Below are 55648 nucleotides of genomic sequence, written 5' to 3' on the forward strand. Positions count from 1 at the left end.
GATGGAGCGGCTCGCGCAACTGGTGATCGTGCCCGTGGTACAGGCGCAGTTTCGGGTCGTCACAGAATTTGCACCTACGCAACGCGGCGAGGGCGGCTACGGCTCCACCGGCAAGCATTGAGCGAATCCTGAGCGGAGCCTGAGTTTCCGGGCGGTAAAGAACGGAACCCGGGCAGCCCCATTGCCTCGAAGGTTTCAACGTGTGTTTTGCGTCATCGTGGCTCTGGCTGCGGCGTTAGACACACGCAGGCGCATTGTTCGTGCGCCGTTCTATCTGAGGAGCCTCTCAACATGAAGATTTCAATGCGCTTCGTTTCCGTTACCGCTTCCGTGCTGGCAGTGGCCACGCTCACGGCGTGCGTGGCGCCGGCGCCCGTCTACCAGACCTCGCGCTACCCTTACCAAGCACCGCCGCAGGCCATCCAGTACCGCGAAGCCTCCTACGTCGAATACGGCCACGTGGCCAACATCGAGGTGCTGCGCAGCGAAACCGCCGGCACCGGCACCTCGGGCGGCGGCGCAGTGGCAGGCGGCGTCATCGGCGGCGTGGTGGGCAACCAGTTCGGACGCGGCAACGGCCGTGCCGCAGCCACCGCGCTCGGCATCGTGGGCGGCGCCTTGCTGGGCAACACCATCGAGGCCCAGCAGAACGGTCCCCGCGTCTACGAGATGTATCGCGTGTCGGTGCAGACCGACCGAGGCGGCTATCGGGCCTTCGACGTGCAGAGCCCCGGCGACCTGCGCATCGGCGACCGCGTGCGCATCGACAACGGCCAGATCTCGCGCATGTGACGGATCCGCTCCCCGACCCATCGGGGGCATGAGAAAGCCGGGCACTGCCCGGCTTTTTCATGGGCGCCATCGGCCGTCGTCAGTGCAGCGTCTCGTTGCCCGGCGCCATCGGCGCGACCTTGAAGAAGCCGGTGCCGGCAGTGCCGCGACCGACTTCCTCTTCCGTGGCCTCGCGCACCGAACGCACGGTGATGTCGAGCCGGATCGCGATGCCGGCCAGCGGGTGGTTGCCGTCGAGCACCAGGTGGTCGGGGTAGATCTCGGCCACGGTGTAGATCGCGTCCTTCGGAATGTCGGCGTTCACGCCCTTGGGCAGGGCGGAGCCGTCGAATGTCATTCCTTCTTCCGTGCCTTCTGGGAAGAGCGAGCGGGGCTCGAGGAAGAGCAGTTGGTCGTTGAAGTCGCCGAAGCCCTGTTCGGGCTCGATCTGCAATTGGACCCGGGCACCGGGCTCATGGCCTTGCAGGGCCGCTTCGATCACGTCGAAGAGATCGTCGCCGCCGACCATGAATTCCACCGGCTCATCGAGCACGTCCAGCACGTCGCCGAGCGTGTCTTTCATCGTCCAGGTCAAGCCGACCACGCATTGTTCAGAGATTTCCATTGCAGAATTCTCCCATGGAGATTAATCAACCGCTGCCGTTGCTCGGCGGCCTGAGCGCCGCGCAGTTCATGCGGCGGTACTGGCAGAAAAAGCCCTTGCTGGTTCGCCAGGCCATTCCCGCCATGGTGCCACCGATCGAGCGCAATGCGCTGTTTGCGCTGGCCGAGCAGGAAGAAGTCGAGTCCCGCCTGATCCGGCATGGCAAGGCCGGCTGGTCGCTCAAGCACGGCCCGCTGCCGCGCCGTGCGTTGCCGCCGCTCAAGCAGCCGGCCTGGACGCTGCTGGTGCAGGGCGTCGACCTGCACCACGAGGGCGTGCACGAACTGTTGCGGCAGTTTCGCTTCTTGCCGGATGCCCGCCTCGACGACCTGATGATCAGCTATGCGAGCGACACCGGTGGTGTCGGCGCGCATTTCGACAGCTACGACGTGTTCCTGCTGCAGGCGCAGGGCCGGCGCCGCTGGTCCATCGGCAAGCAGAGCGACCTGCGGCTGCAGCCCGGCGTGCCGCTCAAGATCCTCGAGAACTTCGAGCCCGAGCAGACCTTCGTGCTCGAGCCCGGCGACATGCTGTACCTGCCGCCTCGCTATGCGCATGACGGCGTGGCCGTGGGCGACGACTGCATGACCTGCTCGATCGGCTTGCGTTCGTCCGCATTGGGCGAGCTTGGTGCCGACCTGCTTGCGCGCATGGCGCAGGCCTACTCGGAAGACCTGGAAGACGCCGGCCCGGCCGAACTGGCGCGCTACCGCGACCCCACGCAACCGGCCGTCGACAACCCCGCGCAGATGCCCGCCGCATTGCAGGGCTTCGCGCGCAAGGCCGTGGAAGCCGCGCTGCGCGATGCCGACGCCGTCGATCGCGCGCTCGGCGAGTCGCTCACGGAGCCCAAGGCCAACGTGTGGTTCGGCGAGGGCAGCCAGGCGCCCGGCAACATGCAGCGCGTGGTGCTGGACCGCCGCACGCGCATGCTCTACGACACGCGGCACATCTACATCAACGGCGAGAGCTTTCGTGCCGGCGGAGCCGACGCCACGCTGATGCGCCGCCTTGCCGACCAGCGCGCGCTGGGCCCGCGCGAACTGGGCCGCGCCAGCGAGGGTGCGCTGGCGCTGCTTGCCGATTGGTCGGAAGCGGGCTGGCTCCATGCCGAATGAATGACGAGGCCGCACCACTGCTGAGCGAAGGGCGCTTCGACGGCCGCGAGGCCTTCGATGCGATCCTGCGCAAGGCACTGGCCGCCGCCGCGCGCGAGGGCTGGAAAGAGATCGTCTTCAGCGATCCCGACTTCGCCGACTGGCCGCTCGGCGAGCGCGCGAGCATCGAGGCGCTGCAGGCATGGTCGGCCAGCGGACGACGCCTGGTGCTGCTTGCGCAGCGCTTCGACATTCTCGAGCGCGGCCATGCGCGCTTCGTTCCATGGCGCCGCATGTGGGACCACATCATCGAATGCCGCGCGACCGGCAAGGCCGCCGGCTCCGAAGTGCCCAGCGCCATCTGGACGCCCACATGGTTCGTGCATCGCATCGACCCCGAGCGCAGCCGCGGCGTGAGTGGCACCGATGCACGCGCGCGCCGTGCGCTGCGCGAGTCGATCGACGAGCGCTGGCGCATCGCGCGGCCCGCGTTTCCTGCGTCGACTCTGGGCTTGTAAGCCAATGCCGCGAATGCGGCTGCCAGACATATTCGAGGCGATATGCAGGTCTAGAATTTTTTCGTTCCAGACCTTCATTGCCAAAGGAGATTCCATGAAGAAGTCATCGTCCGTCCTGATCGCCTCGCTCATCGCCGCTGCCGCGCTCGTCGCCTGCGGAAAGAAGGAGGATGCAGCGCCGGCTGTCGTGACGCCGCCTCCTGCGCCCGTGACCGAACCCGCGCCCGCTCCTGCGCCCGCACCGTCTTCCGACGCGACTCCCGCGCCTGCCACCACCACCACGCCTGATGCGAGCACTTCGTCCGCTACGCCGGCGCCCGGTGCTTCGTCTTCGCTCGATGCCGCGAATGCAGCCACCGAGGCCGCGAAGAAGAACAACGAAGCGCCGAAGCAGCAATGAGCAAGGCACTTTCGCCTGAGCGATAAAAAAACCGCCACGAGGCGGTTTTTTTTATTAGCGGAGAGTGAGCAAGGCCGAGCCGAGGCTCATACGTCGAGCCAGGGCGAGCCCTCGGCAGCATCGGCTGTGAGCATCTCCGACTCTTCGCCGCCCAGTGCCTCGGCCATCAGGCGGCGCACGATCTCGGGCCGGTTGTTCTGCTCGCTCAGGTGCGCGGCGACCACATGGCGCAGGCCGCCGTGCAGCACCGCGCGCGCGATGTCCGCCGCGGCCGTGTTCGACAGGTGCCCGTAGTTGCCGCCCACACGGTGCTTGAGAAAGGCCGGGTAGGCCGAGCCGGCCAGCAGTTCGCTGTCGTGGTTGAACTCGAGCAGCAGCGAATGCACGCCGCTCAGGCGCGCGAGCACGTGCGCCGTGGCATGGCCGAGATCGGTCAGCACGCCGAGCGTGCGATTGCCGTCGGTGCAGCGCAGCTGCAGCGGCTCGCGCGCATCGTGGGGAACCGTGAAAGGCTGCACGCCGATGTCGCCGACCGTGAACTCGGCGTCGTCGCGCGCGATGTTCAGCAGGCCCTCGAAATCGCGCCCGCCGGTGGCGAGCCACGTGCCTTCGCTCATCCACACGGGAATGCGGTTGCGCCGCGAGAGCGAATGGGCGCAGCCGATGTGGTCGCCGTGCTCGTGCGTGACGAAGACTGCATGGATGTCGCTGGCGGCAAGGCCTGCGCGGGCCAGCCGCAGGTCGAGCTGCTTGAGGCCGAAGCCACAGTCGACCAACATGCGGGAGGTGCGGCCGCCGCTGGTCGCTTCGACCAGCGCGGCGTTGCCCGTGCTGCCGCTGCCGAGACTTCGGAAGCGGAGCATGCGGGTTACTTCAGGTCGTCGGCGATGACCTTGACGATGCGGTCGGCGTTGGCCGACGTTTCAGGCGCGCCGGCTTCGTTCATCACGACGACCGTGCTGCTCTCGCCCTGGCTCTTGACCGAGATGCGGAACTTCAGGGGTGCCTCGGCCTTGCTCGAGCCGCTGAACAGCTTGCCGAAGAAGCCGGGTTCCTTCTTGTCGGGGTTCGGCGGCACGTAGCGCACGAAGTACACGCCGGCGCTGCGGTCGCGGTCTTCCACGGTGAAGCCGGTGCGGTCGAGCGCCAGGCCGACACGGCGCCATGCGCGGTCGAAGCCTTCGCTGATCTGCACGGCCGGCTGGTTGCCGATCTTGGTGATGGTGGCGGTGCGTGCCGGCGCCGTGGTGGCGGCCAGGATCTTCGACTGTTCCTGCGACACGCCGAGCTTGACCATCAGGCGGCGCAGGAATTCGGTCTCGAGCTCGGGATCGCTGGGGCGGGGCTGCCACACGGTCTGGTCCTGGCGGGAGTTGTTGTAGACCTCCTGCATGCCGCGGTGGCTGATGAAGATCTCGGTGCCGTTGGGCGTGCGTTCCAGGCGGGTGCGGAAGCGGTCGAGTTCGCCGGTCGAGTAGACCGAGTCGACCAGCTTGCCCAGCGTGCCGCGGATGATGTCCTGCGGCAGCTTGGCGCGGTTCTCGGCCCAGTCGGTTTCCATGATGCCCAGGTTGCGCTGGTCGGTGGTCAGCAGGAAGCCGCTTTCCTGCCAGAAGTCGCGAACCGGCTCCCAGAGCTGGTCGGGCGTGCGGTTGACGACGATCCAGCGCTGCGTGCCCGAGCGTTCCATCTTGACGTCGCCGATGTTGCTCACCGCGGTGGGCACGCCCGGGGCGTTGGCAATGCCGGCCTGGTAGGCGTTGGCGGTCACGGCGCCGCCGGGAATGGCGTAGCGGTTGTCGCGCGAGAGTTGGGAGAGGTCGGGAGGGACTTCGAGCGTCGGGGCCTTGCCGGCGCTCTTGTAGTCGATCTTGTCGCTCTCGAGGACGGAGCAGGCGGCGAGGCTGGCGACCAGGGTGGCCAGCAATGCATATCGCGAAATTTGCGAAAGGTTCTTCAACGTCGTCTTCCTTGTTGGAATGGTTCGGTCTATCTGTGGGCCGCAATGCCCGCCATCTCAGAGCATGGTTCGGGCAAAAGGTTGCTTAACCTTGTTGCAGCCAGGGAAAAAGCAGATCGCAGGTCTGGAATGGTTTGGGGGCTCAGTTCTTGAGCAGGCCGGTGGCACGCAGCGCGCCTTCGACCGCCGGACGGCTGGCTTCGCCCAGTTCGGTGAGCGGCAGCCGCAGCGCGCCGCCGCACAGGCCGAGCCTGGCCATGGCCCACTTGAGCGGGATCGGGTTGGGCTCGACGAACAGGTTGCGGTGCAGCGGCATCAGTTCGAACTGGATCTGCATGGCGCGCTTGACGTCGCCCGCCAGCGCGGCGACGCACAGCTCGTGCATCTTGCGCGGCGCGATGTTGGCCGTGACGCTGATGTTGCCCTGGCCGCCGCACAGCATGAGCGCGACCGCGGTCGGGTCGTCGCCGGAGTAGACGGCGAAGTTCTTGGGCACGTCGCGGATGAGCCACTGGGCCCGCTCGATGTTGCCCGTGGCTTCCTTGATGCCGATGATGCCGGGCACCTGCGCCAGGCGCAGCACGGTGTCGTGCGCCATATCGGCCACCGTGCGGCCGGGCACGTTGTAGAGCACGATGGGCAGGTCGCCCACGGCCTCGGCGATGGCCTTGAAGTGTTGGTACTGGCCCTCTTGCGTGGGCTTGTTGTAGTACGGCACGACCTGGAGCTGGGAGTCGGCGCCCACGCCCTTGGCGAACTTGGCGAGCTCGATGGCTTCCTTGGTGGAGTTGGCGCCGCAGCCTGCCATCACGGGGACGCGGCCCTTGGCCTGTTCGACCGAGACGCGGATGATTTCGCAGTGCTCTTCGACATCGACCGTCGGCGATTCGCCGGTGGTGCCGACCACGCCGAGGCAGTCAGTGCCTTCGTCGATGTGCCAGTCAATGAGCCGCCGCAGGGCGGGGTAATCGACACTGCCGTCGTCGTGCATCGGCGTGACGAGCGCGACGATGCTGCCTGTCAGTTGCTCCAAGGGGAATCTCTTTGTCGGTGGACGAAAGCGCCGATTCTACTTACTCCGGCGCCGCCGGAAACACGCCCCCCGGCCCCCTCAGTTTCCCTTAAGGGCGTGGCGGGGCGGCTGGCCGGGGGCGTTTCCGGCCTCCCGCACGGCGGCGATGCGCTGGACGAAGCGGGCCGGCTCGGGCTCGAAACCGTCTTCATAGGCCACCACGCGCAGGCCGGTGCAGGCGGCGAGCAGCTCGCCCGGCTGCAGCAGGAAGTCGGGCCGCGAGGGCTTGCCCACGGTCTCGTTGCCCGCCGCGAAGGTCTCGTAGAGCAGCACGCCGCCAGGCGCCACCGCGGCCACGATGTCGGCCATGCGCGGCCGCCAGAGGTAGTGCGTGACGACCACCGCGCCGAAGGCTTGGCCGGCAAACGGCCATGGCCCGGATTCGATGTCGGCCTCGACAACGCGGCCAAAGGCGCCGGCCGCCGCCACGGCTTCGGGCGAGCGGTCGACGCCCGTCACGGCGTGGCCGCGCCCGGCGAACCAGCGCACGTGCCGCCCGGATCCGCAGGCCACGTCGAGCACGCTGGCGCGGGGCGCGAGCAGGTGCGACCAGTGGACGATCCATTCGGAAGGCGCGCCCGAGCCGTGCGCAGTGGCTGCATCTTTCATGGCGGATCAAGAAACGGGGTCAGAAACAGGACCAGATCTGGTCCACCAGCGTCACCAGGAACTCCGGATGCACGTACATGGCGAACACGCCGCCCAGCACCACCAGCGCGGCGGCGAGCCAGCCGGCGTGCACGATGTGGTGGCGCATCCGTGGTGTCATGGCGCTCTTTATACGCAATCAGCCCGCCGCGCCCAACGGCCGGGGCGCCCGGGCGATGGCGCTTTCCTTCACCGGCAGGTTGATCAGCGCCGCGAACACGCCCAGCGCAATGGCGATGTACCAGACGATGTCGTAGCTGCCCGTGGTGTCGTACAGGTAGCCGCCCAGCCATACGCCCAGGAAAGAGCCGACCTGGTGGCTCAGGAACACGAAGCCGCTGAGCATCGACAGGTGCGCCACCCCGAAGATGCCCGCCACGATGGCGTTGGTCGCGGGCACGGTGGAAAGCCACAGGAAGCCCATGGCCGCCGAGAACACATACACGCTCATCGGTGAAATGGGCGCCAGCAGGAACAGCGCGATCGACACCGCCCGCGCGAAATAGATCGCCGCCAGGATCTTGCGCTTGGCCAGCGTCTGGCCCAGCAGGCCGACCGTGTAGGTGCCGAACACGTTGAACAGCCCGATCAGCGCCAGCGCATAGCCGGCCACGTCGGCCGGCAGGCTCTTGTCGCGCAGGTAGGTCGGCATGTGGATGCCGATGAACGCCAGCTGGAAGCCGCAGACGAAATACCCCGCCATCAGCAGCCCGAAGCTGGGGTAGCGGAAGGCTTCGCCCACGGCCTGCAGCACCGACTGGTCGCGGTGGCCGGCCAGGGCTTCGGTCCTGGGCTCGCGCAGGCCGAAGGCCAGGGGGACGATGACCAGAACCAGCACCGCCACCACGGCCAGCGCCGTCTGCCAGCCCAGGTGGCCGATCAGCCAGCCTTCGACGGGCGCCATCAGGAACTGCCCGAACGAGCCGGCTGCCGCCGCCACGCCCATGGCCCAGGAGCGCCGCTCGGCCGGGATCTGCCGGCCGATCACGCCGTAGATCACCGCGTAGGTCGAGCCCGCCTGCGCGGCGCCGATCAGCACGCCGGCGCTCAGTGTGAACAGCAGCGGCGTCGGCGAATGCGCCATGCCGAACAGCCCCAGCGCATAGAACACCGAGCCGCCGATCAGCACCCGGAACGCGCCGAAGCGGTCGGCCAGCATGCCCGCGAACACGCCGAAGATGCCCCACGACAGGTTCTGCACGGCAAGCGCGAACGAGAAGGTCTGTCGGCTCCAGTCCTGCGCCTGCGTGATGGGCTGCAGCCACAGGCCGAAGCCGTGGCGGATGCCCATGGAGAGCGTGACGATCATCGCCCCGCAGAAGAGGACTTGCTTGATCGAAAGAGTGCGGACTGGCGTTTGCATGATGGCGTCGAATGTAGCGACATGGCTGCTTCGGCAGGCGGCCCGGCGGCCAAAGCCATTGATGATTTATAGGCGTCGTTTCAATGCGCGCCGGGCATCAAAGCGCCTCCTGTATGGGTATCCAGTTGTTTGGCGGCGACTGACTACAATCCGCCCCCATGGCGACTCCCCCCAAGACTCCCCCCAATTCTTCGTCCGCGTCCTCCGGCTACTCGGAAGGCTCCATCCGCGTGCTCAAGGGCCTGGAGCCCGTCAAGCAGCGCCCGGGCATGTACACCCGCACCGACAACCCGCTGCACATCATTCAGGAAGTGATCGACAACGCCGCCGACGAGGCGCTCGCGGGCTACGGCAAGAAGATCAAGGTCACGCTGCATGCCGACGGCTCGGTCAGCATCGAGGACGACGGCCGCGGCATTCCCTTCGGCCTGCACCCCGAGGAAAAAGCGCCCGTGGTCGAGCTGGTCTACACCCGGCTGCATGCCGGCGGCAAGTTCGACAAGGGCTCGGGCGGCGCCTACAGCTTCTCGGGCGGCCTGCACGGCGTGGGCGTGTCGGTGACCAACGCGCTGTCGAAGCGGCTCGAGGTGTCGACCCACCGCGAGGGCTCGGTGGCGAAGCTGGCCTTCAGCGGCGGCGACGTGATCGAGCAACTCGAGGTGCGCAAGCTCGAGGCCGGCGAGCGCAAGCAGGGCACCACGGTGCGCGCATGGCCCGACGCCAAGTACTTCGAGACCTCCGCGCTGCCCATGGGCGAACTCACGCACCTGCTGCGCAGCAAGGCCGTGCTGATGCCCGGCGTGAGCGTCACGCTCACGAACGAAAAGACCAAGGAAAGCCAGCAGTGGCTCTACAAGGGCGGCCTGAGCGACTACCTGATGCAGACGCTCAACGGCGACCCCGTCATTCCGCTGTTCGAAGGCGGAGGCCATGCCGACAAGAACGCCGACAACTTCGCCGAAGGCGAGGGCGCCGACTGGTGCGTGGCCTTCACCGAAGACGGCCAGCCGGTGCGCGAGAGCTACGTCAACCTGATTCCCACCAGCGCCGGCGGCACGCATGAAAGCGGCCTGCGCGACGGCCTGTTCACCGCGGTGAAGGGCTTCATCGAACTGCACTCGCTGCTGCCCAAGGGCGTGAAGCTCCTGCCCGAAGACGTGTTCGCGCGTGCTTCTTACGTGCTCAGCGCCAAGGTGCTCGACCCGCAGTTCCAGGGCCAGATCAAGGAGCGCCTGAACTCGCGCGACGCGGTGCGCCTGGTGTCGAGCTTCGTGCGGCCCGCGCTCGAACTGTGGCTCAACCAGCACGTCGACTACGGCAAGAAGCTGGCCGAGCTGGCCATCAAGGCCGCGCAGACGCGCCAGCGCGCCGGCCAGAAGGTCGAGAAGCGCAAGGGTTCCGGCGTGGCCGTGCTGCCCGGCAAGCTGACCGACTGCGAGAGCAAGGACATCAGCCACAACGAGGTCTTCCTGGTCGAGGGCGACTCCGCCGGCGGCAGCGCCAAGATGGGCCGCGACAAGGAAAGCCAGGCCATCCTGCCGCTGCGCGGCAAGGTGCTCAACACCTGGGAAGTGGAGCGCGACCGCCTCTTCGCCAACACCGAAATCCACGACATCTCGGTGGCCGTTGGCGTCGACCCCCACGGCCCCAACGACACGCCCGACATGAGCGGCCTGCGCTACGGAAAGATCTGCATCCTGAGCGATGCCGACGTGGACGGCTCGCACATCCAGGTGCTGCTGCTCACGCTGTTCTTCCGCCATTTCCCCAAGCTCATCGAAGCCGGCCACGTGTATGTCGCAAAACCGCCATTGTTCCGGGTGGATGCCCCCGCGCGCGGCAAGAAGCCGGCCTCCAAGGTCTACGCGCTGGACGAGGGCGAACTGACCGCCACGCTCGACAAACTGCGCAAGGACGGCGTGCGCGAAGGCGCCTGGAGCATCAGCCGCTTCAAGGGCCTGGGCGAAATGAGCGCGGAACAATTGTGGGAAACCACGCTCAATCCAGACACCCGCCGCCTGATGCAGGTCCAATTGGGCCGTTTCGACTTCACGTCCACCCAGGGCGAGATCACCAAGCTGATGGGCAAGGGCGAAGCGGCGGCGCGGCGCGAGCTCATGGAACTGCGCGCCGACGACGTCGATATCGACGTCTGATTCCGACCGGAATATTCCTCAAGACAGGGCATGGACAGTCACAAGATCATTTGTGGTTCGCTGGCAGGGGCTTGCGCTTCTGGCGCAATCCTGATGCTGGTGCGCGCCTATCCGGAGGTCACGCCGCCAGACCTGTTCTTTGCCGGCCTCGTCCTGTTGCTGGCGTTCCTATTCGTCTGGATGGGGTGGTGGGATGACGCGGTCAATGACAACGCCGAGCCCAGCCGAATCGAACGGATCGCCGCTGCCACGTGGCTCTGGACGCGCCGTATCCTTTGCTGGAGCGCCGCGCTGGTCTTCTTGGGCCTGGCCGTGTCGATGATCTTCACCGGCGTCGAACTCGAACACGTGCCCGTCTTTTTCCTCGTGCTTGCGCTGGGTGGCATGTCGCTCTGGGTCGGACTGAAGGGCGGCGGCCACGCACAAAGCATGGGCGACGACGCTGCGGTCCATGCCGAGCGCCGCAAGCGCTACGGCTGGCGGCTGTGACGACCAGGACCGCATCGCAATGAAACGCTGGTTCCGCCCCTTCATGCTTTGTGCAGCCCTGGTGCTGTCGCAGCAGGGCGCGCACGCCGCCGACATCTACGGCTACATCGACAGCAAGGGCGTCGCGCACTTCGCCTCCGAAAAAATCGACGAGCGCTACCAGATCTTCTTTCGCGGCGGCCAGAGCTTCGACACGACCAAAGGCATTTCTCCGCTCGGGCGCGGTGCGCGCGGCATCGACGGCAAGGTGCCGCAGGCCTCGCAAACCTTGCTCGCCATGTTCGAGGCCTCGCCCGGCTACAAGACCGCCAAGGCCGCGCTGCGCGACGCATCGAGCAAGCACGCCATCGACTACGAACTGCTGCAGGCGCTGGTCGCCACCGAGTCGGGCTTCGACGCGCAGGCGGTCTCGCCCAAGGGCGCGATGGGCCTGATGCAGCTGATGCCCGCCACCGCGCAGCGCTATGGCGTGTCGGCGGACAAGCGCAGCACCATCGAGAAGAAGCTGTTCGACCCGCGCATCAACATCGCCGCGGGCTCGCGCTACCTGCGCGACCTGATCGCGATGTTCCCGGGCCAGATCGAACTCGCCATTGCCGCCTACAACGCGGGCGAGGGCGCCGTGCAGCGCGCTGGCAACAAGATCCCGAACTACAAGGAAACGCAGAACTACGTGCAGACCGTGCTGCAGCTCTATGCGTACCTGAAGCCCTCCGTGGCGACGGGTGGCAGCGTGCGCGGCGGCAAGACGCCGGGGCGCATCCGCATGGAGCTGACGGTGCCGCAGGGCGGCGCGATCAACCGGGGCAACATGCCGTCGGACACGCCGCGCAACATGCCGACCATGCCCGACATTCCCGAGACGCCAGCCACGCCGACCGGCGCGGCCGAGGCATCGGACGAGGCAGTCAATCCGGGCTGAGCGCGCAAGCAAGCACGCAGCCCGCAACAGTTTTTCTTTCTCTCTTCTTCATGGACTCCCAACCACCGCTCGATCTCCAGGGTCCCACCGACGGCGACACCACCCTCACCCTTGCCGACTACGCGCAGACCGCCTACCTCGAATACGCCCTCAGCGTGGTCAAGGGCCGCGCGCTGCCCGATGTGTCCGACGGCCAGAAGCCGGTGCAGCGGCGCATCCTGTATTCGATGTCGCGCATGGGGCTGGGCTTCGGGGGCACCAACGGCACCGTGGGCGCCAAGCCGGTCAAAAGCGCGCGCGTGGTCGGCGACGTGCTCGGCCGCTTCCACCCGCACAGCGACCAGGCGGCCTACGACGCGCTGGTGCGCATGGCGCAAGACTTCTCGCAGCGCTATCCGCTGGTCGACGGCCAGGGCAACTTCGGCAGCCGCGACGGCGACGGTGCCGCCGCCATGCGCTACACCGAAGCACGCCTGGCGCGCATCACCAGCCTGCTGCTCGACGAGATCGACGAGGGCACGGTCGACTTCATTCCCAACTACGACGGCAGCACCGAAGAACCGCGCCTGCTGCCCGCGCGGCTGCCGTTCACGCTGCTCAATGGCGCGAGCGGCATCGCGGTGGGCCTGGCCACCGAAATCCCGAGCCACAACCTGCGCGAGATTGCCGACGCCTGCGTGGCGCTGATCAAGTCGAACGGCAAGCTCAGCGAGGAAGAACTCTTCGCCATCGTGCCCGGCCCCGACTACCCCGGTGGCGCGCAGATCATCAGCAACGCGAGCGACATCGCCGATGCCTACCGCACCGGCCGCGGTTCGCTGAAGGTGCGCGCGCGCTGGAAGATCGAGGAACTCGCGCGCGGCCAGTGGCAGCTGGTGGTCAACGAGCTGCCGCCGGGCGTCAGCACGCAGAAGGTGCTCGAGGAAATCGAGGAAATCACCAACCCCAAGGTCAAAGCCGGCAAGAAGGCCCTGAGCGCCGACCAGACCCAGTTGAAGGCCGCGATGCTGTCGGTGCTGGACGTGGTGCGCGACGAGTCCAGCAAGGACGCCGCCGTGCGCCTGGTGTTCGAGCCCAAGACCTCGCGCATCAGCCAGGACGAGTTCATCACCACGCTGCTCGCGCAGACCTCGCTGGAGACTTCGTCGCCGATCAACCTCACGATGGTCGGCATCGACGGCAAGCCCACGCAGAAGTCGCTGCGCCAGATGCTCAACGAGTGGATCGCGTTCCGCGAAGTCACCGTCGAGAAGCGCTCGCGGCATCGGCTCAACAAGGTGATGGACCGCATCCACATCCTCGAAGGCCGGCAGCTGGTGCTGCTGAACATCGACGAGGTGATCGCCATCATCCGCGCGGCGGAAGACCCGAAGGCGGCGCTCATCGCGCGCTTCAACCTCAGTGATCGCCAGGCCGAGGACATCCTCGAAATCCGGCTGCGCCAGCTCGCGCGGCTCGAAGCCATCAAGATCGAACAGGAGCTGTCGGGCCTGCGCGACGAGCAGAAGAAGCTCGAAGACATCCTCGGCAGCCCCGCCGCGCTGCGCCGCCTGCTGGTGAAGGAGATCGAGGCCGACGCCAAGACCTTCGAGGACCCGCGCCGCACGCTCATCCAGGCCGAGAAGCGTGCCGTGGCCGAGGTGAAGGTGGTCGACGAGCCCGTCACCGTCATCGTGTCGCAGAAGGGCTGGGTCCGTGCGCAGAAGGGCTGGGCCAGCGAGAAGGCGGCCGCCGCGAACGGCGGCAACGGCGCTTCGGCCCCCGAATACAGCTTCAAGTCGGGCGACTCGCTGTACGGCGCCTTCGAATGCCGCAGCGTCGACACGCTGCTCGTGTTCGGCAGCGCCAAGGACAAGAGCGTTCGCGTCTACACCGTGCCCGTGGCGTCGCTGCCCGGCGCGCGCGGCGACGGCCAGCCCGTTACCACGCTCATCGAGCTGGATGCCGGCACGCACGTCACGCACTTCTTCGCCGGCCCGGTGGGCGCCAGCGTGCTGCTGGCCAACACCGGCGGCTACGGCTTCATCGCCACCGTCGAGAACATGATGTCGCGCCAGCGCGGCGGCAAGGCCTTCATCGACGTGGGCGAGGGCGAGCAGCTCTGCCGTCCGTCGCTGGTCGGCGGCGCGAGCGGCGCCGAGCCGATGCCGGCCGCCACGCACGTGGCCTGCGCCTCGACCGGCGGCCGCATCCTGACCTTCGACATCACCGAGCTCAAGAGCCTGCCCAAGGGCGGCCGCGGCCTGACGCTGATCGACCTCGAGCCCAAGGACACCCTCGCCGGAGCCGCCGCCTACACGCGCAGCGTGAAGATCGAAGGCATCGGCCGCGGCGGCAAGGAGCGCGAAGAGACCCTGGAGATCCGCACCCTCAACAACGCCCGCGGCAGCCGCGCGCGCAAGGGCAAGGCGGCCGACCTCGGCTTCAAGCCGTCGAGCATCGTGCGGGTGCAGTGATGGGCGGCATCGACGTCAGCGTCATCGGCATCTTCATTGCCGTGGTGACCGGCATCGGCAGCTATGTGCTGGGCAAGCGCATGCGCGAGAAGCGGGCCGCCAAGAAGCGAGAGAAGGACCGGATTGCCGCGCAGGCTGGTGAGAGCCGGCAGGTGCGCAGGGCGCGGGAGCGCAAGGAGCGCGGCGAATAGGCGGCTGCCTGGTTTAGGCGGTGGGCCGCTCAGCGCAGCCCCTGCCACCACCGCGTATTCGTCCGCGCCCGCCCCACCGTCACCACTTCCCCGATCACCGGCGTCGCCAGCTCGATCTTCTTCGCGGCGGTGAGGTCGGCGATGCGGTCGAGCGGGTCGTGCCAGGTGTGGAACGCGAGGTCGAAGGTGCTGTTGTGCACCGAGAAGAAGACCTTGCCGCGCAGGTCTTCGAAGGCCTGCACGCTTTGTTCGGGCGTCATGTGCACGGCGGGCCACATGGCGTCGTAGGCGCCGTTTTCCATCAGCGCGATGTCGAAGCCGCCGAAGCGCTCGCCGATCTGCTTGAAGCCGGGGAAGTAGCCCGAGTCGCCGCTGTAGAAGATGCGCTGGTCGCCGCTTTGCACCACCCATGAGGCCCAGAGCGTGCGGTCGCGGTCGCCGAGGGTGCGGCCGGAGAAGTGTTGTGCGGGCGTGGCGGTGAGCTTCACGCCGTCGTGCTCGCTGTCTTGCCACCAGTCGAGTTCGGTCACGCGCTCGGCGGGCACGCCCATGACCACCAGCCGCGTGCGCACGCCCAGCGGCACGAAGTAGCGTTTCACGTCTTTCGAGAGGTATTGGATGGTCGCGAGGTCGAGGTGGTCGTAGTGGTCGTGCGAAAGAATGACGCCCTCGATGGGCGGCAGTTGCTCGAGCGTGATCGGCGGCTTGTGAAAGCGCTTCGGGCCGGCCCATTGCACAGGGGACACGCGCTCGCTGAACACGGGATCGATGAGCCAGTATTTGCCGCGCAGCTTGAGCAGGTGCGAAGAATGGCCGAGGCGCACGACGTGGTTGGTGTTGGTGTCGAGTGCATCGAGTGCGCTGCGTTCGAGGGTTCTCACCGGAATGGCGTCGACGGGCACGCTGTCGACTTTGCTGCCGACGATGAAGCGGGACCAGATGCGCCAGGCGCTGGCCTGTTGGGGCAGGTCGGGGTTGGCCATGTTGTGGAAGCCGCCGTCGCGGAATTGGGGCGAGCTGTCGTAGCGTGTTTCGCCGCTTCCGGCGGCGCCGCATCCCGCGACGAAGGCGCAGCCGGCGGCCGCGAGTGCGGTGCCGCGGCGCAGCAGTTGAGGCAGGTAGGAGCCCTGCGAACCTGAGTCGTCAGCCATGGGAGTGCCTTCTGGATTTGTGTTTGTCGGATGGTGCAAGACTAGTCACTAAGCGCGGTTCAATGGTTTCAGCGGTAGAAACATTTGGGGAGCGGGGGTATATCGCGGGCTCTTGTTTCAGGGCGCGTGCACAGGCCACCGGGTACTCCCCTCCGCGAATGTCCCCCGGCCTGCGGCCTCCTCCTTTATTTCGCTGCGGGGAGCACCCGACGCCCTGTGCACAACGAGCGCTGCTGCTATGCCGTTCGATCAACCAGTGCTCTGAACGCTCACGACGATGGGGTGCCTTGCGCAGCGAAATAAAGGAGGAGGGCGAAGCCCGGGGGACATTCGCGGAGCAAGGTACCCCGTCGGCGTGAGCGCCCCCCGAACAGCGAACAAACCAGTCCTATGCCATGCGCGATATGGCGCCCGGACCCACGCCTCGTCAAACTGAAAAGCTTCATAGACCAAAGACAAGGCGGCAAGGTACATGAGCAGCAATCGCTATCCCATCATCTACGTGCGCGGCTACGCCATGACCGAGGCCGAGCGCGACGACACCGCCGCCGATCCGTTCTGCGGCTTCAACGTCGGCTCCACCGTCTACCGCGCCACGGTCAAGAAAGAAGCGCCGGCGCAGAAGTTCGTCTTCGAATCGCCCGTGGTGCGGCTGCTGGCCGACTTCCAGTACCAGAGCGTCTACCAGAACGGCCTCGACATCATCGACCCCGACTGGAAACCTTCGCCCGACGAAAACGGCAACGACGTCGACGGCATTCCCGCCGCCTCCTTCATCATCTACCGCTACTACGACGCGGGCTCCGAGCTGCTCGGCGACGGCCAGGCGCGCGACGTCAAGATCTATGCGCAAGGCCTGAGCCAGCTGATTCTTCGCGTGCGCGACCTCGTGGCGCTGCGCGAAGGGCCGGGTTATTCGAAGGACGACTTTCGCTGCTACCTCGTCGCGCATTCGATGGGTGGGCTGGTGGTGCGCGCCTTCCTGCAGAACCCCGCGCTCGGCGACGCGGCCGCGCGTGCCTGCGTCGACAAGGTGTTCACCTACGCCACGCCGCACAACGGCATCGACATGGGCGGCATCAACGTGCCGGCCTGGCTCTCGGTGGCCGAGATGAACACATTCAACCGCGAGAAGATGTCCGACTTCATGGCCACCGCGCCGGTCAACGGGCGCATGGACTACCTGCCGGCCTCGGCCTTTCCGGCCGAGCGCTTCTTCTGCATGGTCGGCACCAACCGCGGCGACTACGAGACCGCCAAGGGCCTGTCGCGCATGTTCGCGGGCCACGGCAGCGACGGGCTGGTGCGCATCGAGAACGCCTCGCTCTGGTCGCTCGACGATGCCGGCAACACGCAGCCCGTGGCCACCGCCTTTGCCTACCGCTCGCACTCCGGCTTCTTCGGCATCGTCAACTCCGAGGAGGCCTACCAGAACCTCACGCGCTTCCTGTTCGGCGACGTGCGCGTGGACATCTGGTTCGACATCGACGGCGTGACCCTGCCGCCGGACCTGCCCGCCGGTGCCGACGTCGATGCGCTCTACCAGGTCGAGCTGCTGGCCGCGCCGCGCGGCAAGCGCTGGTACCTGAGCCGGCGCGTGGCGGAAGAAGACTCGCCGGCCTGCCGCACGCACAAGGAGCTGACCGACCCCGCCACCGCCGCCCGCCGCGCGGTCTATCTGTCGACCGTGTTCCTCGCCAACAGGGCCCGCGTGAAGCAGGACCGCCCGACGCTCGCCTATGCCATGACGCTGGGCGTGCGCGTGCCCGACTACCAGGTCAACAACAAGTTCTGGCTCGACGGCCATTACGAGGGCAGCTCGCTGTTCCGCGACACGCTGGTGATCGAGCTCGCACCGCCCGCCGCGGACGACCCCGCGCAGAACTGGAACGTCAAGTACGGCTGGCAGACCGACACGGCGGGGCAAGCTTCGCTGCCGATGAACCCCACGCAGCTGGCCAGCGGCAAGCTGCGCTTCACCGTGCCGCTTTCCAGCCTCGGCGCTGCGCCGGCGGCGCCCGGCATCACCGGGAAAGTACGGCTCGAAGTGAGCGCCTGGAACTGAGGCGCGCCGCTACGATGGCTGCATGAAAACAGCCGTCCTCGTCATCGATGTGCAGCGCGGTCTCTGCGACGACCCGCCGCGTCCCCATGAAGCCGCCCAGGTGGTGCAGCGCATCAATGCGCTCACGGCCCGGGCGCGCGCGGCCGGCGTGCCGGTGGCGTTCATCCAGCATGAGAACGCGGTCGACCTCGTGTTCGACTCCGAGCGCTGGCAGCTCGTCGGCGCGCTGGACACCGACTCGCGCGACGCCAAGCTGCGCAAGACCACGCCCGATTCGTTCCTGCGCACGCCGCTCGATGCATGGCTGTCGGAACACGCAGTGAAGCGCGTGGTCGTCTGCGGCTACTCGTCGGAGTTCTGCGTCGACACCACCGTGCGCCGCGCCGCCGCGCTGGGCTACGAGGTGGTGCTCGCGGCCGATGCGCACACCTCGCACGACAAGCCGCACGCCACCGGCGCGCAGATCCGCGCGCACCACAACGCCACGCTCTCGGACATCACGAGCTTCGGCGTGCCGATCCGCGCGGTGGCCAGCGCCGACATCGCATTCGGCGGCTGATCCGTTCCCTCGGAAGCGCCTCCCCGGTAGGACAAAACGACCACCTAGGGGAATCCCTAATCGGGTCTGAAACCGGTTTCATATAAGCTGCAAGCATTGCTTTCGAGGCTCGCACGCGCTCGCCCACCATGAACTACCAGTTTCAATTCGACGCCGTCTTTGCCGCCTGGCCGCTGCTGCTCAAGGGCACGTGGATCACGGTCCAGCTCTCGCTCATTGCCACGGTGCTGGGCCTGGTGGTGGCCATCTTCTGCGCCTGGGGCAAGACTTCGGGGCCGGGCTGGCTGCGCTTCGTCATCAACGCCTACATCGAGGTGATCCGCAACACGCCGTTCCTCGTGCAGCTGTTCTTTTTCTTCTTCGCGCTGCCGGCGATCGGGCTGCGCTGGTCGCCGCAGACGGCCGCGCTGGTGGCCATGGTGGTGAACCTGGGCGCCTATGCCACGGAAATCATCCGCGCGGGCATCGAGTCGATTCCCAAGGGGCAGATCGAGGCGGGCAGGGCGCTGAACCTCAAGCCCTGGGAAATCTTCCGCTTCGTCATCATCAAGCCGGCGCTCAAGGCCATCTATCCGGCGCTCACCAGCCAGTTCATCCTGCTGATGCTGAGCTCGGCGGTGGTGTCGGTCATCTCGGCCGACGACCTGACCTCGGTGGCCGCCAACCTGCAGTCGCAGACCTTCCGCAGCTTCGAGATCTACATCGTGGTCGCCGCCATCTACCTGGCGCTGGCGCTTGCCTTCTCCGCAATGTTCAAGCTGATCTACAAGCGCACGCTCAACTACCCGGACCGCCGGTAAGCCCAGACGACGGACGGAGCCCAACACCATGCGTACCTTCGGTTTTCCCGAATTCCTTTTCATCCTCGAAGCGGCCAAGTGGACGCTCGCGCTGTCGGCCATCGCCTTTGTTGGCGGCGCGATCCTGGGGCTGGCCATCGCGCTGATGCGCACGTCGGAATCGACGTGGGCGCGCGGCATCTCGACCACCTTCATCCAGATCTTCCAGGGCACGCCGCTGCTGCTGCAGCTGTTCCTGGTGTTCTTCGGCGCGCCGGTGCTGGGGCTGGACATCAACCCGTGGGTGGCCGCGGGCGTGGCGCTCATCCTCAACAGCGCGGCCTTCCTCGGCGAAATCTGGCGTGGCTGCATCGAGGCCATTCCGCGCGGCCAGTGGGAAGCGGCCGAGGCGCTGAGCCTCAAGTACAGTTCCCGCATGCGCGACGTGGTGCTGCCGCAGGCGCTGAAGATCGCGCTGGCGCCCACGGTGGGCTACGTGGTGCAGATCATCAAGGGCACCTCGCTCGCGGCCATCATCGGCTTCGTCGAAGTGACGCGCGCCGGGCAGATCGTCAACAACGCCACGTTCCAGCCGCTCATCGTGTTCTCGGTGGTGGCCGCCATCTACTTCGTGATCTGCTGGCCGCTGTCGCTGCTGGCCGCGCGCATGGAGCGCAAGCGCGCCCGCGCGCTGGCCCGCTGATTTCCTTTTTTTCTCGCTTTTTCTTTCTCGTCGTTCCTTTCTTTATTCAGGAGACATATTCCATGACCCGTACCACCACCCGCCGCGCGGCGATCGCAGCCCTCGGCCTCGGCGCCGCCCTGACCGTGTTCGCTCCCTTCGCTTCCGCGCAGAGCGTGGCCGACATCAAGAAGAAGGGCGAGATCACCATCGGCATGCTGGTCGACTTTCCGCCCTACGGCACCACCGACGCCAAGAACCAGCCCGACGGCTACGACGCCGACGTGGCCAAGCTGCTGGCCAAGGACTGGGGCGTGAAGGCCAACATCGTGCCGGTCACGGGCCCGAACCGCATTCCCTTCCTGCTGACCAACAAGGTCGACCTGCTGGTGGCTTCGCTGGCCATCACGCCCGAGCGCGCGAAGCAGGTGCAGTTCTCGCAGCCCTACGCGGCCGCCACCATCGTGCTGTACGGCGCGAGCAAGACGCCGATCAAGGCCGCCGCCGACCTGAAGGGCCTGCGCGTGGGCGTGGCCCGTGCGTCCACGCAAGACGTGGCCGTGACCAAGGCCGCCCCGGAAGGCACCGAGATCCGCCGCTTCGACGACGACGCATCGGCCATGCAGGCGCTGATCTCCGGCCAGGTCGACGCCATCGGCTGCTCGGTGACCGTGGCCGCGCAGATCGCCAAGCGCGTGCCCGCCAACACCTTCGAGAACAAGTTCACGCTGGTGCAGCAGTCGATGGGCATCGCGATGCGCCCCGGCCAGGAAGAGCTGCACAAGGCGGTGAACGAGTTCGTGCAGAAGAACACCGCCAACGGCGAGCTGAACAAGCTGTATCAAAAGTGGCTGCAGGCCGATATGCCGAAAATGAACTGAGACCCGAGCTGAAGGAAATCCTGGCATGACGACGGAATCGATCATCCGCATGGAAGCGGTCAACAAGTGGTACGGTGAATTCCAGGTGTTGACCGGCATCGACCTGTCGGTGCGCCAGGGCGAGCGCATCGTGATCTGCGGGCCCTCGGGCTCGGGCAAGTCGACGCTGATCCGCTGCATCAACCGGCTGGAGACGGTGCAGAAGGGCCGCATCGTGGTCGATGGCATCGACCTCACGGCCGGTGGCAAGAACATCGACGCGGTGCGCGCCGAGGTCGGCATGGTGTTCCAGCAGTTCAACCTGTTCCCGCACCTCACCATCCTGGAGAACTGCACGCTCGCACCGATGCGCTCGCGCGGCATGACCAAGGCGCAGGCCGAGGAAATTGCCATGAAGTACCTCACGCGGGTGCGCATTCCCGAGCAGGCCGGCAAGTACCCGAGCCAGCTCTCCGGCGGCCAGCAGCAGCGCGTGGCCATCGCGCGCGCGCTGTGCATGACGCCCAAGATCATGCTGTTCGACGAACCCACGTCCGCGCTCGACCCGGAGATGGTCAAGGAGGTGCTCGACACCATGATCGGCCTGGCCGAAGACGGCATGACCATGCTGTGCGTGACCCACGAAATGGGCTTCGCCTGCAGCGTGGCCGACCGCGTGATCTTCATGGCCGAAGGCAGGATCATCGAGCAGGCGCCGCCCGAAGAGTTCTTCGGCAACCCGAAGGATGAGCGCACGCGCCAGTTCCTCGGCCAGATCCTGAGTTCGCACCAAGGCCACTGATGTCCTTCGAGGTCCTGATTTCTCTGTCGTCCTTCGGCGCGGCCGAGGTGGGCCGGCACGGCCAGCTCTGGTGCTCGCAACTGGCATTGGCCGCCGGTGCCGATTCGGTGGAGGTGCGCGGCGAGATGCTGCGCGACGCCGACGCGGAACTGCCCGCGCTGAACGGGCTGGCATCCGTTTACTCCAGCCCCGAGGGCCTGTGGGCCCAGGGCGGCTGGCTCGACAGCGCCGCGCTCAAGCGCGGCATCGCGGCCGCCACGCGCGTGGGCGCCAAGCGGCTGAAGATGTCGATCGGCGACTTCCAGGCTTCGTCGCACGGCTCGCTCTGGGGCCTGAAGGTGGAGCTCGCGGAAACGCGCATCGAACTCGTCATCGAGAACGATCAGACCGTGCGCGCCGGCACGCTGGCCGCGCTGCAGACCTTCTTCGACGTGGCCGACCGCGCCGGCGTTTCGCTCGGCATGACCTTCGACATGGGCAACTGGCACTGGGTCGGCGAATGCCCACTGCAGGCCGCGCAGGCACTCGGCCACCGCGTGCGCTACGTGCATTGCAAGGGCGCGCAGCGCATGCCGCACAAGTGGGTGGCGGTGCCGCTGGGCGATTCCGTGGCGCCATGGCGTGCCGTGCTGCGCGCGCTGCCGGCCGACGTGCCGCATGCCATCGAATACCCGCTCGTGGGCGACGACCTGCCGGCCGTCACCCGCGCGCAGATCGACTTCATCCGCGCCGCGCGCGCACAGAGCTAGAACAACAGACATGACAGAACCCACCGCCTTCGACGTCGCTCTCTTCGGCGAAGCCATGCTGCTGCTGGTGGCCGACCGGCCGGGGCCGCTGGAGGACGCCCAGTCGTTCCACAAGCGCACCGCCGGTGCCGAGACCAACGTGGCCATCGGCCTCTCGCGCCTGGGCCTGAAGGTGGGCTGGGCCAGCCGGCTGGGCACCGACTCGATGGGCCGTGCGCTGCTGGCCGCGATGCGCGCCGAAGGCATCGATTGTTCGCACGTGATCACCGACGCCACGCAGCGCACCGGCTTCCAGTTCAAGGGCCGCGTCACCGACGGCAGCGACCCGCCGATCGAATACCACCGCAAGGGCTCGGCCGCGAGCCACATGGGCCCGGCCGACGTCGACGAAGCCTGGCTGCGATCAGCGCGCCACCTGCACGCCACCGGTGTGTTCGCCGCCATCTCCGACACCAGCCTGCAGGCCGCGCTGAAGAGCATGGACGTGATGCGCGCCGCCGGCCGCACCATCTCGTTCGACACCAACCTGCGCCCCACGCTGTGGTCGTCCACCGACACCATGCGCCACTGGGTCAACGAACTGGCCTCGCGCGCCGACTGGGTGCTGCCCGGCATCGAAGAAGGCCTGCTGCTCACGGGCCACGACAAGCCCGAGGACGTTGCCAGGTTCTACCGCGAGCGCGGCGCGAAGCTGGTGGTGGTGAAGCTCGGCGCGGCGGGCGCCTACTACGACAGCGACGTGGCCGGCACCGGCCGCGTCGACGGCTTCCCGGTGAAGGAAGTGATCGACACCGTGGGCGCGGGCGACGGCTTCGCGGCCGGCGTGGTGAGCGCACTGCTCGAAGGCCGCAGCGTGCCTGACGCGGTGCGCCGCGGCGCCTGGATCGGCGCGCGCGCCGTGCAGGTGCTGGGCGACACCGAAGGCCTGCCGACGCGGGCGCAACTCGAAGAAGCGGGGCTCTGAACGCCATGACGCAGCAAAAGAACATCCTCGTCTTCCGGCCGCTGCCTGAAGACCAGCTCGCGCGCCTGCAGGCCGCGCACCATGTCACCGTGGCCGATCCGCGCAAGGAGCCCGAGGCCTTTGCCGCCGCGCTGCGCACCGCGAACGGGCTGATCGGATCCAGCCACCCGATCGATGCCGCGCTGCTCGACGCGGCGCCGCAATTGAAGGTGATTTCGAGCGTGTCGGTCGGCGTCGACAACTACCCGCTGGCGGAACTGCACAAGCGCGGCATCGTGCTGTGCCACACGCCCGACGTGCTGACCGAGACCGTGGCCGACACGGTGTTCGCGATTCTCATGGCCACGCAGCGCCGCGTGGTCGAACTGTCGAACCTGGTGCGCGAAGGCCGCTGGACCAAGAACATCGGCGAAGAACTCTTCGGCACCGACGTGCACGGCAAGACCCTGGGCATCCTCGGCTTCGGCCGCATCGGGCAGGCCGTGGCGCGCCGCGCCGCACTGGGCTTCGGCATGCCGGTGCTGTACCACGCACGCCGCCCGGTCGACTTGGCCGCGCAGGCGCCCGAGCTGCAAGGCCGCGCCACGCACACGCCGCTGGACGACCTGCTCGCGCGCGCCGACATCGTGCTCGCGATGCTGCCGCTGACCGATGCCACGCGCGGCATGATCGACGCCGCCTTCTTCGCGCGCATGAAGCCGGGCGCCGCCTTCATCAACGGTGGCCGCGGCGCCACGGTGAACGAAGACGCGCTGCTGAACGCACTCGACCGCGGCACGCTGCGCGCCGCCGGCCTCGATGTGTTCGCGAAAGAGCCGCTGCCGGCCGACTCGCCGCTGCGCACGCATCCGCGCGTGACGCCGCTGCCGCACATCGGCTCGGCCACGCACGAGACGCGCCACGCCATGGCCGAGCTGGCGACGACCAATCTGCTGCAGGTGCTGGCCGGCGAGAAGCCGACGGCGCCGTACGACACGGCGAGCGCATGACCGGTGCCAGGCTTTTCTCCCTTCCCCGCTGGGGGAGGGCAGGAGCAAGACCATGAAGCCCACCGGCCGCGCCACCATCGCCGACGTCGCCGAGGCGGCCGGTGTCTCCAAGGCCACCGTCTCGCGCTTCCTCAACCACCGCGAGCGGCTGCTGAGCCCCGACATCGCCGCGCGCGTCGAAGTGGCCATCGCCAAGCTGGCCTATTCGCCGAGCCCGATGGCGCAGGCGCTGAGCCATGGCCGCTCGCGGCTCATCGGCCTGATCGTGGCCGACATCACCAATCCGTATTCCGTTGCGGTGCTGCGCGGCGCCGAGAAGGCCTGCCAGGACGCCGGCTACCTGGTGATGCTGTTCAACCTCGGCAACGAGAGCGAACGCGAGCGCGAAGCCATCGATGCGCTCGCGGGCTACCAGGTCGACGGCTTCATCCTCAACACGCTGGGGCGCGGCAGCAACGTGGTCGACGCGGTCACGCTGCACGGCAAGCCCGCCGTGCTGGTGGACCGCCGCCACGCCGGCATGCACACCGACTTCGTCTCTCTCGACAACCATGCCGCGATGACGGCCACCTGCGGCCATCTGGTCGAGGGCGGGTATCGCGAGCTGCTGTACGTCACCGAGCCGCAGAAGGGCGTGAGTTCGCGGCGCGAGCGGACGGCCGCATTCGGCGCATGCGTGGCGGCGCACGAGCCGCGCGTGGCGGGCGAGATTTTCGAATGCGTCGAGGGCGAGAGCGACGCGCTCGACGAGGCCCTGCGCGCCTTGCGCCAGCGCGCCAGGCGCGGCCGCCGCGCGGCGGTGGTCGCGGGCAATGCGGTGGTCACGCTGCGCGTGGCGCAGGCGATGGCACGGCTGGGGTGGCAGTTCGGCAGCGACCTGGGCTTCGTCGGCTTCGACGATCCCGAATGGGCCTCGCTCATCGGTCCCGGCCTGAGCACTGTGGCCCAGCCCACCGACGCCATCGGCCGCACGGCGGCTACCTGCCTCATCGAGCGGCTGCGGGGGCTGGAGGAGCCGCCTCGTCAGTTGTTGTTGCCTGGGGAGTTGGTGGTGCGCGGGTCTTCTCACGCTTAGCTGCGTGGTTGTGTTTGTTCTGGGCGCGCTCACGCCGACGGGGTACCTTGCTCCGCGAATGTCCTCCGGCCTGCGGCCTCCCCCTTTATTTCGCTGCGCAAGGCACCCCATCGGCGTGAGCGTTCAGAGCACTGGTTGATCGGCAGGCACCAGAGCCGCGTCCATCGTGCACAGGGCGCCGGGTGCTCCCCGCAGCGAAATAAAGGAGGAGGGCGAAGCCCGGGGGACATTCGCGGAGGGGAGTACCCGGTGGCCTGTGCACGCACCCCCGAACAACGCACAAGCATCAAGCAACAAGAGACCGAGCATCCTGCACAGCACGGTCAAAAGTGATCGGCCCCCGCATCCAGTCAGCCGCACGCTCGGCAATCATGATCGTCGGCGCGTTCGTGTTCCCGCCGATCAGCGTCGGCATCACCGAGGCATCGACCACGCGCAGGTTCGCGATGCCGTGCACGCGCAGCTTCGCGTCGACCACGGCCATGGCGTCAGTGCCCATCTTGCAGGTGCCCACCGGGTGATAGATGGTGTCGGCGCGCGCGCGGATGTGCCGCTCCAGCTCTTCGTCGGTCTGCACGTTCGCGGTGTAGAGCTCGCTGTGCCGGTAGGGCGCGAGGGCAGGGGCGCGCAGTATTTCGCGCATCTTCTTCACACCCTGCAGCAGCAGCGCCACGTCCTGCGCGTCCGACAGGAAGCGCGGGTCGATGCGCGGCGCGGATGCCGGGTCGGCGTCGTGCAGCCGCACGTCGCCACGTCCGTTGGGCCGCAGCACGCATGCGTGGCACGAGAAGCCGAAACCTCCGTGCAGCTTGCGCGCATGGTCGTCCACCAGGCTGATCACGAAATGCAGTTGCAGGTCGGGCCGGCGCAGTTCGGGCGATGACTTGATGAAAGCGCCGCCCTCGGCAAAGGGCGTCGAGATCAGGCCCTTGCCCGTGCGCCGCCACTGCGGAATGGCCTTCACGAAATTGAAGAGCCCCGCAGGCCCCAGTCCGGGCAGGCCCTTGGCCTTCGTGCGATAGGACAGGATGAAATCGACATGGTCCTGCAGATTGCGGCCCACGCCCGGCAGCGCATGCCGCACCGCGATGCCGTGGCGCTGCAGTTCCTGCGGGTCGCCGATGCCCGAGAGCATCAGCAGCTGCGGCGAGTTGAACGCGCCGCCGCACAGCACCACCTCGCGCCGCGCCGAGAGCGTGTCAATGTTGCCGCCCCGGCGCACTTCGACGCCGGTGGCGCGCCGGCCGTCGAGCAGCACGCGCTGCGCCTGCGTGCCGGTCAGTACCGTGAGGTTGGGCCGCGTGCTCATCACCGGATGCAGGTAGGCCGCAGCGGCCGAGCAGCGCTCGCCGTTCCTGTCGCCGCCATGGAACTGCGTGACCTGGTAGAGCCCGGCGCCTTCCTGCACGCTCCCGTTGAAGTCGTCGTTGCGTGGAATGCCGCACTCCATGGCGGCGCGCACGAAAGCCTCCGTGATCTCGCGCGGCGACTGCTGGTCCGCCACCTGCAGCGGACCGTGCGCGCCGTGCATGGCGCTCTCGCCGCGCTGGTTGCCCTCCGCATGCTTGAACCACGGCAGCACGTCGTCGAACGACCAGCCCGCGCAGCCGGCGCGCTCCCAGTCGTCGTAGTCGCCAGGGTGGCCGCGCACGTAGAGCATGGCGTTGATCGCGCTCGAGCCGCCGAGGCAGCGCCCGCGCGGCTGGTAGCCGCGGCGTCCGTTCAGGCCCGGCTGCGGCACGGTCTGGTAGGCGTAGTTGTTGATGCGCGGGCGCCCCGACAGCATGGCCGCCGCGCCGGCCGGTGCCCGCACCAGCACGCCGCGGCCGTCGCCGCCGGCCTCGATCAGGCAGACCTGCACGGCGGGGTCTTCGCTGAGCCGCGCGGCCAGCGTGGCGCCGCCGGACCCGCCGCCCACGATCACGTAGTCGAATTCCATGGCGTGTCTCTTCCTTTTGTTATTTGCCGCCTGCGCTCGCTCGGTGGAGCGGACGAATGCGACTGTAGGAACGAACGCGGGGGCGGGGCTTGGCGTTTTCCCTCAGTGCGGCAGGCCCAGGCCAACGGCCTGCAGATAGGCCTCCAGTGCCTCGATGCGGGCCGAGGCCACGATGGCGCCGACATAGCCGTCGGGGCGCACCAGCACCCAATCGCCGGGCATGGGTTCGTAGGCTTCGCGGAAGTGGCCGCCGTCGTCGTGCAACTCGCCCCCGTCGCCGAAGGTATGAATGTGCAGGCCCGACCGTGGCGCGATGCCGCGGCGATCGGTCTCCCAGCCCAGCAGGGTCCAGTGCGCACCCTTGAACAACTGGAACAGGCGCGTCGGTTGTCCGGCGGCGCCGCGCACCGGCGCATCGGGCGCGCGATCGCCCGCGCACAGACGGCTGCCAGCGCGTTCCGGCTGCTCCATCGCGAGCGACGACCCGGGGTAGCCCAGGTCGAGCTGATGCACCTCGCGTCCGCGCCGCATGTCGCCGCGCTTCGCATCGACGAGCAGCTTCGTGGAGAGCCCGAGCACTTCCGCCGCAACCGGGCGACGCTCTTCCTCGTAGCTGTCGAGCAAGGTCTTGGGAGCGCCAGCTGCAACGGCCGCCAGTTTCCAGCCGAGGTTGTAGGCGTCCTGCACGCTGGTGTTCAGTCCCTGGCCGCCCGTTGGCGGATGGACGTGCGCGGCGTCGCCGACCAGCAGCACGTTGCCTGCCCGGTAGCGGTCGGCCAGGCGAGCGTTCATCTGAAAAGCCGAGGCCCACAAGACCGAGTGGATCCGGATGTCGTTGCGGCCCGTGCGCGCGGCAACCATGGCAGAGAGGCCCTGCGCAGAAAGATCGATGTCGCCTTCCAGCGGTATCGGCGCCTGCAGCTGGAACAGCTGCGTTCCGGCGAGCGGGCAGAGGGACATCTGCGCATCCATCGAGCCCTCGTTGAAACGGTGCCAGGCTTCGCGCTCCAGGCCGGACAGCACGACATCTGCCACCACCGCGCGCACGCCCAGCGTCTTGCCAGGAAAGCCGATGTCCAGCGCATGCCGCACGAAGCTGCGGCCACCGTCGGCGCCGACGAGAAAGCGCACGCGAAGCGTCTCTTCGCCTGCCGCACTGGCCAGCCGCGCGGCCACGCCGCTTTCGTCCTGCTCGAACGCCACAAGCTCGCAGCCGAATGCCGGTCGGTGTCCGAGCTCGGCCAGCCGCTCGCGCAGCACGCCTTCGGTGAGGAACTGCGGCACCATCAAAGGAATGCCGTAGGGCTCCGCTGGCGTCGGTGGCGTGTGCGTCATCACCGGCGAATCGACATGGCTACCGTCGGGGTGGTATTCCCGCGAGGGCGGATACAGGCCGCCGGCTGCGACGACCCGGTCGAGGATGCCCATGTCCTCGAAGACTTCCTGCGTTCGCGGCTGGATTCCCTTGCCGCGCGAGCCCTGGAAAGGCGCGTCCATCTTCTCGATGAGTCGGAAGGAAACACCCCGCCGCGCGAGGTCGATGGCGAGCGTGAGACCGGCTGCGCCGGCGCCGCAAATGAGTACGTCCGTGGAAAAGTCCTGGGTCATGGCAAGCTCCGATGTGTGTAATATGCACCTATTAGGAGCGGATGCTATGCCAAAGAAAATAAATGTGCAAGATGCACATATCTCCGCGCAGCTGCGCGCGTTGCACGGTGCGTTGCTCACCGTGGTAAGCGTCATGAACCGTCCGCAGCGAGACGAGGCGATGGTGCGCGAAGCGGGCATTTCTCTCGACCGCGCGTTGTTCCCGCTGTTGGTGGGCATCGAACGGGTCGGGCCCATCGGCGTGGTCGAACTCGCCGACCGTGCCGGGCGCGACCACACGACGGTCAGCCGGCAGGTCGCGAAGCTGGAGAGCCTGGGCCTGGTCGAGCGCCAGGGCGGCGCGCACGACCGGCGCGTGCGCGAGGCGGTCGTGACGCCCAAAGGCAAGGCGATGACCGATGCCGTCGATGCGGCGCGCGAACGGCTTGCGCGCGGCATCTTCGACAAGTGGGAGCCGCAGGATTTCGAGGACCTGGTGCGGCTGCTGCAGAAGTTCGCGGCGGACATCGAAGGCGCACCCGCGGGCGGGAAGTGACTGCGCGCAGGGATGAGCCGGAGCTGCTATCGGCTTGCGGCCAGAATCGGCGGATGCCCTCCACGATTCTGCTGATCGACGACCACGCCATGTTCCGCGAGGGCCTGCGCCTCGCGTTGCGGGAGGCGCAGCCGTCGATGACCATCGAAACCGCCAGTACCGGCAGCGAAGCGTTGCAGGCGTTGTCTGCGCTGCCAGTGCTCGATGCCGTCATGACCGACTACTACCTGCCCGACCTTGGCGGTGCCGCGCTGGTGCAGCAACTGCATCGGCGCAGGGGCGGGCTGCGCATCCTGGTGCTGTCGGCCTCCGAAGATCCGCATGACGTGGAGACCGCGCTCGAGGCCGGCGCGCAAGGCTTCGTCCACAAGTCGGCCGACAGCCGGCAGTTGCTGGATGCGCTGCGCCGTGTGGTCGGCGGCGAGCAGAACGTGGTGCATGTGTCGCCACAGGGCGCTTCGCCGCTGCCGGTGCTGTCGATGCCGACAGACAGCCTGAGCCAATTGACCGCGCGGCAGACCGAGGTGCTGCACCTGCTGTGCGAGGGCCTGCGCAATGCGCAGATCGCACAGCGGCTGGAGACCTCCGAGAAGACCGTCAAGGCCCACATCTCCGCGATCTTCGCGGCGCTCGGCGTGTCCAACCGCACGCAGGCCACGATCGTGGCGCGCCGCGCCGGCATGCTGGGCAAGCCACGCTAGGCAGCGCGGCGCCCCTTTCCGTCGGCCGCCTTTACCCGCGGTTCACCCGGCAGACAACTTGTGCCGCTCCGCACGTGGCTCAATTTGGCCTCATGCATTCGGACGCGACGGTATTCACGGAAATGCGCTTCTGGGGCCTGGTGCTCTGTTCGCTGGTGCTGCCCACCGCCATCTTCATCATGCTCTTCGTGCGGCGCGAGTTCTCGAAGGTCACCGTGCTGGGCTTCGGCCTCCTGCTGATCCTGCTGGCGGGCGTGGACATCTTCCTGTTGCGCGCTCTGGCCACCATGGCCCGGGCCACGCCGTCGCTGGCCGACGACCTGGTGTTCTCGTCGGCGCTGTCGATCGCGCTCTATATCTTCCCGGCCGCCTTCGGCACCTTCGGCCTCAACATGGTCTCGCATGTGCTCATGCACTACCTGAAGCAGAAGGAACTGCGCTTCGAGCGGCACCAGATGCCGCAGCGCCAGCGACCGACCGGCACGCCTTCGCGGACTCGCGCACTGGCCGTGCGGCGGATACGGCCACAGGCCCATGGCGTGGAAGATTCCCGATCCGATGAATCCCCAGGCCGTGCGCCTCGCTCGCGCTGGCTCCACGCCAGCCCGGGCGTTCGCCGGCGGCGCGGCGCCGTGGCGCGCCCGCCAAGTGCATCGAGATCTTCGTGAGCAGGAACAGCATCAACCCGGCTCGGCCTCTCGAGGCCGAGCGTTCCCGTCGGCCGCGAGCAGCAGCCTGTCGACCCACTCGCGCAGCGCATCCACTTCCACCGGCTTGTGCAGGATCGGAATGGAACGCGCGGCCGCTTCGATGAGGCGCGCAGGATCGGTGTCGCCGCTCACCAGCAATGCGGGAATCGCAGAGTCGTTGTATTCCTCGTGCAAGCGGTCGATGGCCTCGATGCCGGTCTCGTGATCGCGCAGGCGATAGTCGCTCACGATCAGCCCGGGCTTGCCGGGTACGTCGGCTATCTGCTCGACCAGTTCGTCCGGCCCGGCGGCCGCGATCACGCGATGCCCCCAGCTTTCGAGCAGCAGCCTCAGCCCTTCGCGGTTCTGCGCGTCGTCGTCGATCACCAGGATCAGCTGCCCCGTGGCCGGCTTCGCGTGCGCGTGCGCTTGCGTGGCGGCAACGGGTGCGCGCGCTTGCGTCGCGGCTGTCACGCCGCCCTCGGCACCGGTGATGTCCGGCGCCGATGTTTGTTGCTGCGCATCGACGCTCAGCATGAAGACCGTGCCGCGGCCCTCGGCCGAGTGCAGCGACAGCGGGTGCCCCAGCAGCGCGGCGGTGCGCCGCACGATGGCGAGGCCCAGGCCCAGCCCCTTGCCGCGGTCGCGCTCGGGATTTCGCAGCTGATGGAACTCCCAGAAGATGCGTTCATGCTCGTGCTGCGGAATGCCCGGGCCGGTGTCCCAGACCTCGATGCGCACCGCGTCCCCGCCGCGCCTGCGGCAGCCGATCAGCACGCGCCCGTGTGGTGTGTGCGCTATGGCGTTGCTCACCAGGTTGCGCAGGATGCGCTCCAGCAGCATCGGGTCCGAGCGCACGAAGGCGGCGCAGGGCCGCACTTTCAGCACCAGTCCCTTCTGCCGGGCCTGCGGCGTGTATTCGGTGCGGATCTGGTCGAGCAACCGGTCGAGCGCAAAACCCCGGATGCGCGGATGGATCACGCCCGCATCCAGCCGCGAGATATTGAGCAGGGCATCGAACAGATGCCCCATCGCGGCACTGGCCTTGGTGATGTTGTCCAGTAGGTAGCGGCCATGCGACGACAGCCGCTCGTTTGCCAGCAGGCCCAGGAAAAGGCTCATCGCGTGGACCGGCTGCCGCAGGTCGTGGCTCGCCGCCGCGAGAAAGCGCGACTTCTCCAGGTCGCTGCGTTCGGCGGCTTCCTTTTCAAGGCGCACTTGCTGCAGCAGCGCCAGGTTCTCATAGCCCAGCCGCAGCGCGTTCAAATGCGTGCGGTTCATGCGATGGATGAAGGCAACAGTAGCCACCAGATAGGCCGCGCCGCTGGAAACCAGCGCCAGGTTCACCGCCGAAGGCTGGGCCGCGAGCGCGATGAAGGTCGGCGCAAAAGTCGGCACGACGAACGCATACACGGCGGGCAGCACCATGTAGTTCGAATAAGTGGCGCCGGTGCCCAGGCCGAGCAGTATCACGAGAAAAAAGAGTTGGTACTCCAGCGGGACGAAGAAGGTCCAGTAGGCGAACGGCAACCCCCACAGGATGCCCGACGCGATGTTGCCGAACACCATCTGCCGCAGCCATCGCTCGCCCGCCCCAGGGCGGCTGCGCGTCCGCGCGTAATACAGCATCGCGCCGAACCGGAAGGCCGCGACAAGCAGCGTCGCCGAGATCCATGCGGCCACCTGCGTGCGCGGCACGACCGCCAGCATCACGTACGCCACCACGCAGGCCGAGATGACCGAGCCCGCCAGCGCGAACGGGAAGCTGCGCAGGAGGACGGAGAGTTGGACTTCGAAGATGCGTTCGGATTCGGACGGGGAGGAGGGGGAAGGAGTCATGTGGATTCGCCTGGACTCAGGCTTCGGAGCGTGTTCAGGCGCTACCGGAAAAAATAGCAGGGAACGAATTCGATAGCCGGTTTAAATCGTGTGGAAGATGACTTGGCGCATGCCTATGGCGCTCGAGTTTTGGGTGGCAGCAGGCCACAGAATACGTTTTTTATCATTCCGTCCTCAGGATGCTCACTGCTCAAGGCCAAGGTGTAGGAGGTGATCCTCTTCTTTCCGACTGTCATTCCCATCATTTTGGCCTCCCCGTCATGGCGAAGATAGACGATTATTCCGTCGAAGCCTTCTTCTATAAATTCGTCCTTGTAATTTTTAAGAATTTTCTGCAGTTTCTTTTGGCTGCTCCAATCCTTTTTCAGAAACACTTTCTGAACCAATTCATTGTCGATATTCTTTGGGCGCTTCTTCATGTAAAGCCGAGATTGCCCCACTATCCAGTTGCCGTTGCAAGTTGTCGCTTCGTCGCTAAAGAATTGTTCAATTTTCTGCTCGACCACCTTTCCTTCGGCCGATTGGTCCAGATTCACCCAGACGGCGTAGGGGCCGTAGACGTACCCCGCCGATACTGAAGAAATGGCCAAGGCACCTGCGAAAAGAAGTAAGGCAAATCGAATGTTTCGAATAAAAAATGACATGATTTTTTCGGGTTTAGTCGATGGATGGTTTTTTCGATTTTTTGGGCTTTTCATTTATGATATTCATCGACTCGTTGAGCGCGTCTGCATCTTGAATTTCGAGTCCTGGCGCGAGTAGATCCTTCTTTGACTGTTCGAAGTAGGCGGTCGGAATGAGATATTTGAAATTCTTTGCAGCCCCCAAGGGCTTGATATTTCGATTTTTCCTGTCTGGCGGCGTAGGGATTTCTGGTATTGTCGACGTGAATGCCGAGAAATTTATTCTCTGATTTTGATTTCCTCCCAGCAGAATTGGGTTGCCGGATTTGCTTATCGCGTAGATGAATCCGACATGTATTCCTTGTCCGTACTTGGTGGTTTCCACGGCTATGGCACCATATATCGGCCTTTCAAGCTCCAAAAACAACGGATTCCTGATCTTCGACGCCTCCTTCTTGGATTTTTCTTTTGGTCCAAATACTTCGTAGAAGCCATGTGCTCGGGCCTTGTCTGATTTACGATCCGGATAGCCAGCGTTTTCGATGGGATATCCTGCTCGCATCAGGCACCAGTTCACGAACGCCGCGCACCAGGCATTGTTGCGGTCTTCCAAGGATTTGAGGCCATCGCCGATTTCCGCGTGATAGTTGATTTTGTTTTGCAGCGTGGTCTCGACTTCTCCAGCTCTGAGCTTCGCCTCCGCGATGGCAACCGGCATCCACGGCGCGCGGCCAAGCGTCGGATTGATGAGCGCTAGAACCTTTCCGGTTCCTTCTTTAGATCGCTCCTGATCCGTCGTCCTTGCGCTGGATGGGGCAGGTGGTGATGGCCTATGAACCCCCGCATTTTTCTTGGCATTTCCGGAAATAAATAAAATTTCGCCGGGAAAAATAAGATCACTGTGCAATCCATTGCGCTCCTTGATTGAGGCAATACTTGTTCGATATAGTTTTGCGATTTTCCCGAGACTATCGCCCGGCTGAATCACATAGCTCACGGGTCCTTTATTTGCCGGTGAAGAGCTATTGATCTTTTCCGACCCCGCAACGCCCTTCCATTTCCTGAACTTCGCCAGCAGGTTGAAATCCTTGCCCGTCTCGCCGCCGATGGATCCAATCCGCACCGGCTTGTTGACTTTGGGGCTGATCACCTTGACGGCCACGGTCGATCTGTCCGCCGGATGAATCACCGGAGGAAACCGCCCGGTGGCATCCGACTTCAACCTCTCCTCGCCGTTTTCCCTCTGCAGAATGATTTCCGCATCAGGCAGGGGCTGGCTGCCATCTGTCGCGTTGATCCTGCTCACGGCCACCCATGTCTCCTTGCGGGTTTCCGGCCGTGCGTGAAAGCCTTCGATCGTCGCGATGCTGTCGACGATCTTTTCAATCTCGGCGCCGGTGCATTCGTTGATCTTCCTGTTGGCCGGGATGCCGCTCGTCCTGAGCAGGTCGTCGATGTATTTCCCGGTGTTGTTCTCGTGCTTGGGCGCGTAGTCGGGAATGGCCTCCGGAATGGTCCGTTCGCCGTGCATGCGCTTCAGGTTCGCCTTCAGCTCGGCTCGACCTGCGTCTTCGTCGGGGAATATCAGGAATGTCCTGCCCGATCGGGTGGTGGCGAACCCGACGTAGCCCCGCGCTTTTTTCGGCGCAGGCAGGCCGTCCACCATCCGGGCTGTCAGGTCCCCGGGGTTGTTGATGCGCCATGGCAGCGTTCCGCCCGAGCGCAGCAGGTGCCGGCCGTCTTCGCAGATGAACTCGGCGACTTCGATGTTGGGGTGGTAGGTAGCGGATATCAGCTTGGACATGGTCGTTTTTTTGCTGTTCAGCCCAGCCCGTTCAGGTAAGCCTGCACGGAGGACTCGGAGAGAAAGTGGTCGGGACCCGTGCTCCCCCCGGGCGGTGCGTACTTCGAGCCCTCGAGAGCCGGCGGGTCGTCGTCCAGACCGTCGCTGTCCTCGGGCCCGGCTGCATCGGAGTCGTCGTCACGCGTGCTGGTCGTCGGAACCTCGCTCCAGGCCCAGGCCTCCTCGCCCACGATCAGCACGGCCTCGTCGGGCGTGTCGAATTCGATACGGGGCAGCCGGCCGTCCTCGGGGATGACGCCTTCGGCCCTGGTCTGCTGCTTCTCGTCGACGATCCGGTAGGGCAGGCCGGTCATGGCCATGTGCCCGAACACTTCGTCGCTGCCCAGCGGCGCGAAGCGCACGCTGTACCTGTCGTCGTGGCTCACGCCTTCCATTCGCTGGAGCTTGGCCATGTCCATCGGGCCGGCGTAGCTGTGGGTGCGCGCATGTTCACGCCACAGGCCTTGGGTGCCATGCACGATGCCGGCGCGGTTCCACCTGGTGAAGCTGCCGCCGCCGCTGACCACGATCTCTTCCCGGGCGGTGATGCTGATCCTGTCGGCCTCCTGCTTGATGTCGAGCCTGGCCAGCAGGTTGATGCTGTTCTGCAGGGCGACGATGTCGATGCCGGCGGTGGCGGCTGTCAGGCGGATGGCCTTGTAGGCGAAGAGGCGCGCGGCTTCCCTGACGCTGACCAGGAAGCTCCTGCCCGCGCTGATGCTGGTGTGGCCGCCGCTGCTCAGTGCGTTGTGCGTGATGCTGGCGATGTGGGTGGCGCCGGCTGCGGTGCTCTGGATGCCGGCCGCGCTGGCGAGCACGAGGTGCGGCTCGCGGAGCTCGGGAAACGCGCCGTGTTCCGAGCCGCCCTTGATGGCGTCGTTCTGTTCCTTGAGAGCTTGCGTGACCACGTCCTGGTCGCCCGCTTCGTGCGCCTTGGCCTCCTGCGCGGTCCGGCTCTGGCGTTCGTGCAGGTCGCGCGCCGCTGTCAGGCGGGCGACGGTCTCCCCGAGGTCGGTGATGTGCGCTTGCGCATCGGGGCGCGCCTCGGTGGTGAGCAGCAGTCCCTTGGCGGCGCGAACCGACGCATGGCCGTCCGTGCGCAGTTCCGCGCCTTCGCCCCGGTCGTCCGCGCGGCCTTCCGTGCCGTCGATGCGCCCGATGTGGCCAAGGCTCAGGCTGCTGCAGAGGTGATCGCTCTTGAGTTGCGCCTGGATCTTGCCGGGGTGGTCGTCCAGTGCCAGGTGGTTGCCGCGCGCGCCACCTGCACGGCCCGAGCCGTCGTCGGCACGCAGTTCGCGGCTGCGGATGCCTGACAGATTCGCCTGGTCGGGCAGGCGCCATGCAGGCATGTTCGTGGCGTTGAACACGCGCCCGGTGACGATGGGGCAGTCGGGGTCGCCGTTCAGGAAATCGACGACGACCTCATGCCCGACGCGGGGTAACGCCGCCGTGCCGAAGGTGTCGCCCGCCCAGGACATCGACACGCGCACCCAGCAGCTGGAGTTCTCGTTGCGCGCGCCAAGGCGATCCCAGTGGAACTGCACCTTGATGCGGCCGTGCCGATCGGTCCACGTCTCTTCGTTCTTCGGGCCGACCACGATGGCTGTCTGCGGCCCCCGCGTGCGAGGCCTCGGCGTGACGCGCCGGGGCCGCCATGCATGGTCGGCAGGTTGCGCTTCGAAGGCAAAGCGCTGGACGGAACCTTCGCCGGCACCCGCGCCTTCGCTGGCCTGGATGTTTTCCTGCAGTTCGTATTCGACGCTGGTCAGCAGGTACTTGCGGTTCTGGTCGTCCCTCGGGTGATTGGCGAGTTCGAAGACATGGCCCGGCGCCAGTTCGCGCCTGTTCGAGCGCCCGCTTGCGACGCAGCGTTCGCTCAGCTGCTCTTCGGTGCGAATGCGCGTGTGGATCTCGCCGTCGTCGTGCTGCGTATAGCCGCCGGGCCATTCGTAGCATTCGAAGTCGTCGTGCGTGTGCCCGGCTGGCGCTTGCCGCTGGCTCGAGAGATCGGCCGCGGGCTTGAGAAAGTCGTAGTCGTCGGTGAAGTGAAGGCCGGAGCGCACTTCTTCACCGGGCTTCCATTCGAAGATGCGCTCGCCCGGGTTGGCGCGGTTGCCGCCGGTCATGCCCGCCTTCTCCGACGGATGGAAGCGCACCGTCTCGCCGCCCGGCAGCGGGTCGTGCGAGGCTGCGATGTCGTCGGCGAACACCAGAACATGGCGCTGCGCCTCGTGCCTGAAGTAGTAGCAGATGCCTTCCAGTTCGCACAGGCGAGAGACATACGAGAAATCGCTCTCGTGGTACTGAACGCAGTAGTCCCGCACCCGGTATTCGCGGCTGAGCCTTTGCTCCACCGGATAGCCGTAGCGGCCGAGCACTTCGGCGAGGATGTGGGGAACCGACTTGTCCTGGAAGATGCGGAAGTCGCTTCGAAGCGTTGCGAGCCACAGCCACGGGCGCAGCCTCATGCGGTAGAAGCTCTGGCGGGCGTCCTCTGCGGCCAGCCCGAAGAACGCGGTGATGCCGCCCAGGTAGCGCGTGCCGCCGCTCTCGGTCTGCACCGCCACGGTGGAGGGCTTTCCGAGCAGCATCTTCGCGTCGATGCCGTTGCTGTTGCCGAGCAGGTCGACTTCGAAGTCGTAGAGCCGGCTCAATGCCTCGCGCCCCGCCAGCCGGTGAAACTGGAGCGCCTCTCCCAACGGCGTTTGAATGGTGACCCGGCGCGTCATGGCAAAGCCGGGCCATCGAAGATGGACATTGGTGGTTCCTCCCTGATATCGCGGCCGCTTCAGTCGCAATCGGCCATTGGTTTTTGCGGAGTATGAAAGCGCTCGGGGTTTCCCCGGTGCCCGTTGCGAGATACGCCGCGGATTCGTGAATGAGTACACGTGCCTGTGTGCGCCTGCAAGCATTGGCAATCTGTGTGAGCCGAATGTGCGCGGGGCGGCAGGCTCGTCGCGTGCTCATGGTTTTCCCGAAGCTGGTGCATGCGCTCGTGCCGCATGCACCGCAATGTCGCTGGGCGCGCGCGAGGGGAACTATTTTTTAGTTCGCCCGTTGCGAAAAACGGTGCTTGGTGCGCGCGCACCGCACTCCTAGCATTCGCCTCGCTGCCTCACATGCCTTCGTCCGCATCGCAAGGCGGCACACAAGAGCCGAACGACTTCACCTCATCGCATCGAAGAAAAGGAATCCGACATGGCCAACCTCCGCGACCCGGGTCGCCGCAGCCTTCTCAAGACGTCGCTCATCGCGAGCGGGCTCTCCGCCGGCGGACTGCTCTCGGTCGACGCCTTCGCGCAGGGCAAGGCGCGCATCAACATGCAGCTGGGCTGGATCGTCGGCGGCAACCAGATCGGCGAAGTGGTCGCCAAGCGCATGGGCTTCTACGAGCAGGAAGGCATCGACTTCGCGATCCAGCCCGGCGGCCCGAACATCGACGGCGTGGCCATCATCGCCTCGGGCCGTTACGAGGTGGGGCAGGTGTCGTCGAGCCCGTCGATCATGCTGGCGGTGTCGCAGGGCCTGCCGATCAAGTGCTTCGCGGTGGGCGCGCAGAAGCACCCCTACACCTACTTCTCGCTCGCCAGGAACCCGGTGCGCAAGCCGGCCGACCTGATCGGCAAGCGCGTGGGCATACCTTCGACGGCGGCCATTCTTCTGCGCGCGCTGCTGGCCAAGAACAAGATCGCCGAGAAAGACGTCAAGGTGGTCTCCATCGGAGCCGACATGTCGCCGCTGCTCACCGGCCAGGTCGACGTGGTGACGGGCTGGCTCACCAACACCACCGCCATCAAGGTGCTGGGCCCCGACATCGCCTCGCTCACGCAGTGGGACGCGGGTGTGCGCCTCTATGCGCTGCCTTACTACGCATCGACCAAGACGCTGGAGACGCAGCCCAAGGTCATCGAGGCCTTCCTGCGCGCCACCGCCAAGGGCTGGCACTACGTGCGCGCCAACCGCGATGCGTCGGTCGACATGCTGGTGAAGGAGTACCCGAACCTCAAGCGCGAGGACGAGCGCGTGGCGGTCGACGCGATGCTCGAATACGCCTTCGGCGGCCTCGCGCAGACGCAGGGCTGGGGCGCGATGGACCCGGCCGTGTGGCAGGAGCAGATCAACACCTACGCGGAGCTGGGCCAGTTCACCGCGCGCACGCCGAAGGTGGAAGACGTGATCTCGCTCGACGCGCTCAAGGCCACCGCCGCCGCGCGCGCCATGAAGGGCTGACGCGCCATGGCCGCCGTTCTCAGTACACCGCCCGCCATCGCCTGCCGCGACATCGGCGTGCGCTTCTTCACCGAGCGCCGCGACGTCACCGCCATCAAGAGCCTGGACCTCGACGTGGCGCAGGGCGAGTTCCTCACGCTGCTGGGCCCCTCGGGCTGCGGCAAGTCGACCTTCCTGCGCGTGGTGGCCGACCTGCTGCAGCCGAGCAAGGGCCGCATCGAGGTGCTGTCTTCCACGCCGCAGGCCGCGCGCAAGAACCGCGACATCGGCTTCGTGTTCCAGGACGCGGCGCTGCTGCCCTGGCGCACCGCGCTGCAGAACGTGGAACTGCCGCTGCAGGTGGGCGGCGGCGCAAGCCGCAAGGGCCGCCGCTCGCCGCGGGAGCTGCTCGAGCTGGTGGGCCTGAAGGACCGCCTGAACGCCTTTCCGCACGAGATGTCGGGCGGCCAGCGGCAGCGCGTGTCGATTGCGCGCGCACTGGCCAGCGACCCCAAGATCCTGCTGATGGACGAGCCCTTCGGCGCGCTAGACGAGATCACGCGCGACAGGCTCAACGAAGAGATCCTGCGCGTGTGGCGCGAGACCGGCGTGACCATCCTCTTCGTCACCCACAGCATCCACGAAGCGGCCTTCCTCGGCCAGCGCGTGCTGATGCTGGCCGCCAACCCCGGCCGCGTGCGCGAGATCGTGCCGGTGGAGCTGCCCGCCGAACGCACGCTCGAAATGCGCGAGACCCCCGAGTTCGTCCGACTCACGAGCCACCTGCGGCGCGTGCTGGAAACCTGCTGAGGCCGAAGCCATGAATACCCGTTCCATCGATACGACCGTGCCCGGGGCGCCGGGCACCATCGGCGCGCCGCCCTCGGCCGATCCCGAATACCTGGCCTGGGCCGCCGCCCGGCAGAAGCGCATCTGGCGCCGCCGCATCCTGCCGGCGCTGGGCATCGTCGGGCTCATCGCCCTGTGGTGGCTGGTGATCGTCGCGTTCGGCGTCAAGCCTTTCATCGCGCCCACGCCGTGGGCCGTGCTGGAAACGCTGTACGCCAAGCGCGACGTGCTGCTCGACAACCTGCTGCCCACGGCCTTCGAGGCGGCAGGCGGCTTCGTGCTGGGCAACCTCGCGGCCATCGCCGTTGCAACGGTCTTCGTGCACAACAAGACGCTGCAGGACATCTTCTTTCCGGTGGTGCTGATGTTCAACGCCGTGCCGCTGGTGGCCAAGGCGCCGGTGCTGGTGCTCATCATGGGCAACGGCGTGGAGCCGAAGATCACCATCGCCGCGCTGGTGTGCTTCTTCCCCACGCTGGTGAACATGGTGCGCGGGCTGGAGTCGGTGAACCCGCAGGCGATGGAGCTGATGCGCGTGCTGTCGGCCAGCAAGACCGAGATCTTCTTTCGCCTGCGTTTGCTCAACGCGTTGCCCTACCTGTTCTCGGCCCTGCGCATCGCGGCGTCGATGTGCGTGATCGGAGCGGTGGTGGGCGAATGGGTGGGTGCCACGGTGGGCATCGGCGCCATGATTCTGCAGGCCACCTTCAACTTCGATTCGCCGCTGCTCTACGCCGCGATCGTGATGAGCGCAACGCTCTCGGGCCTGTTCTTCCTGCTCGTGACGCTGGCCGAACGCTGGGTCATCCGCTGGCAGCCGGAGGCCGCGCCCTGACCGTTCGGGCGCATTCCAAAAACACAACCATACATTTCAACAGGAGATTTCTATGAGCCGTATTGGCGACTGGATGCAGGAGCCCGCGCACGACGTTCGCGTGGCAGCCGAATCGGACGTGGTGGTGGTCGGCGGCGGCCCCGCCGGGCAGGCCGCGGCTTTGGCCGCAGCGCGCAACGGTGCGAGCGTGACGCTGCTGGAGCGCTACAACCACCTGGGCGGCCTGGCCTCGGGCGGCATGGTGCTGGTGCTGGACGACATGTGGGACAGCCACCAGCAGGAGATTTCGGTTCGCGGCATCTGCCTGGAAATGATCGAGCGCATGTCCGCGCTCGGGCTGGCCGAGTACCCGCGCCAGCAGGACTGGGGCACGCTGCCCGAATCGGTGCGCCGCTGGAAGCGCTGGGGCACCTACGACTTCCACAGCAAGGAGAAGCCGCACCCCATCTGCTTCGCCGCCGCCTTCGACCCCGATGCGTGGAAGCGCACGTCGCTGGAGATGGTGCTGCAGGCCGGCATCGACCTGCGGCTGCATTCGTGGTTCTCGCGCACGCTGGTGGAAGACGGCAAGGTCAGGGGTGTGGTCTGCGAAACCAAGGGCGGGCGCGAAGCCATCCTGGGCAAGGTGGTGATCGACACCACCGGCGACCTCGACGTGGCGGCATCGGCCGGCGCGCCGCACATCAGCGGCAGCTACATCGTGACGACGGTGTTCCGCCTCGGCGGCGTCGACACCGAGGAAGCCGAGCGCTTCGAGCGCGAGGAGCCCGCGGCCTGGCAGGCGCTGGACCGCGAGATCAAGCACATGCTCGGCGGCGCCTGGGAAGCATGGTGGCTCAAGACGCCGCTGCCGGGCGTGGTGTGGTGCAACTGCCCGCACATGCCGGGGCTCGACGGCCTGAAGGTGAGCGACCTGACGCGCGCCGAGGTGCAGGGCCGCGCCACCATCCACAAGGTGATCGAGTTCGTGCGTGCCCATCTGCCGGGCTTCTCGAAGTGCGTGCTGATCGACATGGCACCGCAGACCGGCATCCGCCAGACCCGACTGCTCGAAGGCGCCTACGTGATGACCAAGGAAGACGTGGCCCAGCGCACGCGCTTCGAGGACAGCGTGGCGCGCGGGCGCGACTACTACTACCCCTACCGCACGCTGCTGCCGCGCAGCGTCGAGAACCTGCTGGTGGCCGGGCGCCACTACTCGGCCACCTCGGCGGCGCAGAAGATCTCGCGCGAGATTCCGCCCTGCATGGCCATGGGCGAGGCCACCGGCACCGCCGCGGCGCTGGCCCTGAACGCCGGCGTGACGGTGCGCGAGGTCGACATCGCGAAGCTGCAGAAGACGCTGCGCGCCCAGGGCGCCGACCCCGGCGACCAGAAGGGGCCGAACGCCGACGTGCCGGCCATCGCCCGTTCTTTCGCGAAGGAGGCCGCATGACGACCGCTGCCGATGCACTGCCTCTGGACGGCATCCGCGTGATCGACTTCACGCAGGTCATGATGGGCCCGGTCTGCACGCAGATGCTGGCCGACCACGGCGCCGACGTGATCAAGGTCGAGCGCAAGGGCGCGGGTGACCTGAGCCGCTCGACCTTCGCGCCGGTGGCGGGTGAAGACAACCCGATCTTCTGCAGCCTCAACCGCAACAAGCGCAGCGTGGAAATCGACCTGCGCGACGCGGCGCAGATGGAGCTGGTGAAGGCGCTGATCGCCGGCGCCGACGTGGTCACCAACAATTTCCGCGCCGGCGTGATGGAGCGGCTGGGCCTGGGCTACGAAGACTGCAAGCGGCTCAACCCGCGCATCATCTACGCGGTGGGCACCGGCTTCGGCGAGACCGGCCCCTACGCCCACAAGGGCGGCCAGGACGTGCTGGCCCAGGCGCTCACCGGCGTGATGGCGCGTCGCGCCGACGCCTCGGTGCCGGTGTCGATCTACCCGACTGCGCTGGCCGACTACACCGCCGGCATGCACATGGTGCAGGGCATCCTGCTGGCGCTGCTGCAGCGCGAGCGCACGGGCGAGGGGCAGAAGATCTCGGTGTCGCTCTACAACTCCATGCTGGCGATGCAGATGCAGGAGGCGGCCATGGTGATGATGGAAGACTCCGAGGTGAACTGGGCCGCCATGCCGCTGTCGGGCGTGTTCGACACGCAGACCGGGCCGCTGGTGCTGGTGGGCGCTTTCAAGGCCAACCCGCTGCGCGACATCTGCACCGCGCTGGGCATCGAAGACCTGTCGCTCGACGCGCGCTACGCCACGCTGTCGGCGCAGTTCGAGAACAAGGCGGCGCTGCATGCGATCTTCCACGAGCGCTTTGCGAGCAACACGCGCGAGCACTGGCTTGCGAAGCTCGAAGAGCAGGACCTGCTCTCAGCCCCGGTGCGCGAAATGCGCGAGGCGCTGGTCGATCCGCAGACGCTGCACAACGCGATGATCCTCGAGGGCGGCACGCCGTCGGGCCGTGCGCTGAAGTTCATTGCCAGCCCCATCCACATGTCGGGCGCCAGGGCCGGCCTGCGCCGCGCGCCGCCCAGGCTCGGTCAGCACACGGCCGAGGTGCTGGCCGAGGCCCGCGCGCTGATCGAGGAGGCCGATGCATGAGCGTGCTCTACGAAGTCATCGACCACGTCGCCACGGTCACCATCGACCGGCCGGATGTGCTCAACGCGGTTGACCTGCCGACCGAGGCCGAATTGCAGCGCATATGGAGCGACATCGAGTCGCGCAGCGACATCCGCGCCGTGGTGCTGACCGGCGCGGGCGAGCGTTCGTTCTGCGCCGGCGCCGACCTGAAGAACACCTCCAACCTCAAGGGCGTGGACTACTGGGCGGCGGCGCGGCCAGGCGGCTTCGGCGGCATCGCGCTGCGCGAGACGCTCGACGTGCCGGTGATCGCGCGCGTCAACGGCCTCGCGCTGGGCGGCGGCTTCGAGATGGTGCTGGGCTGCGACATCGTCGTGGCCTGCGAGGAGGCCAGCTTCGGCCTGCCCGAGCCATTGGTCGGCCGGCTCCCGCTGGACGGCGGCATGCTGCTGCTGCAGCGCCAGATTCCCTACCGCCAGGCCATGGGCATGATGCTCACCGGCCAGCGGGTGAAGGCGCAGCGCGCGCTGGAAATGGGCCTGGTCAACGAGGTGGTGCCGCGCGCCGAGCTCGACACGGCCGTCAACCGCTGGGTGCAGCAGATGCTGGCCTGCGCGCCGCTGTCGCTCAAGGCCATCAAGCAGGTGGTGCGCCGCACCGGCACGCTGGCGCCGGCCGAGGCGCACCGCATGCGGCTGCCGGCGCTGGTGGCGGCACTGCAGTCGCAGGATGCCGACGAGGGCGTGCTGGCCTTCCAGCAGAAGCGCAAGCCGCAGTGGCTGGGCCGCTAGGCCGGCCGCGTCAGCGAAGGTACGTGCCATGCCCCACGTCATCACCGGCGCCTGCATCGACATCAAGGACGGCGCGTGCGTCAAGTGCTGTCCGGTCGATTGCATCTACGAAGGCGAGCGCACTCTGTACATTCACCCGGATGAATGCATCGACTGCGGCATTTGCGTGTCCGCCTGCCCCACCCAGGCGATCTACGAAGACCTTCGGCTGCCGCCCGAAATGGCACATTTCACGGCCATCAACCGCGACTTCTTCGCGGCCGGCGTCAGCGGGCTCGGCTCGCCCGGCGGGGCGGCCGACACCGGGCCGGTGGCCTGCGACCACCCCGGCATCGCCCTGGAACGCGCGAGGCCGGCCGTATGAGGCCTGCGCGCGAGGGAGGGCCGGCTGATGCACGCCAGCATCCTCAAATACTTCATCGAAGTGGCGAGCTGCGGCTCGGTGCGCAAGGCTTCGGAGCGGCTCTACGTCGCGGCGAGCGCGGTCAACCGGCAGATCCACAAGCTGGAAGACGAGCTGGGCGTGGAGCTGTTCGACCGCATGCCCAACGGCCTGCGCCTGAATGCGGCCGGCGAGCGCCTGCTCAAGCACGCGCAGGAAACGCTGCACCAGTACCAGGTGATGCGCACCGAGCTCGACGCGCTCAAGGGCGAGCGCACCGGCCACGTGAAGGTGGCGGCCATGGACTCGTTCTTCGAGGAGCTGCTGCCTTCGGCGGTGGAAGACTTCCTGCAGGTGTTCCCGGCCGTCACGTACACCATCACCGCCGTGCAGCCGATGGACGTGCCCCAGATGGTGATGTCGGGCCAGGTCGACGTGGGCATGACCTTCGTGAGCCGGCTGCCCGGCGGCGTGGCGGCGGTGGCGCTGGCCAACCTGCCCATCGGCGTGGTGATGCCGCCGGGCCATCCGCTGGCCAACCACGCGCGCGTGTCGCTGAAGGAGTGCGCGCGCTATCCGTTCCTACGATCCAGCTCGCACCCGGTCATAAGCGCCGCGCTGTCGCCCGAGTTCGCGGCGTTCTGGGACGACATGGAGCCGGCCGCCACCTGCAATTCGACGCCCATGCTCAAGCGGCTGATCATGGCCGGCAAGGGCATCTCGTGCTTCTCGAAAATCGCCTTCATCGAAGACCTGAAGCGCGGCGACCTGATCTGGCGGCCCTTCGAGCTGCCGGCGCTCGACCAGCTGCAGGTCGGCATCGTGGTGCCGTCGCAGCGGGTGCTGCCGCACGTGACGCAGAACTTCGTCGGCCGCATGGCGCGCCGGCTGACCCAGTTGGAGATCGCAGCCGCCGCCGTGTGAACGCGGGTGGCGGGTGCGCCCGTTTTTCAACCCAAGGAGACACGACGACATGAACGATCTGAAGGACAAGGCGGTACTGGTCACGGGCGCGAGCACCGGCATAGGCGCGGCGGTGGCGCGCGCGCTGGGGCAGGCCGGCGCGCGGGTGGCGGTGCACTACCGGGGCAGCGCCGGCGAGGCGCGCAACGTGGCGCGCGACATCGAGGCCGCCGGCGGCCGCGCGCTGCTGGTGCAGGCCGACGTGACCGACACCGCCGCCGTCGACCGCATGGTGAAGACGGTGCATGCCGAGTTCGGCCGCATCGACGTGCTGGTCAACAACGCGGGCGGCTTCGTGAAGCGCTCGCCCATCGTCGATGCGGACGACGACTACATCGACGCGGTGTTCCGCCTCAATGCGCGCTCCGTGGTGGCGGTGAGCCGCCGCGTGATTCCGCTGATGGCCGCCGGTGGCGGCGGTGCGATCATCAACGTGACCACGCAGGCCGCGCGCACCGGCGGCGGGCCGGGCGCGGGGCTCTACGCGGCTTGCAAGGGCTTCGTGTCGACCATCACGCGCACCATGGCCAAGGAACTGGTGAAGGACAAGATCCGCGTCAATGCGGTGGCGCCGGGCGTGATCGAGACGCCTTTTCACGACGGGCATTCGAGCCCCGAGGTGCTGAAGAACTTTGCCAATGCCATTCCCATGGGGCGGCTGGGCACGGCCCAAGAGTGCGTCGGCGCCTTCCTGTTCCTGGCGAGCGAGGCGGCCAGCGGTTATGTGACCGGGCAGGTCATCGAGGTCAACGGCGGGCAGGTGATGCCCTGACGGCCGTGCGCGCCGCTCAGCTCAGGTCGACGTAGCCGCCCAGCTTGCCGCAGTGCAGGCAGCCGAACACGAACACCGCGAAGCTGCGTTCGCGCGAGGGCGTGTCGAGCAGCCATTGCCAGCCTTCGCCGGCATCGAGGTGCGCGTCGTCGCAGGTCTCGCGCACGAAGTCGGCGGCCGGCTCCGACGCCAGCAGCGCGCGGTCGACGTGCTCGATCTCGCCGAGGAAGCGGCCGGCGTCGTTGCAGTGCGCCCACCATCGCTCCTGCTGCCAGCTGAAGAAGCTGGGCGTGCGTTGCGACACTTCTTCGATGACGCGCATCGGCAGCTCGACCTCGCCCATGCCCACGCCGGCCGCGTCGTTGAATTCCCCGTCGAACTTCGCCGCGGCCGAGCCGTCGGCGATGCACCAAGGGCAGAAGTGCGATTCGTCGCCGATGGCGTAGAAGCTGCCGTCGTAGATGTAGCCGGTGGCCTGGCCGCAGCACTGGCAGGTTTCGCCGGACGTACGCATCACGCCCGATTCGAACGGATCGGCGTAGTAGCGGAACACGGGTAGCGCACGCGCGGGGTCGGGCTGCACGGCCTCCGGCACGCGGGCCTGGTCGATGGCTGCCTGCAGGTCGCCGGCGTACGGCGCGGACCATTCGCCGGTGTGCACGTCGAACAGCAGGATGTCGTCGGCGATGTTGCCGCTCGCGGGGTCGCGGCGCACGAAGAGCTGGCGGTACATCGAGTAGTCGTGCGCAATGCTGATGCCGTCGCGCGGAAAGCGCGCGTCCTGCAGCGCGAGCCGTGTGTAGTGGAGAACATCTTCGGCGGTGCGCTTCATCTGCTTGCGGTCGCTGCTGTCGAAGACCGGATGCAGCTGCCACTCGGCATCGCGTTTGCGCGGGTCGCCGAAGCTTCCGCCGTTGGACGTGGCATAGCGGTTTCGCAGGATCGGGGGCAGGGCGGCGCCCAGTTTTTCTTCGAGCGCGCGCAGTGCGCTTTCGGGTGTGGGTGGGGGCTGAGTGTGTCGATTCATGGAGAGGAATGAAGGACCGGGTTGCAGTATGCCGAACACCGCGCGGCCCATCGATCGCCTTCTAGAATCGTCCTCGCATTTCTTCTTGCGGCTGCATGCGGCTCGCCCGGAGCGCAACGCTCCTCCTCTCGTTTTTTTTTCCCTTTTGATGCCTTCCAGATTCCGACTCGCTCTTTCTTCCTTTTTTCTTACCCTGTCCGCTGCCACCGTCTGCGCCGCGTCCACGCCTCAGCTCGTGCGCGTGCCCGAAGCCGAGTCCGAGCGGGCGCCGCAAGCTTCCCAGGTTCCCGCGCTCGACCGCGCCGTGACCGATTTCGCCGGCCTGGCCTCCGGCTCGTATTACTGGCCTGAAGGCCTGCTGGCAGAACAGCTGATCGCGGGACTTGCATCGCGGCGCCACCGGCAGCAGCAGGCGCTGCCGGACGGCAAGCGTCTGCTGTCGTCGTACCGCTTGCCCAACGGCGGCAGCGAGCGCTCGGCCCTGCTGGTGGACGACCGCAGCGGCGAGGTGCTCGCCGCCGCGCTGGCGCACCGCGAATGCGGTGTGAAGTCGTCGTCCACCGGTTGCCGCGACGACCAGCACGCGGTGCTGTCGATCTTCCTGCGCCCCGGCGTCGATCGCGCACAGGCGCAGCCGCTGGTCGAATGGAGCCGCACGGTGCCGAAGGAAGACCTGGACTCCGGCAAGGAAGAGAAGTTCGAGAAGACCGAGTACACGACCATGGACGCCGCGCACACCAACGCCCGGCCGGTCGCGCGGCCAAAGGGCTTTTCGCAGTCCGTGCCGCTGTATCCGAGGGCTGTGCTGCACTACACCGGACAGGACGCCCTGAGCGACGCGAAGGCCAGGCGCGTGCTGCGCCTGCAGACCGTCGACACCGTGGCGCAGGTGCTCGACTTCTACAAGAAGCTGTCGCCGCCGCTCGAGGGCATGCAGTCTGAAGCGGACGAGCGTTCAGGCTATGTGCTCGGCAGCCTCAAGGGCACCGCCTTCTCCGTCAACGCCAAGGTGCCGCGCGACATGCCGGCCATCACCAACATCGAAATCGAGATCGCCGAATGAGCGCGCCGTTTCCAGGGAAGGCACTGGCGTCGCTGCTGATCGCCTGCGCGCTCGGCGCCTCCGTGCACGCGGCGCCCGTCACCACCGAGCTGCCTCCGCCCCGGCTGAAGCTCAGCGAGCAACCCAAGATCCGCAACGCCGTGATTGCCATGGTCGGCTATGCGCGCGGCAGCTACACCGATGGCGACAGGCTCATCGCGGCGCAGGTGCTGGACGGCATGCGCTCGCGCTTCGACGTCACGCGCACTGTGTGGCCCGACGGGCGCACGGTGATCGCGTCGGTGAGCGGCGAAGGCCACGGCGAGGAGCGCTCCGCGCTGCTGCTCGACGGCGAAGGTCGCCTGCTGGCGATCGGCCTGGTCAACGGCCACTGCCGCGATTCCACCAAGCGCGACGAGCCCAAGGTGTGCAACCCCGACCCCCAGGCCGTGCTGACGATCTTCCATCCCGCCGACGCCAGGCCCTCGGATGCCGAACCGCTGATTGCATGGGCCAAAACGCTGCCTTCGTACCACGCGCTGATGGCCGAGAGCGATGACTCCGCCGAAGCAGCGGCTGCGCAGAAGATCGCCACCGTCGAATACATCGCGGGCCAGCCGACGGCGCCGGGCTGGCGCGATGCGGAGCTCCCGGCGGGTTTTCCGGCTTCGTTGAAGCCGCTGCTCGTGCAGGCGGGGGAGGTGAACAGCACCGCCAGCGCCGGCAAGATCGTGATACCGAAGGGGCTGGCCGGCAAGCCGATGTACACCGACCGCGAGAACGCCGAGCTCAAGGGCGCCCGCTGGCCCGATGCCGAAGTGACGCTGCGCAGCTACGCGGCATTCGACGACCTGGTCGCCACCTACCGCGAACTGGCCAAGGGCGCGACCCTGGAAGCCGGCAATAGCGAGCGCGAGGCCGTGTTCAGCGGCACCGACGGCGCGGGCCGCTACACCGTGCGGCTGCGCGATGCGAAGGAAACCGGCGTGTTCATCACGGTGTCGAGCTGGAAGCGCAAGTAGCGATGCGCAGCCAGGGCCAGCGCGACTGGTAGTCGCGCGCCTTCGCGTTGAACATCTCCGGCATCGGCAGCAGCGGATTCATGCGCAGGATGCCGGCGGCCAGGTCATCGAGCCCGTCGGGCGCGTAGAGCGAGCCGTCGGCCAGGTCGATGCCCACGCGGGTGCAGGCGATGAGGTAGCGGTCGATGCCGTCGCGCGCGGACCGCAGGCGCGGGTACGGCGCCTTGAAGCGCTGTTCGTACCAGAGGTGCACGCGCGCCTGGTTCTTGACCTCGATGGTCACGCCCAGGTCGGCGACGGCTTCGTGCACGCGGCGGATGACGGCGTCTTCAGCCTCCCATGAAAGGTCGCTGTCGTCGAAGTAGAAGACGTCGTAGTCCTTCACGCCCCAGCCCGGCGGCCGGCCGGCAGTGTGGTTCCAGGTGGCCTGGAACAGGCAGCCGGCGGTAAGGAAGCCCTGTTTCAGGCCGAGGCCGGGGAGGCGTTTTGCGAGCGCCGCATTGACGGGGTCCTGCATCGCCTGCGCGACGAGGTCGTCGGGCGTCAGCGCCAAGGCGATCAGCCGATCTCGGCGATCAGTTCGATTTCCACGCAGGCGCCCATCGGGATCTGCGCCACGCCGAAGGCGCTGCGTGCATGCGCGCCCTTTTCGGGGCCGAAGACTTCGGCGAAGAACTCGCTCGCGCCGTTGGTCACGAGATGCTGTTCGGTGAAGGTGCCGACCGAGTTCACGAGGCTCATCACCTTGACGATGCGCTTGACCTTGTTCAGGTCGCCCACGGCGGCGTGCAGCGTGCCCAGCAGGTCGATGGCGATGGCGCGTGCGGCCTGCTTGCCTTCCTCGGTGCCGATGCTGGCGCCCAGCTGGCCGGCCCAGACCTTGCCGTCCTTCTTGGCGATGTGGCCCGAGAGGAACACGAGGTTGCCGGTCTGCACGAAGGGCACGTAGGCGGCGGCGGGGGCGGCGACCGGGGGCAGGGTGATACCGAGGCTGGAAAGTTTGTCGTAAACGCTCATGGAGACTCCTTGTCTTGGGATTGCGATTGTGTCTGTGTTTGCGGTACCGCCTCGAGCACTTCCCCCACCGGCTGCACGGTCACGCCGACGCGCAGCGTGTGCCTTGCGCCGCCATGGAGTACGCCGCGCATCGGCGACACGTCGGAGTAGTCGCGGCCGATGGCCAGCGTGACGTAGTCCTCGCCGGGCTGGCGGCCGTTGGTGGGGTCGAAGTCGGCCCAGCCGCCGGGGCTGTTGCCGCCGTCCCCGCTCTTGCCGGGCAGGTACACCGACACCCACGCATGCGAAGCGTCGGCGCCCACCAGCCGGGGCTGGCCGGGCGGCGGCTGCGTGAGCAGGTAGCCGCTCACGTAGCGCGCCGGCAGGCCCATGGTGCGGAAGCACGCGATCATGATGTGGGCGAAGTCCTGGCACACGCCCTTGCGCTGCGCGAGGGCCTCGACGGCGGGGGTGTTGATCTCGGTGCTGTCGGCGTCGTAGTCGAAGTCTTCGTACATGCGCACGGTGAGGTCCATCGCCACGTCGAAGGCGGGCCGACCGGGCACGAAGCTGGCGCGCGCATAGGCGGTGAAGTCGTCGTGACGCGGCACGTAGGGCGACGGAAAGACGAACTCCGAGGCGGCGTCGAAGGTGGCGTCCTTGCGGAAGCGGAAACGCTCGCGCACCGCCTCCCAGGGCAGCTCGCGCGCGATGGCCGGCGAGAGCACTGGCACCGAGGTCTCGACCACGCTCTCGGCGGTGACGACCAGCTTGTCGTGCGTGGCCTCGAGCGCGAAGAAGGCGCGGGTGTTGCCGTAGAGGTCGGGCGTTTCGTTGCGCTGCGCGGGCGTCGGCTCGATGGAGAGCTTGTGGCTCACCAGGCGCTGCGAGTCGGTGGCCAGCGGCCTCAGGTGGGCCAGGTGCTGTGCCGTCTCGACCGGCGGGGAGTATTCGTAGCGGGTTTCGTGCGTGACGTGCAGCAGCATGGCGTTGGCCCCGGCTCGTTGGCTACTTGCCCGCTTGCTTCGGCTCGGTGCCGAAGTGCGAGGCGTAGATCCTGGCGTAGGTGCCGTCGGTGCGAATTGCCTCGAGGCCCTGGTTGATCCTGGCGAGCAACTCGGCGTTGCCCTTCTTCACGGCAATGCCGTACTTCTCCACCGGAAAGCTGGCGTCGCTCACCGTCTTGAAGCCGCCCGCCGCGTTGTTCGCGAGGTAGTGCACGACCACGCCGTTGTCGGCCACCACGGCTTGCACGCCGCCGGCTTCCAGCTCCTTCAGCGCGAGCGGGGTCGACTCGAAGCGCTTGATGGCGGTGCTCGACTTGCCGAGCAGCTTGCCGACCACTTCGTCGCCGGTGGTCCCGTTCTGCACGCCGACCTTCAGGTTCTTGATGTCCTCGAACCTGGCCACGGGCGAATCGCTCTTGACGGCGATCAGCTGCTTGGCGTCGAAGTACGGCTGCGAGAAGTCCATCGTCTGGCGGCGCTCGTCGGTGATGGTGATGGCCGACACCAGCAGGTCGCGGTCACCCTGGTCGAGCGAGTTGAAGATGCCTTCCCACGGCGTGTTGACGAACTTGACTTCGAGCCCGGCCTTCTGCGCGACGGCCTTCACCACGTCGATGTCGAAGCCCACGATGTCGCCCTTGTCGTTCTGCGATTCGAAGGGCGTGTAGGCGGCGTCGGTGCCAACCACCAGTACGCGGGCGGCGGCCGGCGGTGTCGGCGCGCTGGCGGAGGCTGTGGGCGTGGCCGCTTCCTGCTTGCCGCAGCCTGCAATGGCCAGGGCCGTGAGCAGCGCGGCGGCGGTGAGTGCGAAGCGGCGGTTGATGATGTTGCTGGGCATGGATGTCTCCTGGATCTGTCGGGAAACGCCGCGGAACCGGCTTTGCCGGGCCGCGGGCGTTGCCCCCGGTGAGGGGGAGTGCGAAGCGACACGAAGTGCGCGAAGCATGGGGGAGAGCGAGTTCACGCGCCGACCGAGCGCAGCGATTCCGAAGTGAGGGTGAAGTAGCGCGTGCCGATGGCGTCGGACACGTGGTACGCGGCCGACTCGCAGTTGGCCAGCAGTTCGGCCAGGGCCGGGTAGTTGGCGTCCGGGCCGGCGGCGCAGAGGTGTTCGAGCGTCCAGCCGGCCGGGTCGGGCAGCTCGTACGACAGGGCGGTGAGCTTGCCCGGCGCGCTGCCGGCCAGCCGCGCGATGCGTCCGCGCAGCGTCTGCGTGACCCAGGCGAGCGAGCGCGGGTTCTCGGCGTCGAGCACCAGCAGGTCGACCATGGTGGCGACGTCGCGGCGCTGCTGGTAGCGCGCATGGAAGGTGATGGTGCTGTCGAACAGCGCCACCATCGCCTCGAAGCCGCTCACCTCGTGCACCGCGCCGTTCTCGAAGCCGGCCTGCAGCGCGTTCGACAGAAAGCCCAGGCGCTCGATGTGGCGGCCGATCGACAGCAGCCGCCAGGCGTCGTCGCGCGTCATGCGGTCGGTCTGCGCGCCGGTCATGGCTGCCAGCGCGGTGCTGGCGGATTCGAGCGCGCGCAGCGCGGCGCTGGAGGCGAAGCTGCCTTCGCCGGCCTGCTCGGCGGCGCGGCGCAGGAATTCGGTCTCGGCGCGAACGATCTGGTTCCAGTTGTCCTGCGACAGCCGCTCGCGCACCGCGGCCGCGGCCTGCCGTATGCACCGCAGGCTGAAGCCCACGCTGCCGCCCCGGTCGACGTCGCCCAGCTCGGCGATCAGCGCGCGCTCGAACACGCGGCGCGACTTCGGCGCGCTGGGCGCCTCGGCCGGCACCAGCGCATTGCGCAGCGCCACACGGTGCAGCCAATCGAGCAGCGGACGCGACGACTGGTCTTCGCCGCCCAGCAGGTTGAGCGTGAGGCGCGCCATGCGCACCGCGTTCTCGGCGCGCTCGGTGTAGCGGCCGAGCCAGAACATGTTCTCGGCGGCGCGGCTGGTGACGGGCGCGCGGTGCCGTGCCAGCGATGCCGGCGTGGCATGCGGCTGCAGCAGCGTGGTGCGGTCGACTTCGCCGAGCGTCTGCACCCACACGTCGGCGCTGCTGCCGCCGCGCTGCATGGAGGCGATCTGCGCGTCGGGCCCCGCGAGCCGGGCCAGGCCGCCGGGCAGCACGCGCCACGACTGCGCGCCGTCGCTCACCGCGAACACGCGCAGCATCACCGCGCGCGGCGCGATGTGGCCCGGGCCCAGGTCGTTGGCCCAGGTGGGCATCTGCGACAGCGGCTGGTAGCCCTGCACGGTGTGGACGTCGCCCTCGCGCACGATGCGGCCGGCCCACTCGTCGAGCTCGCGCCGGCCGAGCTGGCTGCCGAGCACCGCGTCGAAACTGGCGCGGCCTTCGAAACCGGGGTAGGTGGGCTTGATGGCGCAGTCGGCCAGTTGCGGCAGCACGGCTTCGAGCGCGGCGCGCTCGCCGCACCACCAGGTGGGCAGCGCGGGCAGCTTGAGCTTCTCGCCGATCAGGCGGCGCGCCAGCCCCGGCAGGAAACCCAGCAACGCTGGCGATTCGAGGAAGGCCGAGCCCGGCATGTTGGCCACCAGCACGTTGCCCGCGCGAATGGCCTGCAGCAGGCCGGGCACGCCGAGCGTGGAGTCGGGCCGCAGCTCCAGCGGGTCGAGGAACTGGTCGTCCAGCCGCTTGATGAGGCCGTGCACCGGGCGCAGGCCCTGCAGCGTCTTGAGGTAGAGCCGCTGGTCGCGCACGGTGAGGTCGCTGCCCTCGACCAGCGTGATGCCCAGGTAGCGCGCGAGGTAGGCGTGCTCGAAGTAGGTTTCGTTGTACGGGCCGGGCGTGAGCAGCGCGATGTGCGGCGGCACGCCGGCCGGGCACATGCGCTGCAGGCCTTCCATCATGGCGCTGTAGGTGGCGGCCAGGCGCTGCACCTGCAGCGCCTCGAAGGCCTGCGGAAACTGACGCGTGATGGCCAGCCGGTTTTCCAGCAGGTAGCCCAGGCCCGAGGGCGCCTGGGTGCGCTGCGACACCACCCACCAGTTGCCGTCGGGGCCTCGCGCGAGGTCGAAGGCGGCGATGTGCAGCCAGGTGTCGCCCGGCGGTTTCACGCCGTGCAGGGCGCGCAGGTAGCCGGGGTGGCCGCGCACCAGCGCCGGGGGAATGAGCCCCTCGGCCAGCAGCTGCTGCGGGCCGTAGACGTCGGCCATGACCCGGTCGAGCACCCGCACGCGCTGCAGCACGCCGGCCTCGATCTGGCTCCAGCTCTCGGGCGAGACGATCAGCGGGAACAGGTCGAGCGACCAGGGGCGCTGCGGGCCGTTGGCGTCGGCGTAGACGTTGTAGGTGACGCCGTTGTCGCGGATCTGCCGCTCCAGGCTGACGGCGCGCCGGGGCAGGTCGTTGAAGCCGCCGGGGCCGAGCTGTTCGAAGAAGTCGTGCCAGGCGGGCGTGAGCGGCGGTTGCTCGCTGGAAGGTTCCTGGGACTGTGACTGCGTCTGGGACTGAGATTGCGACTGAGAAGACGAAGGCGAAGGCGACTGCGAAGGCGCCGGCCGCTGCTCCGCGGCGGCGTCGTAAAGCAGCGGGGCTGCGGCGGGCGCGGCCGCGCCACCCGCCGGCCGGGAGGCCGTCACCGGGGTGGCCTGCCCGCGCAATTCGTCGAAGTGTCCGGGCTGGGCGGCCGGGGCGAGCGCCGACGCCAGGGCCGCTGGAAATTCCAGTGCCTGGGCGCCGAACAGGGATTCGTTCAAGGGTTCCACAGGAGGGGGATTGTCACACCGCCGTCACGGCCCGGCCGCTTCGGCGGTGTGGTAGGCACCCCTTCAGCGCCGCAGGTCGAGCGTGAACGGGAACTCGCGGCTGCCCGGCAGCTCGATGGTGGCCGGCGGCGTGCGCATGAGGCCGGGCGTATGGCCGGTGCGCGTGAAGCGCGAATGGCGGCGGCTCTCGGCCTCGTAGGCGTTGACGGGGAAGGTGTCGTAGTTGCGGCCACCCGGGTGGGCCACGAAATACTGGCAGCCGCCCAGCGAGCGCTTCATCCAGGTGTCGACCAG

Annotated in this window: 55 protein-coding genes (2 of these 55 cut by a window edge); 34 read left to right on the forward strand and 21 right to left on the reverse strand. The window is 67.3% G+C overall.

Going from position 1 to position 55648, the window contains the following annotated elements:
• Both dut and C4F17_RS00850 read left to right on the forward strand, forming a co-directional pair.
• Positions 1 to 121: the final stretch of a dUTP diphosphatase gene (gene dut / locus C4F17_RS00845; protein ID WP_081267218.1), read on the forward strand. Its footprint begins 326 nt before the window's first position; the window shows 121 of its 447 coding nt (coding positions 327-447); the start codon falls outside the window, past its left edge; the stop codon is at positions 119 to 121.
• Between the two features lie 170 nt (positions 122 to 291).
• On the forward strand, positions 292 to 792 hold the full coding sequence (locus C4F17_RS00850; protein ID WP_081267217.1) for a glycine zipper 2TM domain-containing protein: 501 nt from the start codon (positions 292 to 294) through the stop codon (positions 790 to 792).
• Between the two features lie 79 nt (positions 793 to 871).
• Here the strand turns inward: C4F17_RS00850 and C4F17_RS00855 are convergent, their stop codons facing one another.
• On the reverse strand, positions 872 to 1396 hold the full coding sequence (locus C4F17_RS00855) for an FKBP-type peptidyl-prolyl cis-trans isomerase (protein WP_081267216.1): 525 nt from the start codon (positions 1394 to 1396) through the stop codon (positions 872 to 874).
• A 14-nt stretch (positions 1397 to 1410) separates the two neighbouring features.
• On the opposite strand from C4F17_RS00855, the gene C4F17_RS00860 reads away from it, so the two are divergent.
• From C4F17_RS00860 to C4F17_RS00870, 3 genes are all read left to right on the forward strand, one after another.
• The gene (locus tag C4F17_RS00860; RefSeq protein WP_106933928.1) at positions 1411 to 2553 is read left to right on the forward strand and encodes a JmjC domain-containing protein; all 1143 of its coding nucleotides are present in this window, start codon (positions 1411 to 1413) and stop codon (positions 2551 to 2553) included.
• On the forward strand, positions 2550 to 3050 hold the full coding sequence (locus C4F17_RS00865) for a hypothetical protein (protein ID WP_106933929.1): 501 nt from the start codon (positions 2550 to 2552) through the stop codon (positions 3048 to 3050). Before C4F17_RS00860 ends, C4F17_RS00865 begins: the two co-directional genes overlap by 4 nt.
• A 94-nt stretch (positions 3051 to 3144) precedes the next feature.
• Complete coding sequence (locus C4F17_RS00870; protein WP_081267213.1) at positions 3145 to 3450, forward strand: hypothetical protein; 306 nt, start codon at positions 3145 to 3147, stop codon at positions 3448 to 3450.
• A gap of 86 nt (positions 3451 to 3536) precedes the next feature.
• Here the strand turns inward: C4F17_RS00870 and C4F17_RS00875 are convergent, their stop codons facing one another.
• The 6 genes from C4F17_RS00875 to C4F17_RS00895 form a co-directional block, all read right to left on the reverse strand.
• Positions 3537 to 4313 carry an MBL fold metallo-hydrolase gene (locus C4F17_RS00875; protein WP_106933930.1) on the reverse strand — a complete coding sequence of 259 codons (777 nt, stop codon included), beginning with the start codon at positions 4311 to 4313 and terminating at the stop codon, positions 3537 to 3539.
• A 5-nt stretch (positions 4314 to 4318) separates the two neighbouring features.
• A complete protein-coding gene (gene bamC, locus C4F17_RS00880) occupies positions 4319 to 5410 on the reverse strand; it encodes an outer membrane protein assembly factor BamC (RefSeq protein WP_081267211.1) in 1092 nt (363 codons plus the stop codon).
• Between the two features lie 142 nt (positions 5411 to 5552).
• The gene (gene dapA, locus C4F17_RS00885) at positions 5553 to 6443 is read right to left on the reverse strand and encodes a 4-hydroxy-tetrahydrodipicolinate synthase (RefSeq protein ID WP_106933931.1); all 891 of its coding nucleotides are present in this window, start codon (positions 6441 to 6443) and stop codon (positions 5553 to 5555) included.
• 78 nt (positions 6444 to 6521) lie between these two features.
• Positions 6522 to 7091 (reverse strand): class I SAM-dependent methyltransferase, encoded by a 570-nt coding sequence (locus C4F17_RS00890; protein WP_106933932.1) that lies wholly within the window; start codon positions 7089 to 7091, stop codon positions 6522 to 6524.
• A gap of 19 nt (positions 7092 to 7110) precedes the next feature.
• Positions 7111 to 7251, reverse strand: coding sequence for a hypothetical protein (locus C4F17_RS33070; RefSeq protein ID WP_199851906.1), 141 nt, complete (start codon positions 7249 to 7251; stop codon positions 7111 to 7113).
• Between the two features lie 18 nt (positions 7252 to 7269).
• Complete coding sequence (locus tag C4F17_RS00895; protein ID WP_106933933.1) at positions 7270 to 8493, reverse strand: MFS transporter; 1224 nt, start codon at positions 8491 to 8493, stop codon at positions 7270 to 7272.
• Between the two features lie 158 nt (positions 8494 to 8651).
• Here C4F17_RS00895 and C4F17_RS00900 point away from each other — a divergent pair, with 158 nt between their 5' ends.
• From C4F17_RS00900 to C4F17_RS00920, 5 genes are read left to right on the forward strand one after another with little or no spacing between them, the layout of a single operon-like run.
• Positions 8652 to 10649: a DNA topoisomerase IV subunit B gene (locus C4F17_RS00900; protein ID WP_106933934.1), complete on the forward strand. Its 1998-nt coding sequence runs from the start codon at positions 8652 to 8654 to the stop codon at positions 10647 to 10649.
• A 30-nt stretch (positions 10650 to 10679) separates the two neighbouring features.
• Positions 10680 to 11138 carry a hypothetical protein gene (locus C4F17_RS00905; protein WP_155742456.1) on the forward strand — a complete coding sequence of 153 codons (459 nt, stop codon included), beginning with the start codon at positions 10680 to 10682 and terminating at the stop codon, positions 11136 to 11138.
• Positions 11139 to 11157: 19 nt separating this feature from the next.
• A complete protein-coding gene (locus C4F17_RS00910) occupies positions 11158 to 12060 on the forward strand; it encodes a lytic transglycosylase domain-containing protein (RefSeq protein WP_106933935.1) in 903 nt (300 codons plus the stop codon).
• A gap of 50 nt (positions 12061 to 12110) precedes the next feature.
• Positions 12111 to 14516, forward strand: coding sequence for a DNA topoisomerase IV subunit A (gene parC / locus C4F17_RS00915; protein ID WP_106933936.1), 2406 nt, complete (start codon positions 12111 to 12113; stop codon positions 14514 to 14516).
• Positions 14516 to 14707, forward strand: coding sequence for a hypothetical protein (locus C4F17_RS00920; RefSeq protein ID WP_081267203.1), 192 nt, complete (start codon positions 14516 to 14518; stop codon positions 14705 to 14707). Before parC ends, C4F17_RS00920 begins: the two co-directional genes overlap by 1 nt.
• 29 nt (positions 14708 to 14736) lie before the next feature.
• Here C4F17_RS00920 and C4F17_RS00925 read toward each other — a convergent pair whose 3' ends face one another.
• The gene (locus C4F17_RS00925; RefSeq protein WP_106933937.1) at positions 14737 to 15858 is read right to left on the reverse strand and encodes an MBL fold metallo-hydrolase; all 1122 of its coding nucleotides are present in this window, start codon (positions 15856 to 15858) and stop codon (positions 14737 to 14739) included.
• A gap of 472 nt (positions 15859 to 16330) precedes the next feature.
• Here C4F17_RS00925 and C4F17_RS00930 point away from each other — a divergent pair, with 472 nt between their 5' ends.
• From C4F17_RS00930 to C4F17_RS00975, 10 genes are all read left to right on the forward strand, one after another.
• The gene (locus tag C4F17_RS00930) at positions 16331 to 17923 is read left to right on the forward strand and encodes an esterase/lipase family protein (RefSeq protein WP_106933938.1); all 1593 of its coding nucleotides are present in this window, start codon (positions 16331 to 16333) and stop codon (positions 17921 to 17923) included.
• A 22-nt stretch (positions 17924 to 17945) separates the two neighbouring features.
• Positions 17946 to 18482 (forward strand): cysteine hydrolase family protein, encoded by a 537-nt coding sequence (locus tag C4F17_RS00935; protein WP_106933939.1) that lies wholly within the window; start codon positions 17946 to 17948, stop codon positions 18480 to 18482.
• A 128-nt stretch (positions 18483 to 18610) separates the two neighbouring features.
• Positions 18611 to 19282 (forward strand): amino acid ABC transporter permease, encoded by a 672-nt coding sequence (locus C4F17_RS00940; protein WP_081267197.1) that lies wholly within the window; start codon positions 18611 to 18613, stop codon positions 19280 to 19282.
• 28 nt (positions 19283 to 19310) lie between these two features.
• Positions 19311 to 19964, forward strand: a complete 654-nt coding sequence (locus C4F17_RS00945; RefSeq protein ID WP_081267196.1) for an amino acid ABC transporter permease — start codon at positions 19311 to 19313, stop codon at positions 19962 to 19964.
• Positions 19965 to 20026: 62 nt separating this feature from the next.
• Complete coding sequence (locus tag C4F17_RS00950) at positions 20027 to 20824, forward strand: transporter substrate-binding domain-containing protein (RefSeq protein ID WP_106933940.1); 798 nt, start codon at positions 20027 to 20029, stop codon at positions 20822 to 20824.
• Between the two features lie 25 nt (positions 20825 to 20849).
• Positions 20850 to 21605 carry an amino acid ABC transporter ATP-binding protein gene (locus tag C4F17_RS00955; protein WP_106933941.1) on the forward strand — a complete coding sequence of 252 codons (756 nt, stop codon included), beginning with the start codon at positions 20850 to 20852 and terminating at the stop codon, positions 21603 to 21605.
• Complete coding sequence (locus tag C4F17_RS00960) at positions 21605 to 22354, forward strand: sugar phosphate isomerase/epimerase family protein (RefSeq protein WP_106933942.1); 750 nt, start codon at positions 21605 to 21607, stop codon at positions 22352 to 22354. The genes C4F17_RS00955 and C4F17_RS00960 overlap by 1 nt, the downstream gene beginning before the upstream one ends.
• Positions 22355 to 22364: 10 nt before the next feature.
• On the forward strand, positions 22365 to 23318 hold the full coding sequence (locus C4F17_RS00965) for a sugar kinase (protein ID WP_081267192.1): 954 nt from the start codon (positions 22365 to 22367) through the stop codon (positions 23316 to 23318).
• 5 nt (positions 23319 to 23323) lie between these two features.
• The gene (locus C4F17_RS00970; protein WP_106933943.1) at positions 23324 to 24307 is read left to right on the forward strand and encodes a 2-hydroxyacid dehydrogenase; all 984 of its coding nucleotides are present in this window, start codon (positions 23324 to 23326) and stop codon (positions 24305 to 24307) included.
• Positions 24308 to 24359: 52 nt separating this feature from the next.
• Positions 24360 to 25382, forward strand: a complete 1023-nt coding sequence (locus C4F17_RS00975; RefSeq protein ID WP_106933944.1) for a LacI family DNA-binding transcriptional regulator — start codon at positions 24360 to 24362, stop codon at positions 25380 to 25382.
• A gap of 286 nt (positions 25383 to 25668) precedes the next feature.
• Here the strand turns inward: C4F17_RS00975 and C4F17_RS00980 are convergent, their stop codons facing one another.
• Complete coding sequence (locus C4F17_RS00980) at positions 25669 to 27321, reverse strand: GMC family oxidoreductase (RefSeq protein ID WP_106933945.1); 1653 nt, start codon at positions 27319 to 27321, stop codon at positions 25669 to 25671.
• A gap of 102 nt (positions 27322 to 27423) precedes the next feature.
• Positions 27424 to 28929, reverse strand: a complete 1506-nt coding sequence (locus C4F17_RS00985; protein WP_106933946.1) for an FAD-dependent oxidoreductase — start codon at positions 28927 to 28929, stop codon at positions 27424 to 27426.
• A gap of 46 nt (positions 28930 to 28975) precedes the next feature.
• Here C4F17_RS00985 and C4F17_RS00990 point away from each other — a divergent pair, with 46 nt between their 5' ends.
• The 3 genes from C4F17_RS00990 (at position 28976) to C4F17_RS33270 (ending at position 30833) form a co-directional block, all read left to right on the forward strand.
• Positions 28976 to 29464: a MarR family winged helix-turn-helix transcriptional regulator gene (locus tag C4F17_RS00990; protein WP_106933947.1), complete on the forward strand. Its 489-nt coding sequence runs from the start codon at positions 28976 to 28978 to the stop codon at positions 29462 to 29464.
• 53 nt (positions 29465 to 29517) lie between these two features.
• Positions 29518 to 30165, forward strand: a complete 648-nt coding sequence (locus C4F17_RS00995; RefSeq protein ID WP_081267187.1) for a response regulator transcription factor — start codon at positions 29518 to 29520, stop codon at positions 30163 to 30165.
• 92 nt (positions 30166 to 30257) lie between these two features.
• Entirely contained in the window at positions 30258 to 30833 is a 576-nt protein-coding gene (locus C4F17_RS33270; protein ID WP_234382470.1) for a hypothetical protein, read from the forward strand.
• 12 nt (positions 30834 to 30845) lie between these two features.
• Here C4F17_RS33270 and C4F17_RS01005 read toward each other — a convergent pair whose 3' ends face one another.
• The 4 genes from C4F17_RS01005 to C4F17_RS01020 form a co-directional block, all read right to left on the reverse strand.
• Positions 30846 to 32693: an ATP-binding response regulator gene (locus C4F17_RS01005; protein WP_106933948.1), complete on the reverse strand. Its 1848-nt coding sequence runs from the start codon at positions 32691 to 32693 to the stop codon at positions 30846 to 30848.
• A gap of 113 nt (positions 32694 to 32806) precedes the next feature.
• On the reverse strand, positions 32807 to 33391 hold the full coding sequence (locus C4F17_RS01010; protein ID WP_199851995.1) for a hypothetical protein: 585 nt from the start codon (positions 33389 to 33391) through the stop codon (positions 32807 to 32809).
• The gene (locus C4F17_RS01015) at positions 33351 to 35120 is read right to left on the reverse strand and encodes a LysM peptidoglycan-binding domain-containing protein (protein WP_106933950.1); all 1770 of its coding nucleotides are present in this window, start codon (positions 35118 to 35120) and stop codon (positions 33351 to 33353) included. Before C4F17_RS01015 ends, C4F17_RS01010 begins: the two co-directional genes overlap by 41 nt.
• A gap of 17 nt (positions 35121 to 35137) precedes the next feature.
• On the reverse strand, positions 35138 to 37888 hold the full coding sequence (locus C4F17_RS01020; RefSeq protein WP_106933951.1) for a type VI secretion system Vgr family protein: 2751 nt from the start codon (positions 37886 to 37888) through the stop codon (positions 35138 to 35140).
• A 469-nt stretch (positions 37889 to 38357) separates the two neighbouring features.
• Between C4F17_RS01020 and C4F17_RS01025 the strand changes: the two genes are divergently transcribed.
• From C4F17_RS01025 to C4F17_RS01065, 9 genes are read left to right on the forward strand one after another with little or no spacing between them, the layout of a single operon-like run.
• A complete protein-coding gene (locus C4F17_RS01025; RefSeq protein ID WP_106933952.1) occupies positions 38358 to 39389 on the forward strand; it encodes an ABC transporter substrate-binding protein in 1032 nt (343 codons plus the stop codon).
• A gap of 6 nt (positions 39390 to 39395) precedes the next feature.
• Entirely contained in the window at positions 39396 to 40178 is a 783-nt protein-coding gene (locus tag C4F17_RS01030; RefSeq protein ID WP_081267182.1) for an ABC transporter ATP-binding protein, read from the forward strand.
• A 10-nt stretch (positions 40179 to 40188) separates the two neighbouring features.
• On the forward strand, positions 40189 to 41052 hold the full coding sequence (locus C4F17_RS01035; RefSeq protein WP_106933953.1) for an ABC transporter permease: 864 nt from the start codon (positions 40189 to 40191) through the stop codon (positions 41050 to 41052).
• Between the two features lie 52 nt (positions 41053 to 41104).
• Entirely contained in the window at positions 41105 to 42487 is a 1383-nt protein-coding gene (locus tag C4F17_RS01040) for an FAD-dependent oxidoreductase (protein ID WP_106933954.1), read from the forward strand.
• Complete coding sequence (locus C4F17_RS01045) at positions 42484 to 43653, forward strand: CaiB/BaiF CoA transferase family protein (protein ID WP_106933955.1); 1170 nt, start codon at positions 42484 to 42486, stop codon at positions 43651 to 43653. Before C4F17_RS01040 ends, C4F17_RS01045 begins: the two co-directional genes overlap by 4 nt.
• Complete coding sequence (locus C4F17_RS01050; RefSeq protein WP_081267178.1) at positions 43650 to 44426, forward strand: enoyl-CoA hydratase-related protein; 777 nt, start codon at positions 43650 to 43652, stop codon at positions 44424 to 44426. Before C4F17_RS01045 ends, C4F17_RS01050 begins: the two co-directional genes overlap by 4 nt.
• A gap of 28 nt (positions 44427 to 44454) precedes the next feature.
• Complete coding sequence (fdxA, locus tag C4F17_RS01055) at positions 44455 to 44790, forward strand: ferredoxin (protein ID WP_106933956.1); 336 nt, start codon at positions 44455 to 44457, stop codon at positions 44788 to 44790.
• Positions 44791 to 44817: 27 nt separating this feature from the next.
• Positions 44818 to 45732, forward strand: coding sequence for a LysR family transcriptional regulator (locus C4F17_RS01060; protein WP_106933957.1), 915 nt, complete (start codon positions 44818 to 44820; stop codon positions 45730 to 45732).
• Between the two features lie 49 nt (positions 45733 to 45781).
• On the forward strand, positions 45782 to 46543 hold the full coding sequence (locus C4F17_RS01065; protein ID WP_106933958.1) for an SDR family NAD(P)-dependent oxidoreductase: 762 nt from the start codon (positions 45782 to 45784) through the stop codon (positions 46541 to 46543).
• A gap of 16 nt (positions 46544 to 46559) precedes the next feature.
• Here C4F17_RS01065 and C4F17_RS01070 read toward each other — a convergent pair whose 3' ends face one another.
• Positions 46560 to 47570, reverse strand: coding sequence for a CbrC family protein (locus C4F17_RS01070; protein WP_159053578.1), 1011 nt, complete (start codon positions 47568 to 47570; stop codon positions 46560 to 46562).
• Between the two features lie 148 nt (positions 47571 to 47718).
• Between C4F17_RS01070 and C4F17_RS01075 the strand changes: the two genes are divergently transcribed.
• Positions 47719 to 48633: a hypothetical protein gene (locus C4F17_RS01075; protein WP_159053579.1), complete on the forward strand. Its 915-nt coding sequence runs from the start codon at positions 47719 to 47721 to the stop codon at positions 48631 to 48633.
• A complete protein-coding gene (locus tag C4F17_RS01080) occupies positions 48630 to 49634 on the forward strand; it encodes a hypothetical protein (protein ID WP_106933961.1) in 1005 nt (334 codons plus the stop codon). The genes C4F17_RS01075 and C4F17_RS01080 overlap by 4 nt, the downstream gene beginning before the upstream one ends.
• On the opposite strand, the gene C4F17_RS01085 is transcribed toward C4F17_RS01080, so the two are convergent.
• The 6 genes from C4F17_RS01085 to C4F17_RS01110 form a co-directional block, all read right to left on the reverse strand.
• On the reverse strand, positions 49606 to 50187 hold the full coding sequence (locus tag C4F17_RS01085) for a nucleotidyltransferase family protein (protein ID WP_325001710.1): 582 nt from the start codon (positions 50185 to 50187) through the stop codon (positions 49606 to 49608). The genes C4F17_RS01080 and C4F17_RS01085 overlap by 29 nt on opposite strands.
• Before the next feature lie 5 nt (positions 50188 to 50192).
• On the reverse strand, positions 50193 to 50651 hold the full coding sequence (locus C4F17_RS01090; protein WP_081267171.1) for a RidA family protein: 459 nt from the start codon (positions 50649 to 50651) through the stop codon (positions 50193 to 50195).
• On the reverse strand, positions 50648 to 51616 hold the full coding sequence (locus C4F17_RS01095) for a transglutaminase family protein (RefSeq protein WP_081267170.1): 969 nt from the start codon (positions 51614 to 51616) through the stop codon (positions 50648 to 50650). The genes C4F17_RS01090 and C4F17_RS01095 overlap by 4 nt, the downstream gene beginning before the upstream one ends.
• 22 nt (positions 51617 to 51638) lie before the next feature.
• The gene (locus tag C4F17_RS01100) at positions 51639 to 52475 is read right to left on the reverse strand and encodes a basic amino acid ABC transporter substrate-binding protein (protein WP_106933962.1); all 837 of its coding nucleotides are present in this window, start codon (positions 52473 to 52475) and stop codon (positions 51639 to 51641) included.
• A 122-nt stretch (positions 52476 to 52597) separates the two neighbouring features.
• The gene (locus C4F17_RS01105; protein ID WP_106933963.1) at positions 52598 to 55354 is read right to left on the reverse strand and encodes a circularly permuted type 2 ATP-grasp protein; all 2757 of its coding nucleotides are present in this window, start codon (positions 55352 to 55354) and stop codon (positions 52598 to 52600) included.
• Between the two features lie 63 nt (positions 55355 to 55417).
• Positions 55418 to 55648: the end of a transglutaminase family protein gene (locus C4F17_RS01110; RefSeq protein WP_106933964.1), read on the reverse strand. 3294 nt of this gene lie beyond the right edge of the window; 231 of the gene's 3525 nt are visible here — the last part of the coding sequence; the start codon falls outside the window, past its right edge; it ends in the stop codon at positions 55418 to 55420.

Origin of the sequence: Variovorax sp. PMC12, from assembly GCF_003019815.1 — a bacterium.
Taxonomy (GTDB): domain Bacteria; phylum Pseudomonadota; class Gammaproteobacteria; order Burkholderiales; family Burkholderiaceae_C; genus Variovorax.

Bases quoted from the DNA above. Each gene is read 5' to 3' on its own strand.
- C4F17_RS00890 (WP_106933932.1), bottom strand. From the start codon at position 7,091: ATGAAAGATGCAGCCACTGCGCACGGCTCGGGCGCGCCTTCCGAATGG.
- C4F17_RS00865 (WP_106933929.1), top strand. From the start codon at position 2,550: ATGAATGACGAGGCCGCACCACTGCTGAGCGAAGGGCGCTTCGACGGC.
- C4F17_RS01030 (WP_081267182.1), top strand. From the start codon at position 39,396: ATGGCCGCCGTTCTCAGTACACCGCCCGCCATCGCCTGCCGCGACATC.
- C4F17_RS00935 (WP_106933939.1), top strand. From the start codon at position 17,946: ATGAAAACAGCCGTCCTCGTCATCGATGTGCAGCGCGGTCTCTGCGAC.
- C4F17_RS00860 (WP_106933928.1), top strand. From the start codon at position 1,411: ATGGAGATTAATCAACCGCTGCCGTTGCTCGGCGGCCTGAGCGCCGCG.
- parC (WP_106933936.1), top strand. From the start codon at position 12,111: ATGGACTCCCAACCACCGCTCGATCTCCAGGGTCCCACCGACGGCGAC.
- C4F17_RS00855 (WP_081267216.1), bottom strand. From the start codon at position 1,396: ATGGAAATCTCTGAACAATGCGTGGTCGGCTTGACCTGGACGATGAAA.
- C4F17_RS00975 (WP_106933944.1), top strand. From the start codon at position 24,360: ATGAAGCCCACCGGCCGCGCCACCATCGCCGACGTCGCCGAGGCGGCC.
- C4F17_RS00995 (WP_081267187.1), top strand. From the start codon at position 29,518: ATGCCCTCCACGATTCTGCTGATCGACGACCACGCCATGTTCCGCGAG.
- C4F17_RS01095 (WP_081267170.1), bottom strand. From the start codon at position 51,616: ATGCTGCTGCACGTCACGCACGAAACCCGCTACGAATACTCCCCGCCG.
- C4F17_RS00910 (WP_106933935.1), top strand. From the start codon at position 11,158: ATGAAACGCTGGTTCCGCCCCTTCATGCTTTGTGCAGCCCTGGTGCTG.
- C4F17_RS00920 (WP_081267203.1), top strand. From the start codon at position 14,516: ATGGGCGGCATCGACGTCAGCGTCATCGGCATCTTCATTGCCGTGGTG.
- fdxA (WP_106933956.1), top strand. From the start codon at position 44,455: ATGCCCCACGTCATCACCGGCGCCTGCATCGACATCAAGGACGGCGCG.
- C4F17_RS00895 (WP_106933933.1), bottom strand. From the start codon at position 8,493: ATGCAAACGCCAGTCCGCACTCTTTCGATCAAGCAAGTCCTCTTCTGC.
- C4F17_RS01005 (WP_106933948.1), bottom strand. From the start codon at position 32,693: ATGACTCCTTCCCCCTCCTCCCCGTCCGAATCCGAACGCATCTTCGAA.
- C4F17_RS01065 (WP_106933958.1), top strand. From the start codon at position 45,782: ATGAACGATCTGAAGGACAAGGCGGTACTGGTCACGGGCGCGAGCACC.
- C4F17_RS01035 (WP_106933953.1), top strand. From the start codon at position 40,189: ATGAATACCCGTTCCATCGATACGACCGTGCCCGGGGCGCCGGGCACC.
- C4F17_RS00905 (WP_155742456.1), top strand. From the start codon at position 10,680: ATGGACAGTCACAAGATCATTTGTGGTTCGCTGGCAGGGGCTTGCGCT.
- C4F17_RS00945 (WP_081267196.1), top strand. From the start codon at position 19,311: ATGCGTACCTTCGGTTTTCCCGAATTCCTTTTCATCCTCGAAGCGGCC.
- C4F17_RS01025 (WP_106933952.1), top strand. From the start codon at position 38,358: ATGGCCAACCTCCGCGACCCGGGTCGCCGCAGCCTTCTCAAGACGTCG.
- C4F17_RS00980 (WP_106933945.1), bottom strand. From the start codon at position 27,321: ATGGAATTCGACTACGTGATCGTGGGCGGCGGGTCCGGCGGCGCCACG.
- C4F17_RS00955 (WP_106933941.1), top strand. From the start codon at position 20,850: ATGACGACGGAATCGATCATCCGCATGGAAGCGGTCAACAAGTGGTAC.
- C4F17_RS01045 (WP_106933955.1), top strand. From the start codon at position 42,484: ATGACGACCGCTGCCGATGCACTGCCTCTGGACGGCATCCGCGTGATC.
- C4F17_RS00965 (WP_081267192.1), top strand. From the start codon at position 22,365: ATGACAGAACCCACCGCCTTCGACGTCGCTCTCTTCGGCGAAGCCATG.
- C4F17_RS01060 (WP_106933957.1), top strand. From the start codon at position 44,818: ATGCACGCCAGCATCCTCAAATACTTCATCGAAGTGGCGAGCTGCGGC.
- C4F17_RS00870 (WP_081267213.1), top strand. From the start codon at position 3,145: ATGAAGAAGTCATCGTCCGTCCTGATCGCCTCGCTCATCGCCGCTGCC.
- C4F17_RS01070 (WP_159053578.1), bottom strand. From the start codon at position 47,570: ATGAATCGACACACTCAGCCCCCACCCACACCCGAAAGCGCACTGCGC.
- C4F17_RS01075 (WP_159053579.1), top strand. From the start codon at position 47,719: ATGCCTTCCAGATTCCGACTCGCTCTTTCTTCCTTTTTTCTTACCCTG.
- C4F17_RS01080 (WP_106933961.1), top strand. From the start codon at position 48,630: ATGAGCGCGCCGTTTCCAGGGAAGGCACTGGCGTCGCTGCTGATCGCC.
- C4F17_RS00900 (WP_106933934.1), top strand. From the start codon at position 8,652: ATGGCGACTCCCCCCAAGACTCCCCCCAATTCTTCGTCCGCGTCCTCC.
- C4F17_RS01100 (WP_106933962.1), bottom strand. From the start codon at position 52,475: ATGCCCAGCAACATCATCAACCGCCGCTTCGCACTCACCGCCGCCGCG.
- C4F17_RS33070 (WP_199851906.1), bottom strand. From the start codon at position 7,251: ATGACACCACGGATGCGCCACCACATCGTGCACGCCGGCTGGCTCGCC.
- C4F17_RS00970 (WP_106933943.1), top strand. From the start codon at position 23,324: ATGACGCAGCAAAAGAACATCCTCGTCTTCCGGCCGCTGCCTGAAGAC.
- C4F17_RS01010 (WP_199851995.1), bottom strand. From the start codon at position 33,391: ATGAAAAGCCCAAAAAATCGAAAAAACCATCCATCGACTAAACCCGAA.
- C4F17_RS00930 (WP_106933938.1), top strand. From the start codon at position 16,331: ATGAGCAGCAATCGCTATCCCATCATCTACGTGCGCGGCTACGCCATG.
- C4F17_RS01015 (WP_106933950.1), bottom strand. From the start codon at position 35,120: ATGTCCAAGCTGATATCCGCTACCTACCACCCCAACATCGAAGTCGCC.
- C4F17_RS00925 (WP_106933937.1), bottom strand. From the start codon at position 15,858: ATGGCTGACGACTCAGGTTCGCAGGGCTCCTACCTGCCTCAACTGCTG.
- C4F17_RS00850 (WP_081267217.1), top strand. From the start codon at position 292: ATGAAGATTTCAATGCGCTTCGTTTCCGTTACCGCTTCCGTGCTGGCA.
- C4F17_RS00875 (WP_106933930.1), bottom strand. From the start codon at position 4,313: ATGCTCCGCTTCCGAAGTCTCGGCAGCGGCAGCACGGGCAACGCCGCG.
- C4F17_RS01020 (WP_106933951.1), bottom strand. From the start codon at position 37,888: ATGACGCGCCGGGTCACCATTCAAACGCCGTTGGGAGAGGCGCTCCAG.
- C4F17_RS00985 (WP_106933946.1), bottom strand. From the start codon at position 28,929: ATGACCCAGGACTTTTCCACGGACGTACTCATTTGCGGCGCCGGCGCA.
- C4F17_RS01090 (WP_081267171.1), bottom strand. From the start codon at position 50,651: ATGAGCGTTTACGACAAACTTTCCAGCCTCGGTATCACCCTGCCCCCG.
- C4F17_RS01050 (WP_081267178.1), top strand. From the start codon at position 43,650: ATGAGCGTGCTCTACGAAGTCATCGACCACGTCGCCACGGTCACCATC.
- C4F17_RS01040 (WP_106933954.1), top strand. From the start codon at position 41,105: ATGAGCCGTATTGGCGACTGGATGCAGGAGCCCGCGCACGACGTTCGC.
- C4F17_RS00940 (WP_081267197.1), top strand. From the start codon at position 18,611: ATGAACTACCAGTTTCAATTCGACGCCGTCTTTGCCGCCTGGCCGCTG.
- C4F17_RS00960 (WP_106933942.1), top strand. From the start codon at position 21,605: ATGTCCTTCGAGGTCCTGATTTCTCTGTCGTCCTTCGGCGCGGCCGAG.
- C4F17_RS00950 (WP_106933940.1), top strand. From the start codon at position 20,027: ATGACCCGTACCACCACCCGCCGCGCGGCGATCGCAGCCCTCGGCCTC.
- C4F17_RS00990 (WP_106933947.1), top strand. From the start codon at position 28,976: ATGCCAAAGAAAATAAATGTGCAAGATGCACATATCTCCGCGCAGCTG.
- C4F17_RS33270 (WP_234382470.1), top strand. From the start codon at position 30,258: ATGCATTCGGACGCGACGGTATTCACGGAAATGCGCTTCTGGGGCCTG.